This window comes from Streptomyces sp. NPDC059832 (genome assembly GCF_042731715.1).
In the GTDB taxonomy this organism is placed as follows: Bacteria; Actinomycetota; Actinomycetes; order Streptomycetales; family Streptomycetaceae; genus Streptomyces.
On sequence record NZ_JBHWIY010000027.1, the window covers coordinates 34233 to 89453 of the forward strand.

The following is a 55221-nucleotide window of genomic DNA, read 5'->3' on the forward strand; positions in this document are numbered from 1 at the left end:
GTCTGACGCCATCGTTGGGGCGGGTTTAGGGAAGCGGAAGGAGAGACGGAGGGGGGGGGGGGCTGCCCGGGACGTCCCGGCCCGCCACCCCGTCGCCCGGCGTCGGTCCGGCCGGTTCATGGCCGGACCGGACCCGACGCCGTCCTCAAGCGCCGGACGGGCCGTGCCCGGCCGGGACCGGTACGCCCATGACCTCCCGGGCATGACGCGTCGGCGTCATGCCCAGGCGCCATGCCTGCCAGCCGTCCTCCAGGTCCACACCGCGGTTCAGCACCACCGTGAACGCCTCCGCGCAGTCCTCCAGCTTGCCGTCGCGCGCCGGATGCCCGGCCCCCAGCAGCTCGGCCAGTTCCTGCTGGGCCACCACCGTGCCCACCTCGCTGCCGCCCGGTGACGCGTAGGGCAGCAGCGTGCAGCGCAGGAAGCGCGCCCAGTCGGCGCCCCGCGCGTCGCCGTAGGAGTCGAACAGCTCCACCGCCTCGCCGCACAGCTCCAGCGCCTGCGGGGCACGGTTGTTGCCCGCGTCGATCAGGGCCAGCTCCAGGCACGTCCACGCCTCGCCGTGGGCGACCCCGATGCGCCGGAAGTCGGCGCGGGCGTCCACCAGGAGCTGGCGGGCGAAGCCGGAGTTGCGCAGGTTCCCGGTCTGGGCCGCCCGCTGGTCACGGGTGACCCGGCCCGAGTGGTGGCGGGCGCACGCCAGCCCGTACACGTCCCGCATCCGGGAGAACATCGTCCGGGCCCGCTCCAGCTGCCGGACGGCCGGGTCGGTGTCGCCGTTCTCCTCCAGCGCCTGGCCCAGGTAGAACAGCGTCCACGCCTCACCGCGCGCGTCCTCGTTGTCGCGGTGGCGGGCCAGCGCCCCGTTCAGCTGCTCCACGGCCGGGGCCGGGTCGCCGTCCAGGAGCCGGGCGCGGGCCAGCTGGGTCAGCGCCCATGCCTCGCCCCGCTCGTCACGGGTGCGGCCGTACAGGTCCAGGGCCCCGCGCAGCGCGTCCTCGGCCCGCTCCACCTCGCCCATCCGCAGCAGGGTCTGGCCGAGCTGGAACAGGGTCCACGCCTCGCCGTGCAGCGACTCGCCCTCCCGGTGCAGGGCCAGCGCGGTGTCCAGCAGGGTCAGCGCCTCCGCGAGCCGGGCCCGGTCGCGCTCGACGGCCGCCAGCGCGTGCAACGACCAGGCCCGGTCCTCCGCCTGCTCCTCGGAGGACTGCAGCTCGATCGCCTCGCGCAGCCGCGCCGACGCCTCGGTCAGATTGCCCTGGTGGTGCAGGGTGATGCCGAGCGAGCAGAGCGCCAGCGCTGTACCCGCTTCGTTCTGCGCCTCGCGGTACAGGCCGACGACCGACGACAGGGTGGTGCGGGCCTTGTCCAGCTCGCCGAGCTGACGGGCCGCGATGCCGGTACGCCACTGCACGGACCGCTCCAGCAGCCCCTGGTCCACCGCCTGCGTCAATTCGCTGATCTCGCCCAGCCGGTAGAGGTCGCCGCGCAGCAGGCAGTAGTCGCACAACGCGCCCAGCAGGTCCAGCACGGCCCCCTGGTCGACACCCTCGGCGTGCCGCAGCGCGGAGGTGATGAAGCTCGACTCGTCGTCCAGCCAGCGCAGCGCCGAGTCCAGCGAACCGAAGCCGTGCGAGCCGAACTGACCGGCCCGGGTGGACATCTTGCCGTCCACCATGCGGATCACCGCACCGGCCAGGTCCGCGTAGTTCCGGATCAGCCGCTCCTGTGCCGCGGTACGGTCCGCCGCCTCCTCCTCGTCCCGCAGCCGGGCCAGGGCGAAGCCCCGTACGAGGTCGTGCAGCCGGTAGCGCGAGCCGCGCACATGGGTCAGCAGCCCGGCCCCGGCCAGGGCCTTCAGCAGCCGCTCGGCCTCCTGCTCGTCGGCGGACAGCAGCGCGGCCGCCGCGGCGGCGCCGAGGCTCGCCCGCCCGGCCAGCGCGAGCCGGCGCAGCAGCCGCCGCGCCTGCTCGGACTGGTCGGTGTAACGCAGCCACAGTGCCCGCTCGACCGGGGCGAGCGGACCGTACCCGGCGAGATCGGCGGCGAGGGCGTCGCGGGTGCGTGTCCCCAGCGAGGAGCCCGCTATGCGCAGCGCGAGCGGCAGCCCGCCGCACAGCTCGGCGACGGTGTCCGTCGCCCGCGCGTCGTACGGCCCCTCCTCCGTCCCGGCCGTCTCGCGCAGCAGCTCCTCGGCGCCGGCCGCGTCCAGCGCGCCGACCGGCAGGTGGTGGACCCGGGCCGGGATGTCGGCCGGCAGCTCCAGGGGCTCGCGGGCGGTGACCAGGACGAGGCTGTCGGAACGCTCGGGGACCAGCGTGCGGACCTGCTCCGCGTCGCCCGCGTCGTCGAGCACGATCGTCACCGGGGTGCCGGTCAGATGCTGGTGGTACAGCTCGCTCAGCCGCCGCACCTGCTGCTCGGCGGACGCCCTGCCCCGGGCCGACGGGTCCGCCCCGCCGGGGGACGCCCCGTCCCGGAACAGCAGCTGCTCACGGGGCGCGCCCAGCCGGTTCAGCAGGTGCAGCAGCGCGTCACGGGTCGGCAGCGGCGCCTCACCGGCCACATCGCCGCGCAGGTCCACCACGCAGGCGCCGCGGAACAGGTCCTTCAGGCCGTGCGCGGCCCGCACCGCGAGCGTGGTGCGTCCGGAGCCGGGCGTGCCGTGCAGGACGACGACGGTCGGTTTGGTCTCCGTCGACGCGCGGGCCTCCCGCACCCACCGGGCGATCTGCTCCAGTTCGGCCCGCCGCCCCGCGAACGGTCCGTCGGACGCGGGCAGATGGCCGAACGACTGCTCCAGCAGCGAGCGCGTACGGGCCGCCGCGCTGCGGTCCGTACGGCGCAGCGACGGAGCGGTCCGCGACTGCGGCGGGACCTTCTTCGCCGGGGAGCGGGACGAGGCGGTGAGCATCCGCTGCTGGTCGATGAAGGGGCGGATGCCCCGTACCTCCAGCGCCGCCAGCCACTGGAGCCGCAGCTGTTCGGCGCCGCCGGGCTGCCCGAGCGCGCCGGCCCGGCGGTGGGCGGCGGGCCAGTGCGAGGCGGTGACCTTGGCGACGGTGGCGGTGGCCCCGGCGACCGCGACGACGGCGCCCGCGCCGAGCGCCGGTCCCGTCGCCGTGCCGAACGCGACATCCGCGCCGAAGGCGGCGACCGCGGCAACTCCGGTGACCAGCAGGGGTGTTCCCATCGCCGCCCGGCTGAACCGCTGCGACAGCGGCTGCGTCCCGGCCTCCGCGGCGTCCAGCGCCTGGAGATACGCGGCGTACTCGTCGTCCGCGGCGGCCGTCAGCGAATCCAGCGCCGCCCGCCCGCGCGCCGTCAGCGTCCCGGCGTCGGCCCGGCCGCCCGAGCGCCGCACCTCTTCCTCCACGGCGCGCACCAACAGCCCTTCGGCTTCGGCCCGATGGCTGTCCCGCATGTGTGTCCCCCTCCGGATACGACGGTTGCGACGGCATCGGCCGGCATCGCCGCCCAGTCTCCTGCGTACGGCGCGTCAGCGCGAGAGAGTGATGCGATCAACCGGGGCTGAGAGAGGATGTGGCCATGCCGAATCGCCTGGACCGTGAGACTTCCCCGTAGCTCCTCCAGCATGCCGACAATCCTGTCGACTGGTGGCCCTGGTCGCCCGAGGCGTTCGAGGAGGCACACAGGGGAACGTGCCGGTGCTGCTCAGCGTCGGCTACGCGAGCTGCCACTGGTGCCATGTGATGGCGCACGAATCCTTCGAGGACGACCGGGTCGCGGCCTATCTGAACGAGCACTTCGTCCCGGTGAAGGTCGACCGCGAGGAACGGCCCGACGTCGACGCCGTGTACATGGAGGCCGTGCAGGCGGCGACCGGTCAGGGCGGCTGGCCGATGACCGTCTTCCTGACCGCCGACGCCGAACCCTTCTACTTCGGCACGTACTTCCCGCCCGAGCCGCGCCACGGAATGCCGTCCTTCCAGCAGGTCCTCGAAGGTGTCTCGGCCGCCTGGACCGAGCGCCGCGACGAGGTCGCCGAGGTCGCCGGACGCATCGTCCACGACCTCACCCAGCGCTCCCTCGTCCACGGCGGCGAGGGGCTGCCCGGCGAGGCGGAACTGGCGCAGGCGCTGCTCGGGCTCACCCGCGAGTACGACGAGAAGCACGGCGGGTTCGGCGGGGCGCCCAAGTTCCCGCCGTCCATGACCATCGAGTTCCTGCTGCGTCACCATGCCCGCACCGGGGCGGAGGGCGCCCAACAGAAAGCCTGGTCGTAGCCATATCCCCTTCCTGGCTGAGTCGGCAGTGCTGTGCGAGGCGCTCGGGCCCGAGCTGTACGAGGCCGTACTGGCCGTCCGCCGCGCGGAGGCGGAGCTGTTCGCGATGTTCACCGACGCGGACGTCATCGAGGCCGTCCGCTGGCGGTATTGACTGGCTACTCCTCGGGCTCCCAGGCGATCAGCTGCTCGAACACCTGCTGGTCGCCCTCGATCTTCAGGTCGCTCAGTGTGAGGCGGCCCCAGACGAAGAGGAGCAGCTGCTCGGCCGTGCCCGTGGCCGAAGCGGAGGCGGGCGCGGCGTCGTCCGTGAGGGGTGCGGGCCAGGCGCCGGTGCCGTCCAGCGCGAGGAGCCAGGAGCGGCCCTCGGTGGCGTGGTAGTGGATGGTGGCGGCCTCGTGCGGCCAGGCCGCCGGGGTGGAGTTGCAGGTGTCGAGAAACTCGGCCACGCCGTCGATCGCGACGTCCGCCGGCATCGGCTGCACGGCGCCTGCGGCGAGCTGGGCGTCGTAGGTGTGCACCAGCAGCTCGTGCACCCGGCGCCGGGCAACGCCCCAGGCATTCGCCGGCGACACGCCGGCGCCCCACCACGCCCAGCACTCGCGCTCCGGGCCGGCCTCGCGCAGCGCACTCAGCAGCAGCTCGTTCGACTCGGCGTACCAGGCCAGCAGCGCCTCGGGCTCGCGCGGCACCTCCGCGGCATCCTTGGCCGGCGGAGCCTCGGCCGGGCCCGCGGCGACGATCGCGGCCCACCAGCGCTGGCCCGTACCCAGGTGCTGCACCAGATCGAACAACGTCCACTCGGGGCAGGATGGCACCGGCGCGTCAAGGCTGGGCGCGGCGGCAACCGCACTCCGGAACGCGGCCGACCGCTCGTCGATCAGTTGCAGCAGGGCGGAATACTCAAGACTCTCTGTCACATCGCTTACCTACCACCCCAGCTCAGCCGACTGCACCCTATTTTGCAGGCCGTCAGCTGCGGGAGTCAGAGCACCTAATGGAGAGCCTGGTCGTAGCCATATCCCCTTCCTGGCTGGCTCGTTGAACGAGAACGGTCCTCCGTGGATGGTGCCGGATGACCTGTGGGGGCGGATCGAGCCGTTGCTGCCGGTCAGGCAGCGGCGTCCGCGCCGTCCCGGCCGGCTGCCACTGGACAACCGTGGTTGCCTGCAGGGCATCCTGTTCGTGCTGCACACCGGGATCCAGTGGGAGTGGCTGCCGCAGGAGCTCGGCTTCGGGTCCGGGATGACGTGCTGGCGCCGGCTGCGGGACTGGCACGAGGCCGAGGTGTGGGACCGGCTGCACCAGGTGCTGCCACGGCATTCGTGAGCCCCGAACGGGGAGGGCATGACGGCTCTGAGTCCTGCATGAGGCCGTCGCGCACTGAGTCGGGCCTTGTCCGCCCCGTTCGTGCGCTGCCCCTGTGGCGCATGGGCGGGGCGGAGGCCGGGTGCGCGAGGATGGGGGTATGCCGAACCGACTTGCGCAGGCCACGTCCCCGTACCTCCTCCAGCACGCGGACAACCCCGTCGACTGGTGGCCATGGGAGGCCGGCGCGTTCGAAGAAGCCCGACGGCGCAACGTCCCTGTGTTCCTGAGCGTCGGCTACAGCGCCTGCCACTGGTGCCATGTCATGGCGCACGAGTCCTTCGAGGACGACGACACCGCCGCGTACCTGAACGAGCACTTCCTGGCCGTGAAGGTGGACCGTGAAGAGCGGCCCGACGTGGACGCCGTCTACATGGAGGCGGTGCAGGCCGCCACGGGACAGGGCGGCTGGCCCATGTCCGTTTTCATGACGCCGGACGGGGAGCCGTTCTACTTCGGCACGTACTTCCCGCCGGAACCCCGCCATGGGATGCCGTCCTTCCGGCAGGTACTTGAAGGCGTCCACAGCGCGTGGACAAGTCGACGCGACGAGGTGGGCGAAGTCGCCGCGAAGATCACTAGGGACCTTGTCGGGCGGGAGCTGAGTATCGAGTCCGCAGGGTTGCCCACCGACGAGAATCAGGCCCTGGCGCTCCTCCAGCTGACCCGGGACATCGACCCCGCGAGCGGCTGGTTCAAGGGAGACACCAAGTTCCCGCCGTCGATGGTGGTCGAGTTCCTGTTGCGCCACCACGCGCGTGCCGGTTCCGTGGCTGCGCTGGAGATGGCAGAGGGGCTGTGCGGCGCGATGGCTCGTTCGAGCCTGTATGACCAGGTGGGAGGCGGGTTCCACCGGTACGTACTCACGCCTCGCCCGGATGGACCTCTGGTACCCCACTTCGAGAAGATGCTCTACGACAACGCGCTGCTCTGCCGGGTGTACGCACACCTGTGGCGGTCGACGGGCTCGGAACTGGCCCGCCGGGTCGCTCTGGAGACCGCCGACTTCATGGTGCGCGAGCTGCGCACGCCGGAGGGCGGTTTCGCCTCCGCGCTCGACGCCGACAGCGAGGACGGGGCCGGCCGGCATGTCGAGGGCGCGTACTACGTATGGACGCCCGAGCAGCTGCGGGAGGTGCTCGGCGAGGAGGACGGCGCCTTCGCCGCGGAGCACTTCGGGGTGACGGAGGAGGGCACGTTCGAGGAGGGCGCCTCGGTTCTCCGGCTGCCGTGGGCGGACGCCGGGGCGGACGCGGACCGGGTCGCCCGGGTGCGGGCCGCGCTGCTGGCCGCCCGTGAGCTGCGCCCGCGCCCCGGGCGGGACGACAAGGTGGTCGCCGCCTGGAACGGTCTGGCGATTGCCGCGCTCGCCGAGACGGGCGCGTACTTCGACCGCCCCGACCTCGTCGAGCGCGCCACCGAGGCCGCGGATCTGCTGGTACGGGTGCACATGGGCGACGTCGCCCGGCTGGACCGTACGTCCAAGGACGGGCGGTCCGGCGGGCACGCCGGGGTGCTGGAGGACTACGGCGACGTGGCCGAGGGCTTCCTCGCCCTGGCCTCGGTCACCGGCGAGGGTGTCTGGCTGGAGTTCGCCGGCTTCCTGCTCGACATCGTGCTCCAGCACTTCACCGGCGAGGGCGGCCGGCTGTACGACACGGCGGACGACGCCGAGCGGCTGATCCGCCGCCCGCAGGACCCCACCGACAATGCGACCCCGGCGGGCTGGACGGCGGCGGCCGGGGCGCTGCTCTCGTACGCCGCGCACACCGGCTCCGAGGCGCATCGCACCGCCGCGGAGGGGGCGCTGGGTGTGGTGAAGGCGCTCGGGCCGCGGGTTCCCCGGTTCACCGGCTGGGGCCTCGCCGTCGCGGAGGCCCTGCTCGACGGGCCGCGCGAGGTCGCGGTCGCCGGACCGGTCGGCGGCGAGCTGCACCGTACGGCGCTGCTGGGCACGGCGCCGGGTGCGGTGGTCGCGGCGGGGGAGACGGCCGGGGCCGAGTTCCCGCTGCTGGCGGACCGGCCGATGGTGGGCGGGGCGCCGACCGCGTATGTGTGCAGGCACTTCGTGTGCGATGCGCCGACGACGGACTGCGAGGAGCTGGCGCGGAGCCTCGGGGCGAGCCCGGCGGGGGACTGAGGGCGGCCGGTGGCCCACGCCGGACTCCGCCTTCACCCGCGAGAACGGGTCCCGTCGCACGACGCCGCCGGCCGGGTGGCGGGGTCGCGCGGGACGCCGGGCCGTAGCTGAGCGGGCGGCGATGTCGCGCGGGACGGGACGGCTCAGCTTGCGGCCTCGTCAGGAACGAACGCATGTCTCGACCGAATGTCACAAATGTCGGGACAAAATGGGCCGGAGAGACGGCCTCTACAGCGTCAGCCCGCCTTCGAGCCTGTCCAGCGCCTGGTGGATCATCGCGATCAGGTCGCCCTCCTGGCCGTGCTCGCCCCAGTACAGCGTCACCTCGCGCAGCGCCCCCAGCGCCGCCGCGACGAGCACCCGGACCTCCAGGTCGTCGGGGTCGCGGCCGCTGCGGTCGGCGAGCGCCTGGGCCAGCAACTTCGCCGTGTCCGACATGGTCTCCGTCATCCGCGCCCGGACGGCGGGGACCTCCACCATCAGCCGGGTGCGCTGCCGCAGTTCCTCCTCCTCGCTCGCGAGGAACGCGGTCAGCGCCTCGGTCATGATGAACCGCAGCGACTCCAGCGGCGGTTCGCCGGCCGGCCGGTTCCGCAGCTCGGCCTCCACGACCGGGGCGTACTCCTCGGCGAGGACGATGTCCTCCTTGGTCGCGAAGTACCGGAAGACGGTGCTCGGCGACACCTCGGACGCCTCCGCGATCTGTTCGATCGTCGTCGCGTCGTACCCCTGCTCGGAGATCAGCCGGTACGTCGCCCGGCGGATCGCGATCCTGGTCCTGAGCTTCTTCCGCTCGCGCAGACCCGGAGCGGGCTGCGCGCCGGGCGCGGAAACGGAAGGGGTACGGGAGATGGCGGCCATGGCCTCCATTGTCAGGCATCGACGGGCGCCGGGGCCATGTCCGTCCGCTCCTGCGACGGGGCGGGGCGGTCCGTCGTAAACGCCGCGACCAGTGCGGACACCAGGGCCGCGGCAGAGGTGACGAGCAGGGCGACGCTCATGCCGCGTCCGGGGCCTCGACGATTGCGTGGATCGGCGCGCCGATGCCCGTCGCGCAGCGGGCGCCCCGCACGCCGAGTGGCCGCGACTTCGAAAGTCGCGGCCACGGGGGACTCGGGGGGTGGAACGGTGCTCAGTGGTGGTTGTAGGCCACCAGCGAGATGCCGACGTAGTGCACGACGAAGGCCGCCAGGGTCAGCGAGTGGAACACCTCGTGGAAGCCGAACCACCGGGGCGAGGGGTTGGGGCGCTTGATGCCGTAGATGACGCCGCCGGCGCTGTAGAGCAGCCCGCCGACGACGACCAGCACCAGCACGGCGATCCCGCCGGTCCGCAGGAAGTCCGGCAGGAAGAAGACCGCGGCCCAGCCCATCGCTATGTAGCAGGGCGTGTAGAGCCAGCGAGGGGCGCCGACCCAGAACACCCGGAAGGCGATCCCCGCGAGGGCGGCCGCCCAGACCGCCCAGAGCAGTGGTGTCCCGGTGGACTTCGGGAGCAGCAGCAGGGTCAGCGGGGTGTAGGTGCCCGCGATGATCAGGAAGATGTTGGCGTGGTCGAGCCGGCGGAGCACCGCCTCGCCGCGCGGACCCCAGGTGCCCCGGTGGTAGAGCGCGCTCACACCGAACAGCAGGCACGCGGTCAGGGTGTAGATCCCGCAGGCGATCCGGCCGAGGGCGCTGTCCGTGAACGCGATCAGCGCCACCCCCGCGACGATCACGGCGGGGAACATCCCGGCGTGCAGCCAGCCACGCATCCGCGGCTTCGCCGGGACGGTGTCGGACTCGGCTGGTTCCAGCCCGGCGGACGCGGGCTCGGCGGCGGCAGCAGTCATTCCCGCATCGTACCTACGCGACCGTAGGTAACCGATACGAGTGGCAATGCTCACGTGTGCGGCCCCCTGGACATATGGGTGAAACGGTCGGATGATCAAATGAGTGCGGTCGGCACCGGATGAGCGCCAACGGGATTCGAAGCATCCGGGTCGCAGCCCCCACGGGGCAACTACCAAACAGATACCCTCAACAAGGAGCGATCGTGGCGCGCGACATCGCGGCTCCCCTCACTGTCCCCACCGATCACCAGGAGCTCGTTTCCTGGGTGAACGAGATCGCAGCGATAACTGAGCCGGACCGAGTGGTCTGGTGCGACGGTTCCGAGGCCGAGTACGAGCGCCTGTGCGGGGAGCTCGTGGCCAAGGGCACCTTCACGAAGCTGGACGAGGCCAAGCGCCCGAACTCGTACTACGCCGCGTCCGACCCGAGCGACGTCGCCCGCGTCGAGGACCGCACGTTCATCTGCTCCGAGAAGGAGGAGGACGCCGGTCCGACGAACCACTGGAAGGCCCCTGCCGAGATGCGGGCCATCTTTACCGGGGAAGAGGGAAACAGCTTCACCGGTGAGAAGGGCGTCTTCCGCGGCTCGATGCGCGGTCGCACGATGTACGTCGTGCCGTTCTGCATGGGCCCCGTCGGCTCCCCGCTCTCCGCGATCGGCGTCGAGATCACCGACTCCGCGTACGTCGCCGTCTCGATGCGCACCATGACGCGCATGGGGCAGGCCGTCCTGGACGAGCTCGGCACCGACGGCTTCTTCGTCAAGGCCGTCCACACGCTGGGCGCGCCCCTGGCGGAGGGCCAGGAGGACGTTCCGTGGCCGTGCAACTCCACCAAGTACATCTCGCACTTCCCCGAGGACCGCGAGATCTGGTCCTACGGCTCCGGCTACGGCGGCAACGCCCTGCTCGGCAAGAAGTGCTACGCGCTGCGTATCGCCTCCGTCATGGCGCGTGACGAGGGCTGGCTCGCCGAGCACATGCTGATCCTCAAGCTCACCCCGCCGCAGGGCGAGGCGAAGTACGTCGCGGCGGCCTTCCCGTCCGCCTGCGGCAAGACCAACCTCGCCATGCTGGAGCCGACGATCCCCGGCTGGACCGTGGAGACCATCGGCGACGACATCGCCTGGATGCGCTTCGGCGAGGACGGCCAGCTGTACGCGATCAACCCGGAGGCGGGCTTCTTCGGCGTCGCGCCCGGTACCGGCGAGCACACCAACGCCAACGCGATGAAGACCATGTGGGGCAACTCCGTCTTCACCAACGTCGCGCTCACCGACGACGGCGACGTGTGGTGGGAGGGCATGACGGAGACCGCTCCGGCCCACCTCACCGACTGGAAGGGCAACGACTGGACGCCCGCGTCCGACACCCCGGCCGCCCACCCCAACGCCCGCTTCACCGTCCCGGCCGGCCAGTGCCCGATCATCGCGCCCGAGTGGGAGGACCCGAAGGGCGTGCCGATCTCGGCCATCCTCTTCGGCGGCCGCCGCGCCTCGGCCGTCCCGCTGGTCACCGAGTCCTTCACCTGGCAGCACGGCGTCTTCCTCGGGGCCAACGTGGCCTCCGAGAAGACCGCCGCCGCCGAGGGCAAGGTCGGCGAGCTGCGCCGCGACCCGTTCGCCATGCTGCCGTTCTGCGGCTACAACATGGGCGACTACATGAACCACTGGATCAAGGTCGGTGCCGACAAGGACCAGGCCAAGCTCCCGAAGATCTACTACGTGAACTGGTTCCGCAAGAACGACGCGGGCAAGTTCGTGTGGCCCGGCTTCGGCGAGAACAGCCGCGTCCTGAAGTGGATCGTCGAGCGCCTCGAAGGCAAGGCCGAGGGCGTCGAGTCCCCGATCGGCATCCTGCCGGCCAAGGGCTCGCTCGACACCGAGGGCCTGGACCTCTCCGAGTCCGACCTGGACTTCCTGCTCGACGTGGACAAGGAGGTCTGGCGCGAGGAGGCGGCGCTGGTACCCGAGCACCTCAACACCTTCGGCGACCACACGCCGAAGGAGCTGTGGGACGAGTACCGCGCGCTGGTCCAGCGCCTGGGCTGACGCCCCCGGGCGCACCCCGCGCGGGTGCGCCCCGCACACCCCGCGGCCGGGTCTCGGACATCCGCCCTGACCTGTGGGGTCGACAGCCCGCCGCGGTACGGCCCCCGGAATCCCCTCATGATTCCGGGGGCCGCCCCATGTTCCGCCCCTGCTCCGCCCTTTTCCTGCCGTTTTCATGAGGAACGGCCCGGCATCGCCCCGCCCTTGCGCACGGTACCTCCACAAGATTCGATGTTCCTTCACATGCCTCCGGCTCGGTCGGCCGGGGCCGACCGAGCCTGTGGGGGACTCAGTTGGGGTACGCAGCTGACGGGAGCCGCCCGTAAACCCCTGGAACCGCGGCCCGCGGGCCGGAACGGGCACTACCCGTTCCGGCCCCGGTCCTCCAGATAGCGCGTATGGGTCTGCTGGCGCCGCGCCTCCGCCTCCCGCAGTGCCGTGGCCAGCCCCTCGACCTCCCGGTGCAACAGCGTCAGCTGCTGTTCCAGATGGCGCTCGGGCGGTTCCGTGCCCGGAACCATCCGCGTCCACGGGCGGATCCGTACGAACGCGTCGACCGACTCCAGGATGTCCTGGCGCACGGCGCGTGCCAGGACGTGGATGCCCTCCGGGTCGGCGGCCAGGGCCTCGGCCACCGGTCCGGGGGCGAGCAGCCCGTCGAGCAGGTCCGTCAGTTCGGTGAGCCGGCCGGACGCGGCGGGCGGCAGCTCGACCTCGTCCAGATACCCGCACAGTGCGCGGTAGTCGGTGCGCAGCGCGTCCAGCTGGGTCGACGGGTCGGGGAAGACCGGGACCGGCGGCCGTTCGGGCGGGGCGATCAGCGCGCCCGCGCCGTACAGCCCGAGGACCACCACCGGCCAGTACGCCCCCGCGAGCCCGGTGAAGGTGAGGGCGAGACCGGCGATCCCGCAGGCGCTCCCGGTGAGGTTCTTCCGCGACTCGACATACGCCAGGACCCTGTTCGTGGGCCTGTCTCCCGGGCCGCCGGGCGGTCTACTGGTATCCACGGATCTCCTCGAATGCGCCGTCCAGGGAGCCGGGCCCCTGCTCCTTCGTCGCGTCGAAGAGCCGGCCGCCGGTCAGTTCGGCGATCCGGTCCAGCTCCTGGCGGTCCGAGTCGCCGAAGACGACCGGGAAGACCGGGGTGACCCGTCGCGCGGCCGGGAGCGCGCGGTAGTAGGAGGCGAATCCGCCGGCCGTGTCGCCCGCCGTGTTCTCGCCGTCCGTCATCAGCACGATCGAGGTGAACGCGGACTCGGTGCCGTCGCCGATCTGCTCGTAGGCCGACTTCAGACTCGAATAGATCGCCGTCTCGCCACCGGCCGTCAGCGCGGCGGTGTCCGCCTTGATCGCCGCCAGGCCCCGCTGCGGGTCGGCGGGGTCGACGGTGTGCGTACGGACCTGCTTCACCGACGAGCCGAACGGCAGCAGCGTGACCTCCTCCCGTTCCCGGAAGTCCCCGGTCAGCCCGGTCAGGGCCGCCTTCAGCGCCTTCAGCCGCTCCCCTGCCATCGAGCCGGAGGTGTCCAGCACGTACACGGTGCGCGAGGGCCGGCGGAGCTTGTTCTCGTAGCTGTGGAGCAGCCCGTCGGCGACGGATCGCGAGCCGGGGAACGGCAGTTCGCGGCGCGCGTCGGCGGTGAGCGGCGCCGCGGGCCGTACCGAGGGCACGACCGGGCGGCGGAAGGTGTCTTGGGTCAGCTTCCGCTGGACGGCCGGGGTCCGGAAGTACTCCGTCAGCGCGCGGACCGAGTCCTTGGCGTCCGGAGCGGCGGCGGCGAGCGCGCTGAGCGGGTAGTCGGCCGTCACCACCCCGTCGCGGGGGCGGATCACGGTCAGCCCGGTGTGGCTGTCGCGGTTCAGCGAGAGCAGCACCGACTCGTAGTTGATCAGCGCGTCGACGGTGCCGCGCCGGGCGTACGCGGTGGCCAGCCAGCCCGAGGAGCCGGAGGTCAGCCGCTGCCCCGCGAAGAACTCCGTCAGCTTTGCGCTCGCCCCGCGGACATCGGCGTCGGTCAGCGCGGACTGGGCGCCCGAGAGCGCGGAGGCGACCGAGACCAGCGCGGAGAAACCGGAGTTGGAACGATCCGGATCGGTCATTCCGTACGTCAGCCGGCTCTCGGCGACCGCCCGGTGCACCTGCGACCAGGTCACGTCCGAAGGCCGCCAGCCCAGCCGCCGCACGGTCGCCGGGCGGACCCCGAGGGCGACCGGCGACGTCATCAGCGGAGTCTCCGAGGTGATGCGCCTCGCCGCGTCCGGGTGCAGCCGCAGATAGTCGTTCGACGACAGCCAGACCGCGTCGTACGCTCCGTCCGCCTTCCCGGAGCCGAGCAGTTCGACGGCGTCGAGGGTGCCGGTCCAGGTGGGCCGCACAGTGATTCCGGTGGCCTTCCTGGCCTGTTCCAACAGGGGCTTCATATCGGCGAGTTCACTGGATGCCAGGACCCGCAGCGTGCCGGCCCGCGGTCTGCCGTCGTCCTTCTCCGGTCCGCCCGACGCCCCGCCGGACGAGCCGTCGTCCGACCCGGAGCAGGCGGCGAGCGGGGCGAGCACGGCGACGGCCAGCAGCGCGACGAGCGAACGGGCGACCCGGCGCCGCAGCCGTCTCAGCCGCCGCCGGGGGTGGCCCGTCATCCCAGCCCCCCGCCGTCGAGCGGACCGGCCGACCGGCTGCGTTCCAAATGGGCACTGGCCTGCTGGAGTTCGGCGGTCAGCGACTCCACGGTCGCCGCCATCGACTCGGTGGCCTGCACCTTGTACGTGTCGATGGCGTCGAGGGTCCGGTAGATCTGCTGGAACGCGGTGCGCAGCGTCTCCGCGCCCACCGCCGGATCGGCCGCGATGCGCTGGATCTCGCCGCTCTGGCCGGCCAGCATCTCCGCGTTGCCGCGGATCAGGTCCTCGGTCGTGGAGCGCAGCACCTGCACCTGCTCGGTCACCTTGCGCTGGCTCTCCAGCGCCGAGGCGAGCATCACGGCGATCCGCAGGGCGGAGACGGTGGTGGTCGCGGCCCGGTCGACGCCCTTGATGAGCTCGTCGTTGTTGCGCCGTACGACATCCATCGCGAGGTACCCCTGTGCGCAGACCGCGAGTTGGGTCAGCAGATCCTGGTGCTTCTGCCGCACGGGGAAGAGCACATCGGCCCGCAGCGCGTCCGCCTGCGCCGGGTCGGTGGCCGCGGCCTGCGCGATGCGCTGCTCGACGGCGCCGTCCAGCGCCTCGGTGAGCACGACGTACTCCTGGAGCTTGCCCATGGTCTCCCAGAGCCGGGTGCGCTCGGTGTGCAGGGCCGCGTTGTCGCGGCGCAGCTCGTCCTGCCCGCCGCGCAGCGAGCCCACGATCCGGTTCAGGGTGGCCTGGGAGGAGGCGTACTTGGCGACGTGGTCGCGGAGCTTGTTGCCGCCGGGAAGCCTGGCCAGCAGCCGACGGGCACCGCGGCCCGGGGTGTCGCGCGGGTCGAGGTCCTCGACGGTGCGGCGCAGCTCGACCAGGGACGAGCCGACCCGGGTCTGCGCGTCCACGCCCCCTGACCCGGACCCGGCCAGCGAACGGACGGTGCGGTCCAGCATCCGGTTGGACTGCTGGGCGGCACTGCGGATGTCGCCCTGCCCGAGTGCGGCGATCTCCCCGATCCGGGTGGTGAATTCGGGCGACCGGGCATCGAGCCCGGCGAGGCCGCCGACGTACTCGGTGGCGCGGCGGGTCATCTCCGTCCGTACCGACTCGTCGACCGGTACGAGACCGGCGGCCTGCTCGGCACGGACCGGGGCGACCGGCTCCGGCGCGGTCAGGACGAGCGGCGGGGCGGAGTCGCCCGGCGGGGTGAGGGCGAGCGGTTGCGGCTCTTCGGTCATGGCTGAGGTCTCCCGGGAGGCGTGTGTCGTCAGCCGCGGGTCCGCCGCGCCATCGCGCGCAGCACCGTGGCGGTGGGCACGGGCGCCTGGCGGACACCGGTCAGCTGTTGGTCGATGTAGTCGGTGTGGCCGGCGGTGGCCGCGGTGAACTCGGCCGCGGCGCCCTGGGGCCGGAAACCGTGCCGTACGACGAGCTTGCGCAACTCCGGGTCGGTGGAGAGCAGTTCGCCCAGCCGTCGGCCGGTCGCGGTCAGCGGCACGAGGGTGTGGTCGCTGGATACGGTGGTGTCGGGGTAGAGGAGGACCAGGTCCCCGGCGTCCTGCCGCTGCATCAGCAGCGAGGCGACCTGTGACTCGTACACCAGCACCAGCGGATTGCCGACCCCGCTGATGAAGTCCCGGAACGGGGCGTCGCTGCTGGTCTGCTGCGCCCCCTGTACCTGGATCAGTTTCCTCAGCAGCGGTGCGGTGCGGTCGATCGCGGCCTCGTCCGCGGCGACCCGGCCGCCGTCGGCGACGTACGAGGCGGCGGCGAGGTAGAGGGCACCGGAGTTGGACGAGACGGGGTCGGTGCTGGTGATGAACACCGTTCCGGTCAACTCGGCGTGTTTTTCTGCCCCTTTGAGCTGCTGCCAGGTCCGGTCCGTACGGGCGGCCCGGAGGTAGGGCCCCATGAGCAGCTTGCCGCTGGACTTTCCGCTCAGGGTCACGAGCCCGTTGTCGGCCAGGACCTGCGCGGCGGCGCGGTGCGCGACGACGACCAGCGGAGAGTAGAAGGGCCTGAGCGGCCCGCCCTTGACGGCGGAACGGCGTTGCAGCTCGTCGGCCGGGGCCTTCGAGCCGGGGAAGGCGAAGTCGTAACCTTTGAGGGGGAGTTGGTCCATGGCCCAGGACCCGGATGTCTCCGCCTTGACGGTGAGTCCCTTGGCGGCAAGGGCCTTCACCACGTCGGGATCGGCGAAGAACTCGGCCTTCTCCGAACCGATCACTCCACGCACGGTCTTCGTTGCCGTGCTCTTGTCCTTGCTGTCGCGGCCTGCTGCGACGGCCACTGCCACTCCGCCGATCAGCAGCACCGCCAGGACGATTCCCACGATGCGTCTCACACGCGAAGCCTGCTCGCGGAAACCCACATTCCAGGCGGAGTTGGGTGGACGGAAGGTTAAGCGCTGATCCCAGTACGCAACGGGGACGCAAGCGTCCGCCCGAGCGTCACGGAATGGGTGGCACCCGGCCCACGCGCCTCGACGGCACGCGGACCGGGGCCGTCAGCGGGCGCCGACCAGCGGGGCGGCGGCGGGGGTGGCGGGGGTGGCGGCGAGCGCCGCGGTGTGCGCGTCCATGCGCTCTGCCGCGAGGATCGCGACGGCCGTGTCGGCGCGGGACGCGGCGACCACCAGTGCGCGGCCGGCGAGAGCGTGGGCGCGGCGGTGGAGCGCCGGTGCGGGCGCGTCGGTCCGGCCGGCGTGCCGGGCGGGCGGCGCGCCGCGCAGCCTGGCGACCTGCTCGGCGATGCGGTCGCCCGCCTCGTCGAGGCCCAGCTCGTCGGTGACCGCGAGGAGTGCGGCCAGGTGCCCGGCGAGCTGGATGTCCAGCTCTTCCTCGCGGGAACGGTGCGGGAAGTCGTCGGCGTGGTCGGCCGGTGTGTGGACCGATTTGGTGCGGATCGGTTCGTACATGGATGGCCTCCTGGTGTTGCAGTGGAACCATCCTACCTTGGATTTAGTCTAAAGTTATCCGCGATCGATTCTGGTGTCCGTGAAATCGTCGGGGGGCGCGGCATGGGCTTGTCCGACCCTGATCCGCCGGACCGGCCCTAAGGCTGGCCGTACCCGTCCAGGAAGTGCGCGATCCGGCTCACCGCGTCCGTCAGGTCCTCGGTCGACGGCAGCGTCACGACCCGGAAGTGATCGGGCTCCGGCCAGTTGAACCCGGTACCGTGCACGACCATGATCTTCTCGGCCCGCAGCAGATCGAGCACCATCTGCCGGTCGTCCTTGATCTTGTAGACCTTCGGGTCGAGGCGCGGGAAGAGGTACAGCGCCCCCTTCGGCTTCACACAGGTCACGCCCGGAATCTGCGTCAGCAGGTCGTACGCCGCGTCGCGCTGCTCCAGGATCCGTCCTCCCGGCAGCACCAGGTCCTCGATCGACTGCCGCCCGCCCAGTGCGGTGGCCACGGCGTGCTGCGAGGGCATATTGGCGCAGAGCCGCATATTGGCGAGGATCGTCAGCCCCTCGATGTACGAGGAGGCGTGCGCCTTCGGGCCGCAGACCGCCAGCCACCCCGACCGGTATCCGGCCACCCGGTAGTTCTTGGAGAGCCCGTTGAAGGTGAGCACCATCAGATCGGGCGCGATCGTCGCGGTCGGGGTGTGGGTCGCCCCGTCGTACAGGATCCGGTCGTAGATCTCGTCGGAGCAGACCACCAGATTGTGGCGCCGGGCGATCTCCGTCAGCCCGCGCAGCATCTCGTCGTCGTACACCGCACCCGTCGGGTTGTTCGGGTTGATGATCACGATGGCCTTGGTGCGGTCGGTGATCTTCCGCTCGATGTCGGCGAGGTCCGGCATCCAGTCGGCCTGCTCGTCGCACCGGTAGTGCACGGCGGTGCCGCCGGCCAGCGACACCGAGGCGGTCCACAGCGGGTAGTCCGGAGCGGGTACGAGGACCTCGTCGCCGTCGTCGAGCAGCGCCTGCATCGACATCTGGATCAGCTCCGAGACGCCGTTGCCCAGGTAGATGTCCTCGACGTCGAGCTCGATCCCCTTGGTCTGGTAGTGCTGCATCACCGCCCGCCGCGCGGACAGCAGCCCCTTCGCGTCGCCGTAGCCGTGCGCCCCGGAGAGATTGCGCAGTATGTCTTCGAGAATCTCGGGCGGGCACTCGAACCCGAACGCGGCAGGGTTGCCGGTGTTCAGCTTGAGGATGCGGTGACCGGCTGCTTCCAGCCGCATCGCCTCCTCGAGCACGGGGCCCCGGATTTCGTAACAGACGTTGGCGAGCTTCGTGGACTGGATGACCTGCATGTCTGGGAGCTTACGACCGCACCCCGCACCCCGCCCGGCCTTTCCCCTCCGGTTGCCCCACCCGGGTGCCCTCCCCGTCTTCCATCGCCATGCCCCCACCGCCCGGCGCCGTGGGAACGCCGGGCGGGGACGGCGACGGGGCTTCGAATGCGGTGGAACAGGGGCGTGACGGACACGGACGGGTGAGATGCGCCACGACGCGGGACGCGTTCGGGGCGTGCGGGCGTGACGTATGCCCTGACCGAGGGGCATGCGGGTGCGGAAGGCGGAACAGAGGGGTCCTCGGGACCCAGGCGCCTCCTGCGTACCTCAGATGTTGCTCAACTCGGGTGAGAGGGCGACCTTCTCCGGGGACCATGACCACATGATCGGAAGCGGGAAGCAGGACCTGGCCGTAGTCGTGGTGCGCGACGCGGAAGCCATCGGCGCGGCGCTGCGGCAGGCGCTGGAGACCGCGGGCGCGGAGGAACGCCCCGGCCTGGAGCGGGCCCTCGCCGTGGTCGCCGACGCGGCCGGCGCACCCGACGCCGAGCTGCGGGGCCGCTGGGCGGGGCGCCGGATCCGGGCGGGCGGCCACCAGGGTCCGCTCGACGCGGTCGCGGCGGTCAAGGCACTGCGCAAAGCCGAGCCGGGCCTGAGCCTGCGCCAGGCGGTGCAGCTGTCGAGGGAAGCGGCCGCGACGGAGGCCGCGTAACCCTGTGGCGGCCGCAACCGTCGTACGGGTGCGACGGGAGCGGCAGAACTCGCATGACGTGTCCGGTGCCCCGGTCGTAGGGTCCCGGCCATGGACTGGCAGGCATGGCACGACGCGTACGACGTCCCCGATTCATGGCTGGCGCGGCGGCTGCGCGCCGTCCAGGACCGGATCCGGGACGCCCTGGACACCGCACCTCCCGGTCCGCTGCGGGCGATCAGCGTGTGCGCCGGCCAGGGCCGTGATCTCATCGGCGTGCTGGCGGACCACCCCCGGCGCGACGACGTGCGGGCCCGGCTGGTGGAGCTGGACCCCGGGAACACCGCAGCGGCCCGGGAGTCGGTCCGCACGGCCGGGCTGACGCGAGTGGAGGTGGTGACGGGCGACGCCTCGCTCACCGATCACTACTCCGATCTCGCACCGGCCGATCTCGTGCTGGTCTGCGGGGTGTTCGGCAATGTCGTCGATGCCGGCATCGAGCGCACCATCGACATCTGCACCCGGCTGTGCGGGCCCGGCGGCACCGTCGTCTGGACCCGCAACCGCGCCGCGCCCGACCGGGTGCCGCTGGTCTGCGACTGGTTCGAGGAGCGCGGCTTCGAGCGGCTGTGGCTGTCGCAACCGGACGCGGGGTACGGCGTCGGTGCGCACCGCTTCACCGGTGAACCGGGCGAACTCGCACCAGGACAGCGGATGTTCGACTTCGTCGGCTACGACGTCCTGAAGGCGGCGAGGGTGGACGCGCGGAACGCGAGGCCCTGATGCGCGACACCACCGCACCGCCGCACACCGGCCCGTCCCCGCAGGGCCGGGCCCTCGGCCATGTCGCGTCCCTCTCGTCGGGGCGGCCGGTCGACGCCTCGCTGCGGCTGACGCTGAACTTCCATCCCGACCGGGAGGCGGCGGGTCGGCCGGTCCTGGTCGCTCTGGCGCGGGACGGCGTCTACCGCTCGCAGTTCGTGACCGGCACGAGCAACGGCGGTCTCACGGCACACCCGGGCGGGGACAGATGGCGTTGGGAGAGCCGGATCTTCGACGGGGCCTACGACACGGCTCCCGGCGAACAGCGTCCGGTCTACGGGGCGTTGAACTTCCGCGACGCCGCCGTCGGCGCTGCCCCCAGGTTCGGATCCGCGTATTTCCGGCTGACCGCGGACACCCTCCCGCGCGCCACCTTCTGCTACCCGGACAGTGCGGCCGAGCCGGTGGACTTCGGTGTCGCGTCCGGGATGCACCTCATCGAGCTGGCCGAGGCCGACGAGCGGGACGCGCTCGACGACTACATCGAGGCGCAGATCCACGGCCCGGTCGTCCTCGACCGCCATGTGGAGGCCCTGGTGCTCGACCCCTGCTACCGGTCCACCCCGGTCGAGGAGGCGGCCCGCCGGCTGCCCTGCCGCACGGAGTGGCACCCGGGATTCCGGCTGACCGTCGAGCGGTTGCGGCGTCATCCCGGCTACCGGGGAGCGGAGTTCGTCGAACTCGGCACCGAGATCGCCGAGGACGGCCTCCTCGACCCGCGGATCATCGGTGACGCCGTCCGCTCCGGCCGCCACGACCCCCAGTCACTGAAGAAGGTCTGGCACTGTCTGGCCCGCTTCGGCGCGCCACCGCGCCCGACCCGACCGCACCGGGCACAGGATGTCGGGCCCGCGGGGGTGCGCGGTTCCTGGCGTGGGTGCCCGTAAGGGAAGGAGGCCGGGGTGCTGGAGAAGCTGAACCAGGCCATGGAGCACATCGAGGGCCGTCTCGATCAGCGGATCGAGGCGGCCGAGCTGGCCCGGATCGCGATGACATCGGAGTACCACTTCCGGCGGATGTTCTCCGCGCTGGCCGGGATGCCGCTGTCGGAGTACGTACGGCGCAGGCGGCTGACGCTCGCGGGTGCCGAAGTGCTCCACGGGGAGCGGACCTTGCTGGAGGTCGCCGTGCGGTACGGCTACTCCTCGGGGGAGGCGTTCGCGCGGGCGTTCCGTGCCATGCACGGCGTCGGTCCCGGCGAGGCCCGGCGGGCCGGTGCGGTTCTGCGGTCCCAGCCCCGGATGTCCTTCCGTCTCGTGGTCGAGGGGAGCAGCAGCATGGAATACCGGATCGTGGCGAAGGACGTGTTCCGGGTGGTCGGCAGGAAGGCGCGGGTTCCTCTCGTGCACGAGGGGGTCAACCCGGCCATCGCCGAGTTCGTCCGGGGCATCGGCAAGGAGATCGCGGGGCGCATCGCGGCGCTGTCCGATCAGCAGCCGGCGGGCATCGTCCAGGTGAGCGACAACCTCGCGGAGAGCCGTGCGGAGGGGACCGAACTCGACTACTACCACGCCGTGGTGACCGGTGCGGACGCGCCCGACGACCTGGACGTGCTGGTGGTCGCGGCGGGCACCTGGGCCGTCTTCGAGAGCTCCGGGCCCTTCCCCGAGGCGCTCCAGTACCTGTGGCGGGACGTGTTCACCCAGTGGTTCCCGTCCAATCCGTACCGGAGCAGGCCCGGTCCCGAGATCCTGCGCGCCGGGCCGTCGCCGGTCGCGGGAGAGGCCTCGGCCGAGCTGTGGATCCCGGTGGAGCCGGCCGCCGCGTGACGGGCCCTGGGCCTGATGGCTTGAAACCGCCCCTTGTGGGGGCCCCTTCAGTGCGCCAACATGCGCATGTCAAATCCGAAGGGAACTTCGGTGGGCGGGGGCCATCAGGACCCTGCCCAGGTCACTTGAGGGGACCCCCACATGAAGAAGCCTCTCGTCGGTGCGCTGTTCGCTGTCCTGCTCCTCGGGGCAGGTGTCGCGCCCGCAACCGCGTCAACCGGCCACGAAGCGGCGTCGCCCACCGCGGTCAAGGAGAAGGTCCGGCCCAAGGCGGTCAACTTCGCAGGGACCGTGGCGCTCAGCAACTGTTCCGGCTCCGTCGTCCGCACCCCGGACTCCCAGCCCGGCGACCCCGCGCTCGTGCTCTCCAACGGGCACTGCATGGAGACGGGATTCCCGGGCCCCGGCGAGGTCGTGCTCGACCAGCCGTCCACCCGCAGCTTCACCCTGCTGAACGCCTCGGGCAGCGGTGTCGGAACCCTGCGGGCGAGCAAGATCGCGTACGGGACGATGACCGACACCGACATATCGGTGTACCAACTCACCAGCACCTACGCCCAGATCGAGAGCAAGTACGGCATCAAGGCGCTGGAGCTCAACACCGCGCACCCGGTCCAGGGCACCGCGATCACCGTCGTGTCCGGGTACTGGAAGCGCACGTACGCCTGCAACGTCGACGGCTTCGTCTACCGCCTCAAGGAAGGGGAGTGGACCTGGAAGGACTCGGTCCGCTACACCTCCGCCTGCCAGACCATCGGCGGTACGTCCGGCTCCCCGGTGATCGACAACGCGACCGGCAAGGTCGTCGCCGTCAACAACACCGGCAACGAGGACGGCCAGGAGTGCACGGACAACAACCCGTGCGAGGTCGACGAGAGCGGCAATGTGACGGTGCGCGAGGGCATCAACTACGCCCAGGAGACGTACGGCATCGTGCCGTGCATCGGCGCCGGCAACAAGTTCGACCTCGACCGTGCGGGGTGTGCGCTGCCCAAGCCGTGACCGCGTGAAAGACCCGTCGCCGCCGCGATGCCCGTCACCGGGTGTCGCGGCGGCGACGCGCGTTTTCGCGATTCACGGTTCGTGGTTCACCGTCCACCGTTCGCGGTTCACGGGGCCGCCGCGCGTCCGATCGCCGCCTCGATCCCGTCCAGCAGCACCCCGAGTCCCACCTCGAACGTCTCCCGCGCCTCCCGCTCCGGATACGGCACCGCCTCCTCGCCGGACGCCGGCGCCGGGGCCGGTGGCTGCGGGGCGGAACCGGTCTCCATCGCCATCAGGTTCGGATAGCGGTCCGCGAAGTCGGGGGCCACCTCGCCCAGCAGCGCCGAGCGGGCGAACCACCACTCCTCGTCCGACTCGCCCGTCACCGCCGCCGCCTGCCGCGCCTCGGCGACCGTCCCGGCGCAGCCGCGGACGAAATGGGACAGCGTGCCGACCAGCCGCCGCAGCACCTGCGCTTCGAGCCCGGTCGCGTTCAGCAGGCGCACCAGGGTGTCCAGTCCCGCGTACTCGTGCGGGCCGAGGACCGGGCGGGCCTGGGAGACCTGGAGCACCCAGGGGTGGCGAAGGTGGAATTCGAGCCTGTCCCGCGCCCAGTCGGTCAGCCCCGTACGCCAGTTGCCGGTGTCGTCGTACTCCGTGGGCAGCTCGGCGTGGACCGCGTCGTACATCAGGTCCAGCAGCTCGCTCTTGCTGGGCACGTAGGTGTAGAGCGCCATCGCGGTACGGCCGAGCCGCTCGCCCACCGCGCGCATCGACAGCGCGGCCATGCCGTCCTCGTCCGCGACGGTGATCGCGGCGGTCACGATCGCGTCGACGCTCAGCCCCGGCCTGGGGCCGGGGCCGGGGCGCCGGCCCCGGTGCTCCGGACGGTCGGCGCGCCACAGCAGGGACATCGAACGACGGGCGTCGCCCTGTCCGGCAAAGACCACCACTTGCGACTCCTTACGCCGTAAAGTAACTTCGCCCGGGTAATTCCTTACGGCGTAAACTATCAGTCGGAGAGGGCGGGAGCCGCGATGGGGAAGGCGTTGACCGTTTCGTATGTGCGGGTCGTCGGCGTGGAGCGGGTCACTCCGCGGACGGCGCGCGTCACCTTCACCGGGGACGCGCTGGCGGAGCTCATGGAGGACCGGCCCGACCAGCAGATGAAGCTCTGCTTCCCGAGGGAGGGGCGGGGCGTGCCCCGGCTGCCGGAGCCGGACGCCGACGACACGTACGGCATGCGGTGGTACGAGGCGTACCTCGCGATCCCCGAGCCGGAGCGGCCGCTGCTGCGGAGCTTCACCGTTCGTGGGTACGACCGCCGACTGGACGTGATGGCGGTCGACTTCGTGCTCCATGGCGACGACGGACCCGCCACCCGCTGGGGCCGGGACGCGCGCCCCGGCGATGTGCTCGGCATGGTCGGCCCGTCTTCGCTGTACGCCCGCCCGCTGCCCGCCGCCGACTGGCTGCTGCTGGCCGGCGACGAGACGGCGCTCCCCGCGATCGGGACCCTGCTGGAGTCCCTGCCGGCCGGGGCGCGGGCGCTCGTCTGGGCCGAGGTCGCCGACGCGGCGGAGGAGCAGCCGCTCGGCTCGCCCGGCGACGTGACCGTCCACTGGGTGCACCGGGACCGGGGCGGGTCGTTGCCGGACGCGGTCCGGGCGGCCCGGCTGCCCGCCGGGTCCGGGGCCGCGTGGCTGGCCGGTGAGGCGGGGGCGGTACGGGCCCTGCGCCGCCATCTGGTCGAGGAGCGCGGGCTGCCCCGGGCGGCCGTGCAGTTCAGCGGGTACTGGCGGCGCAGCCTCACCCAGGACGACGCCCCGACCGAGGAGGACCTGGCCTGGGCGAAGGAGCAGGCGCAGGAGGAGCAGACGGGGGAGTGAGGGCGAAACGCCCCACCGGACGACAGGGCCTACCGGGTCGCCCGGCTCCCCGTTCCCCGGACGGCCCGGCCCGCCAGCGCCTGGGTGCGGCGGCCGTCCTCGATGACGAACCGGCCGTCGATCAGTACGTGCGGGATGCCGACCGGCAGCGTGCGCGGCTCCTCGAACGTGGAGCCCGCCGCCACCGTTCGCGGGTCGAAGAGGACCAGGTCGGCGCGGTAGCCCTCGCGGACGTACCCGCGGTCCGTCAGGCGCAGCCGCCGGGCCGGGCGCGAGGTGAGGTGGGCGACGCACTCCTCCAGTGACAGGATGCCCAACTCCCGTACGTACCTGCCTAGATACTGCGGGAACGTGCCGTAGGCGCGCGGGTGCGGCTTGTCGCCCTGGAGGATGCCGTCACTGCCCCCGGTGTGCACCCGGTGGCGCATGATCTGCCGCACGTTCTCCTCGTGGCCCACGTGCTGGAGGATCGTCGAGCCGAGCCGGTCCTCGACGAGCAGTCTGCGCGCGGTCACCCAGGGCGCCTCGCCGCGCAGCCGGGCGGACTCGGCCACCGTGCGTCCGACGTGGTCGGCGAGCGCGGGCACACCGACCCCAGAGATCTCGATCGTGTCCCACTCGATCGGCACGCCGTGGCAGCCGTCCGAGCCCAGCACCTCCATGTGGTGCCGGATCCGTTCCGCCGTCGCGTCGTCCGCGAGCCGGGTGAGCACCGACTCGGGCCCGCCCTCGCTCGCCCAGCTCGGCAGCATCGCGACGAGGGTCGTGCAGCCGGGGGTGTACGGGTAGGTGTCGAGGGAGATGTCGGCGCCCGCGTCGAGGGCGTCGTCGAGCAGGGCGAGCAGTTCGGGGGCCCTGCCCTTGTTCACGCCGAAGTTCATGGTGGCGTGGGCGAGATGGAGGGCGCAGCCCGCGTTCCTGGTGAGCTGCACCATCTCCTCGTACGCGCCGAGCGCGCCCGCCCCGTACGAGCGGTGGTGCGGGCAGTAGTAGCCGTCGTACTCGGCCACCACCCGGCACAGTTCGGTGAGTTCGGCGTCGTTCGCGTACATGCCGGGGGTGTACGTGAGGCCGGAGGACATACCGACCGCGCCCTCCGCCATGCCCCGGGCGACGAGTTCCTTCATCCGGGTCAGCTCGGCCCCGGTGGCGGGGCGGTCCTCCCAGCCCACCGCGTACATCCGGACCGTGCCCTGCGGGATGAGGTAGGCGGCGTTGACCGCGATGCCCCGCCCGTCGAAGTTGCGGTCCAGGCGGTCCAGGTATTCGCCGACCGTGCGCCAGTCGAAGTCGATGTCGTCGCCGTTGCCGTTCCAGCCGGTGATGGAACGGCGTACCTCGGCGAGCGTCCGGTCGTCGACCGGGGCGTACGACAGGCCGTCCTGGCCCAGGACTTCGAGGGTGACGCCCTGCGCGGCCTTGGCGCTGTGGTCAGGGTCGCGGAGCAGCGCGAGATCGCTGTGCGCGTGCATGTCGATGAAGCCGGGCGAGAGGACGAGCCCGTCGGCGTCGAGGACACGGCGGCCGGAGGGGCGCGGCCCGGCGGCGTGCTCGGGGTGGATCTCGGCGATCCGGCCGTCCCGGATGCCCACGTCGGCACGGCGGCCGGGGGCACCGGTGCCGTCGACGACGTGGGCGTTACGGATGACCAGGTCCATGGGGGGCTCCCAGATCAAGCCCCTCCGGCGATCGAGGAGCGGGCGTCCGGGGGCGGAGCCCCCGGTTACGGGAAGGGGCGGGCAGGGGAGCGGCCCCGCAGGGCAGCCCCCTCCGCGGGGATCAGAAGAACGTGCGGATGTAGTCCGTGACCGTGCCGTCCGCCGTGACCAGCGGAATCAACTGCCACTTGTCGAAGCTCGTGCACGGATGCGACAGGCCCATCCCCACCCAGTCGCCCACCTCCAGCTCGGCGCCCGGCTCCGTACGCACCCACGCGTGCTGGTCCGACAGACCGCTGACCGAGACACCCGCAGCCGGCCGGACCGCGCCGTCCCGGCCGGACCGCACGACCTGCGCCTCGGGAAGGTCGAGGTCGTACGCCGCGTCCCGCTTGCCCGCGTTGAGGAACGCCTGCTCGGCCGTCGGGCGCGACACGACCTGTGCCCACAGCCGGAAGGCGGGCTGCAGCACGCCCTCCTCCGGTACCCGGTTGAACGGGGTCAGATGGCGGTAGTGGCCGTCGTCGTGCGAGACATAGGCGCCCGAGCGCAGCAGCTTCAGCACCGGCGCGGACAGCTCCGGGATCTCCGCGAAGACGTCCGCCACCGCGTCGAACCACGCGCTGCCGCCCGCGCTGATCACGATCTCCCCGCCGGCCGCCGCGAAGCGCCCCGCGCGGTCGAAGTCGACGGCCAGCGCGACGAGCCGGCGCACCCAGTCCCGTACCCGCTCGCCGGACGCGTCCGGCACCTCGCCCTCGTAACCGGCCACGCCCACCAGACGCAGGGTCCCGGTCGCGGCCACCGCGTCGGCCACCGCCGCGCACTCGGCCTCGGTGCGGACGCCGGTGCGCGCACCCTCGCCCGCGCCCAGCTCCACGACGACCTCGACGGCGCGGGAGGCGCCCGCCGCGCGCAGCGCCTCGTCCATCAGCTCCACGCCGCGCACCGAGTCGACGTAACAGATGAAGCGGAACTCCGGGTCGGAGTCCAGCTCGCCGGCGAGCCAGCGCAGGGCCGCGGCGTCGACGAGCTCGTTGGCGAGGAAGATCCGCCGGATTCCGTACGCCCGGTAGACCCGCGCCTGGTGCGGCACGGCCGCGGTGATGCCCCAGGCACCGTGCTCCAGCTGGCGGGCGAAGAGCTGCGGGGACATGGAGGTCTTGCCGTGCGGGGCGAACGCGAGCCCGTGGCGCTCCGCGTACGTCTCCAGAAGGGCGAGGTTGTGCTCGACCGACTCGGCGGACAGGGCGAGCACCGGGGTGGTGAAGCCACCCGTGAAGAGGTTGCGCCGCTCGGCGGCGAGGGCGCCGACGGTCAGGCCCTCCGCATCGGGCGGGAGTGCCTTGAAGCGGTGGTCGACCAGCTCGTCGGCGAGTCCGGACACAGGACGGTCGGCGGCCAAGGGGGCCTCCTCGATCGAAGTCATCGTTGCATCATATGCAACACCCATTGCGTATATCGCTTAACGCTGTCTAACATCCGAGCCGACGCCGGGTCAATGGTGAGTGCCCGCGCCGCACCCCGAACCACTGCCCGCCGCACCGCCCCACCACTGAACCGCCCCCTGCTGAACCGCCGAACCGCCGAACCCGCGAGGAGCCCCGAGTGCCCGGAACCCCGGCCAGGACCGCCGAAGCCGCCACGGCCGCCGAAGTCGTGTGCCTCGGCGAGTCCATGGTGACGTTCCTGCCGTCGCAGCCCGGACGCCTCGCCGACGTACCCTCCTTCGGCCGCGGCATCGGCGGCGCCGAGTCCAATGTCGCCTGCGCGCTGGCCGCCGCCGGGCACCGGGCGGCCTGGGTCAGCCGGGTCGGCGCGGACGGATTCGGCGACCATCTCGTCGAGGCGATCACCGGGTACGGGGTCGACACCTCCGGTGTGCGGCGCGATCCGTCGCGGCCCACCGGGATCTACTTCCGCACCGCGACCGACCGGGCCGCCGATGTGTACGAGGTCGCCTACTACCGGGCCGGGTCCGCCGCGTCCGCGATGTCCCCGCGGACCATCCCGTACGAGACGCTGCCCGCGGCCCGGGTCCTGCACCTGTCCGGCATCACCGCGGCGCTCTCCGCCGACTGCCTGGCCCTGCTCCACGACCTGACCGCGCCCCGGCCCGGCCGTCCGCCGATCTCCTTCGACGTCAACCACCGGCCGGGTCTGTGGCGCGACGCCGACGCGTCCCCCGAGGTGCTCCTCGACCTGGCCCGCCGCAGCGACCTGGTCTTCGTCGGCGAGGACGAGGCGGAGGAGGCGTGGGGGGCGACGGGCGCGGAGGCGATCCGCGCGGCGCTGCCGGAGCCGTCCGTCCTGGTCGTGAAGCGGGGATCCGACGGGGCGACGGTCTTCTCGGGCGCCGGAGACGTCACCACCGTCCCCGCCCTCCGCGTGGACGTCGTCGCACCCGTCGGCGCCGGCGACGCCTTCGCCGCCGGGTTCCTCTCCGCCACCCTCCGCGACCTCCCCGTACGCGACCGCGTCCGGCACGGCCACCTCATGGCCGCCGCCGTCCTCACCGTCCCCGGCGACCTCACCGCCCCGCCGGCCCGCGCGCACGCCGACGCCCTTGCCGCCCTGGACGACGAGGCCTGGGGGAGACTTCGTCTCGGCCCCGGGTGGACGGGGGACGACCAGGAGGTACGTACGACATGAGTCAGACCGTCGACCGGGCGCTGAGCATCCTGCCGCTGCTCGCCCAGGGACCCGCCGACCTCGGCCAGGTCGCCGAGCGGCTCGGCGTCCACAAGTCCACGGCGCTGCGCCTGCTCCGTACGCTCCACGAGCACGGACTCGTCTACCGCCAGCAGGACCAGCGCTACCGCCTCGGCGCCCGCCTCTTCGCCCTCGCGCAGGAGGCCGTCGAGAACCTCGACGTACGGGAGATCGCCCACCCCCACCTCGTCGAACTCAACGAGAGCTGCGGTCACACCGTGCATCTCGCGGTGTACGAGGAGCAGGAGGTCCTCTACATCGACAAGGTCGAGAGCCGCTACCCGGTCAGGATGTACTCGCGGATCGGCAAGCCCGTCGCGATCACCGTCGCCGCCGTCGCGAAGCTGCTCCTCGCCGACCTCGCCGAGCCCGAGCGGCGCGCCATCGCCGAGAAGCTCGACTACCCCATGTACACGTCCCGTTCGACCCCGAACGCCGGTGCCTTCCTGAAGGAGCTCACCGTCGTCCGCGAACAGGGCTGGGCCACCGACCTCGGCGGCCACGAGGAGTCCATCAACTGCGTCGGCGCCCCCATCCGGGGGGCGGACGGGCGGGTCGTGGCCGCGATGTCGGTCTCCGCGCCCAATGTCGTCGTCACGGCCGAGGAACTCCTCACCCTGCTCCCGCTGGTGCGCCGCACCGCCGACTCCATCAGCCGGGAGTACTCCGGCACCACCCGACCCAAGAAAGCCTGAACAGCCATGACCGAGAAGATCGCCCTCACCCCGAGCACCCACACCACGCCCCCCGCGAAGTTCTCGCACGGGGTGAAGAAGGGGAACATCCTCCAGGTCGCCGGCCAGGTCGGCTTCCTGCCCGCGGTCGAGGGCCAGGCCCCGACCCCCGCCGGTCCGACGCTGCGCGAGCAGACCCTCCAGACCTTCGCCAACGTCAAGGCGATCCTGGAGGAGGGCGGCGCGAGCTGGGACGACGTGATGATGATGCGCGTCTACCTCACGGACGTGGACCACTTCGCCGAGATGAACGAGATCTACAACGCCTACTTCGGCGAGCAGGACCTCAAGGCCGCCCCCGCCGCCCGCACGACGGTCTACGTCGGCCTCCCCAAGGGCCTGCTCATCGAGATCGACGCGCTCGCGGTCCTCGGCTGAACCAGCTGATCCACTTGCCGCACCCGCTCCACGCGCACGGCACGGCGCTCCGCTCCGCAGGAGCGCCGTGCCGCGCTCCCCCACACCCGAAAACCGTCTCCGACAACGGAGTTACGCATGCTGCTCGCCGCAACCCCACCACCGGCCGAGACACCGCCCCACACCGGTGGCATCCTTCCGCTGATCGACGGCACCGCCGGTCTGCTCACCGTCGCCGCCCTCGGAATCGCGCTCCTCCTCTTCCTGATCATCAAGGTCAGGCTGCAGCCGTTCGTCGCGCTGCTCGCCGTCTCCATAGCCGTCGGCCTGGGCGCCGGACTCTCCGTCACCGAACTCTTCGGCACGGTCCAGAGGTCCGCCGCGGTCTCCGTCATCGAATCCGGCATGGGCGGCATCCTCGGCCATGTGGCGATCATCATCGGCCTCGGTACGATGCTCGGCTCGATCCTCGAAGTCTCGGGCGGCGCCGAGGTGTTGAGCACCCGCCTGCTGAACCTCTTCGGCGAGAAGCGCGCCCCGCTCGCCATGGGCCTGACCGGCCTCATCTTCGGCGTCCCGGTCTTCTTCGACGTCGGCATCTTCGTCCTCGCGCCGATCGTCTACGCCGCCGCCAAACGCTCGGGCAAGTCGATCCTGCTCTACGCGATGCCGCTGCTGGCGGGCCTCTCGATGACCCACGCCTTCCTGCCGCCGCACCCGGGACCGGTCGCCGCCGCCGGACTCTTCCACGTCTCCCTCGGCTGGGTCATCCTGATGGGCGCCGTCGTCGGCATCCCGTCCGTCCTCGCCGCCTGGGGCTACGCCGCGTGGATCGGGAAGCGGATCTTCGTCGCCGTCCCGCAGGACATGGTCGAGGCCGCCGAGGAGGCCAGGGCGGCGGTCGTCGCCGAGCAGCGGGCCGCCGGGGTCACCCCGCGCGAGGAGCCGGTCGCGCTCTCCACCGTACTCACGATCATCGGCACCCCGCTGGTGCTGATCCTCGCCGCGACGTTCTCCTCCGTCGCGCTGGACCCCTCCACCCCGCGCTCCGTCATCGAGTTCTTCGGCAACCCCTTCGTCGCCCTGACGATCGCGCTGGTGCTGGCGTACTACATGCTGGGCATCCGCCGCGGCTGGTCCCGCAAGTCCCTTGAATCGGTGTCCACTTCGTCCCTCAAGCCGGTCGGCAACATCCTGCTGGTCGTCGGTGCGGGCGGTGTGTTCGGCGCCGTCCTCAAGGCCAGCGGCATCGCGGACGCCCTCGCCAAGACCTTCAACGACGTCGGACTGCCGGTCATCCTGCTCGCCTGGCTGATCTCCGTGGTGCTGCGCGTCGCCCAGGGCTCGGCGACGGTCGCCATCGTCACCACCGCCGGCATCGTCGTCCCCCTGGTCGAGGGCCAGGACCTCTCGCAGGCCCATCTGGCCCTGATCATCATGGCGATCTCGGCCGGTTCGATCTTCGCCTCGCACGTGAACGACGGCGGATTCTGGATGGTGTCGAAGTACTTCGGCATCTCCGAACGCGACACCCTGAAGTCCTGGACGGTCCTGGAGACGGTCCTGTCGGTCGCGGGGTTCGCGGTGGCGGCGCTGCTCAGCCTGGTGATCTAGGTCCGTCGTTTGGATCATGCCGGGCTCGCGGGCCGGACACCTGAGCCGGTACGGCCGGCCCGGCGCCCCACCGGGGACGCCGTGCCGTGCCGGTTCAGGCCCCCGACGCGCAGATGATGCTCCGGCCGTTGTTCACCGGCCAGTACCAGAACCGCTCTCCGCGCCCGGCCGGACAGGTCCAGTTCGTGCCCGCCGCGGGCGCCTTGTAGTAGCCGGTGATCCGGAGGATCGACTGGCCGGCCCGGGGCACGGTGGACGCGTTGCAGTCCCACACCACCGTCAGATCGGCGTTGGTGGCGCCTTTGACCTGTGCGGGGAAGCACTGGCCCACCTGATACACCCGGTCGAGGCAGAGCGTCCTCTCGACGCCGTCCGCACCGGATTTTCGCCACCAGGTGAAGCCCGGTCCGCTGTCGCAGGAGCCGGAGGCTCCGGCGGTGGTGCTGACGCGATTGACGTGCATGTAGGCGTTCGACGCCCGGCAGCCCACCCGGTCCGGACTGCCGGCGCTCATGTTGCCGTGCCCGTCGTTGTACACGTCGAGACAGTCACCGGCGCGCACCGCCGCGAACGCCAGATCGGTGGCGTCCGGGGTGGGAGTCGGAGTGGGGGTGGGCGTGGGGGTGGGTGACGACTCCTCGGTGCCACCGCCGGAGGCGTCGGTGCTGCTGCCGCCGACGCTGCCGGAACCGCTGTCGCCGTAGTTGTCGGAGCCGGTGCCGCTGCCGTCCGTGTGGGTGTCGAGGTCGCTGCCGGCACTGGTGGTGCTGGCGGAGGACGCCCCGCTGCCGCTCCCCTTCCCCGCTTCCCAGGGCTGCCAGAACACCAGGGCGACGACGACGGCCACGGCGACCAGCCAGCCCCAGTTCGAGGAGCCGCCCGAAGGCGCGGCCGGCGGGGGCGTCGCGCGCGTCGTGCCCGGGGTGGGCGAGGCGGTGGTGGACGAGGCGGTGGTGGACGAGGCCGCACGCGCCCGAGCGGCACGGGCCGCCTGCTCGGCGCGCTGCCTTTCGGCCCGCTCCCGCCTGGCCCGTTCTTGCGCGGCCCGCTCCCGCCTGGCCCGCTCCTGCGCGGCTCGCTCCCGTTCGGCGCGCTCGGCCTCCAGCCGGGCCGCCTCCGCCTGCTCCCGTTCCGCCCGCTCCCGTTCGATGCGTTCGACCCGTTCGGCCTGGTCGCGCTCCGCCTGCTCCCGTTCGGCCTGCTCCGCCCGCTGCCGCTCCGCCAGCTCCGCGAGTACCGCCAGGTCCTGCCTCGCACGCTCACGGCGGGCGCGGTCGCGGGCCGCGCGGGCCTCGCGCTCCGGCGGGTAGACCAGTGTCGGGGCCGGGGACGGCACCACCTTCGTGCGCTGGTCGACGGTCGGGGCCACCGGGTGCGCATGGCGGTCGTTCGCGAGTTCCAGCCCCTGTGTCGCGTACGCGCCGATCAGCGCCGTCCATCGTGGCGGCAGCCACCGGGTGCCGCTGTGCGTAGCAGGCAGGCCGGCCTGGTCCTCGCGGAACCGGGCGAGCAGCTCCGCGGGCTCGGGGCGCCGGGCCGGGTCGACGGCCAGGCAGGGCCGGACCGTCGCGACGAGCTCCTTCGGCAGGCCGTCCAGGTCGAGCTCGCCGCGCTGGACGCGGGCCAGCAGCCGCAGCGTGTCGCCGTCCGCGCGGTAGGGCGCCCGCCCGGTGGCGAGCAGGAACAGCGTGGCACCCAGGGAGTAGACGTCGGATGCGGCGGTCGACGCCTCGCCACGGGCCTGTTCGGGGGAGGTGAAGGCGATCGTGCCGAGCGTGAGGCCGGTGAGCGTGAGGTCACTGGCGTGCGAGATGCCGAAGTCGATGACCCGGGGGCCCTCCAGCGGCAGCAGCACGTTCTGCGGCTTCACATCGCGGTGGACGATGCCCACCCCGTGCAGGGTGACCAGTGCCTCCGCGGTCCCGGCGGCGATCCACCGTACGGCCGAAGCGGGTAACACCCCGCAGCTGCGTACGAGTTCGGAGAGCGGCGGTGCGGCGATGTAGTCGATGGCCATCCACGGCCGCTCGGCGTCGGGGTCGGCGTCCCGTACGCGCGCCGTGTACGCGCTGTCGACCCGTTGCGCGAGCGACACCTCGCGGGCGAAGCGCCGCCGGTCGACCTCGCTGACGGTCCCCTCGGCCAGCAGCGTCTTCACGGCGACGAGCCCCTGCCCGCCGCGCTCGCCGCCGCGGGCCAGATAGATCCGCCCCATGCCGCCGGACGCCAGGCGTCCGATCAGCCGGTACGGCCCGAGCACCGCCGGATCGTCCCCGCCCAGCGTCTGAATCCGCGCCCCGGCCATGTCCCTCCCCCTGTCGCACCGCCACCGCGCCCCACAACGGTGCCATGAACATGCCCGAACGGCCATGGAAGTTTCGCGGTCCCGGACAGGCTGTTGCGGGTCCGGGACAGAGCCGGGACGGCCGCCGGACCCGGAACATGCAGCAGCGCCGCCGGGGGAGCGGCGGCGCTGCTGGTCACTGATGCCGGCCGGTGGTCACGGCGGGCCGTGTGTGCGGATCGGTGGTGATGACAGGCCGTGCGTGTGCGGACCGGTGGTTACGGCAGGCCGTGCACGTGCGGGCCCACCGCGTTCGACCAGGCGTTGCCCGACTTGGCGTCCCAGGCGGTCGACCAGGTCATCGCGCCGCGGATGCCCGGGTACGTCTTCGAGGGCTTGAACGTGCCGCAGTTGGTACCGGAGGCCAGGCAGTCCAGGGCCGCGTTCACGACCGACGGGGAGACGTAGCCGCCGCCCGCGGCGCTGGTGGAGGCGGGGACACCGAGTCCGACCTGGGACGGGGCGAGGCCGCCCTCCAGCTGGATGCAGGCGAGCGCGGTGAGGAAGTCCACCGAGCCCTGCGAGTAGACCTTGCCGTCGCAGCCGAGCATCGAACCGCTGTTGTAGTACTGCATGTTGACGACGGTCAGGATGTCCTTGATGCCGAGGGCCGTCTTGAAGTACTCGCCCCCGGTGGACTGCATGTCGATGGTCTGCGGGGCCATCGTGATGACGAGACCGGAGCCCGCCTTCTGCGACAGCGAGCGCAGTGCCTTCGTCATGTAGGTGGAGTTGAGGCCGTTCTCCAGGTCGATGTCGACGCCGTTGAAGCCGTACTCCTGGATGAGCGAGTAGACCGAGTTGGCGAAGTTGGTCGCGGAGGCGTCGCTGTTGACCGAGACGGACCCCTTCTCGCCGCCGACCGAGATGATGACGTTCTTCCCGGCCGCCTGCTTCGCCTTGATGTCGGCCTTGAACTGGTCGACGGTGTAGCCGTTCAGGCCCGCCGTGTCCAGGTTGAAGGTGACGGCGCCCGGTGTGCTCGTGGCGTCGGCGAAGGAGACCGCGATGATGTCGTAGTTCGCGGGCACGTCGCTGAGCTTCTGCACGGTCGCGCCGTTGTTGAAGTTCTGCCAGTAGCCGGTCACCGCGTGCTTGGGGACGGAGGTGCCGGGGTTGGGGTTGCCACCGCCCTCCTTGGCCGTACGGCCGCTGACCGTGGTCGACTTGACGGACTCACCGGCCGCGTTGGTGGCGGTCACCGCGAACTGGTACGCCGTGTCGGCGGCCAGCCCCGTGACCGTCGCCGAGCTTCCGGTGGTCGTGGTCGCCTTCTGACCGTCCCGGTAGACGGTGTAGCCGGTCGCGCCGGACACCGCGTTCCAGGACAGGGCCACGGAGGAGGAGGTGGTCGCGCCGACCGCGAGCCCGGCCGGGGCGGACGGGATGGTCGGCTCCGGGTCGGTGCCGCCCCCGCCGTCGGGGCCGTTGACCGAGACGTCGTCCACCAGGTAGGCGGCCTGCCCGTACCAGCCGTGTGTGTAGACCTCGACCGAGGTGGTCTTCGGGCCGGTCTTGAAGCTGGTGGTGAGCTGGGTCCAGTTGCCGGAGCCGGGCGACCAGGTCGACACATCGGTGGTTCCGGTACCGCTCGCGCCGAGGTACGCGTACCCGCCCTGCACCCAGGAGCTGAGCGTGTACGTCGAGTCGGGCTTCACGGCCACGGTCTGGGCGCACCGCGCGGTGTCCTGGCCGGACGGCGTGGCCTTGAGAGCGGCGGTGCCACCGTGCACGGGGGAGGAGACGGTGGCGCCGCTGCCGGCGGTACAGGTCCAGTTGGCGAGGCCGGACTCGAAGCCCGCGTTCTTGGCGACGTTGATATCGGCGGCCTGGGCGCTTCCGGCGAGACCCGTGGCGGTCAGCGCGCCGGCCGCGAGGACGGCCATGGCGGCGCCGAGCCGGACCCGGCCGCGGCGCCCGTGGATTCTGTGGCCGCTGAGGGGGGAACGTTCCACTTGCTGCCTCCGTGGGGGAGTTGGGGATGCCTGCCGGGCGTACCCGGGACGAGCCGGCGGGGTGGACCGGCGGTACTCCGGGCCGTCCGGGAGGTGACGGGGAGAAGAAGGGGATATGGAGTTGAGGAACGGTGGCCACCGCTGGCCGATAAACTGGTCCAGACCAATCAAGTTGTCAAGACCTCTGGCAACGAGACCTGCGGCGATCGGGTTCGCCGAGTCGGTCCGTACTCGCTCCGCTTCCGCCCCGCGAAGCCCTCCGCGGGGCGCCGAAGTCCAGGCGGCGCGCCTGTGAATTGACGTTTTGTTGACCTCCCGGGGTCACGTGCGGGTGATGCCGCGGGAGTGCTCGGACAGTGACGGACCGGCCCTCCGCGGGGGTCGGTGCGGGAGGTTCCGCATCCGTGCTGACGTGCGGAGATGAATTCCCGGCCCCAGGTGACGGGAAGGTGGACCGGTAACCCTCCGCAGTTGTACAGAAGTTGACGATTTTCGATTTGATCCGATTTAGCACGCGGGCGTTACGCGGGCGCCTCGCACACGTTGTCGGACTGGCCTCCGAAAAGTGTTCTCTGCCAGGTAGGACGTGGATAAAGTGCTGAGGCAGAACCGCGGAGCAGGAGCGATTGCGGCCGACGTCATGACCGGCGTCCGGCCGGAAGCCGAAACGGGGAACAGCGTGCCGACCGCAATAGCAGTGACCAGTGCTGACTTGGTACTACCTCCGACCGATCAGCAGACACCGACAGCCGCCCTGCTGCAGGCGCCCGATGCCCAGGCGTTGGAGATGGCCATCGGTGACATGCATGTGCTGCTCGAACAGCACGGCTATGTCGTGGCCGTCTACCCGACCGGCATCTCGCCCGCCCACGAGCGCCGGCTCTACTCCGTGCGCTCGGTCCTGGAGAGCGACCGCATCGCCCTGGTCAAGGTGGACCTCCCGCCGCTGGGTGTCGCCGTACTCGTCAGGCAGTTGCGCCAGTTGTCCATCTGTGACTTCAGCCCCGGAGTGGTCGCCTCCGCCGCCCGGCTGCTGACGCACTACATCCACGCCGGCGCCCTGCTCCACTCCGTCACCAAGTTCGACCGGGTCCCGGTCGACCTCAGGACCCATGCGAAGTCCTGGGTGCCCGGCTCCCAGTTCGCCGTGGTCGCGGGACCCGAGCCGCAGCTCGTCAGGGTCGGCCCGAAGGCCGACCCGCCGACCGGACCGGAATTCGCCACCCACCTGATGACCGCCAAAGGGCAGTCGCAGTCGGAGTGGGTGAAGGAGACCCTCGCGCCCGCGTGGCAGGTCCAGTCCATTCACGAGTCCGCACTTCCGTCCGAATCCCCGGCATGGTGGGGAACCGGAAAACTGGTGGAATTCGCCGCCTACCTGCCAGACATCTCCGTCCTGTACCAATTGGTGTCCTCCGTACGCCGTGAGAACTGCCACTGGTGCCGAATGGAACTCATCGGTGATCGCTGCGGGTTCTGCTCCTCCCCGCTACCCGCGGCCGAGAACCGAATGCACTCCGCCGGTGTCCTCAGCCATGAAGCGCTCGCACCACCGCAGTCCTAGCGCTTCCGCTTTCCTCCGTAGACGCCCTTCTGTCCGCTGCCCCACGCATCCGAATCGAACGAGGTTGTCCGGCCCATGAACTCCCGTCAGCGCCGCGGCGTGATACTCCTGCTTTTGTCGGTTCTGTGCGCCTTCGGCGCCTTCGCCGGCGTGCTCTCGGTGATCAGCGATGTCAACTCCAAGGTCGGGCCCGAGGTTTCGGCCTACCAGCTGAGGTCCGACGTGGCGCCCTATACCGCGCTGACCTCCGGGCAGTTCGAGAAGATCTCGATGCCCAAGCGCTGGCTCTCCCACAACGCGGTCACCGATCTCTCCGAGGTGAACGGCAAGATCGCCGTCACCCAGCTGCGCAAGGGCTCGCTGCTCCAGTCCGACATGATGCAGCGCCGCCCCGAACTGCAGCCCGGGGAGCAGGAGATCGCCATCATGATCGACGCCGCCACCGGCGTCGCGGGCAAGATCACCCCCGGCGCCACCGTCAACATCTACGCCACCTTCGCCGGCGAACGCGACGGCGACCCGTCCCAGTCGAAGGTCATCGTCTCCAACGCCAAGGTCCTGGACGTCGGCAAGCTGACCGCCCTGGAGCCCAGCCACGACGGCAAGTCCAACATGGGCACCGAGGCCGTCCCGATCACCTTCGCCCTCAACACGCTCGACACCCAGCGCATCGCCTACGCCGAATCCTTCGCGGAGCACGTACGCCTCGCGCTCCTCGCCTCCGGCAGCGACAGCACCATCCGTCCGGGCGACCGCTCCTACACGCTCGACAAGGACAAGTGAGGATCGAATGACCACGAGGATCCTCCCGGCCGTCGGTGACGTCGACGCGGCCAGATCCGTCACCACCCTGCTCAGCCAGCTCCCCGACGCCGAGCCGGCCGCTCCGGTCACCGACTCGACACAGCTCATCGACACCCTCGCCCGGCTCGCGGGCGAATCGCTCGACGATCTGCCCGAGGTCGTGCTGGTCCACGAGCGGATCGGACCGGTGCCGGCCCTGGAACTGATCCGGGAGGTCTCCCTGCGCTTCCCCGCCATCGGGGTCGTGCTGATCACCGCCGATGTCACCCCCGGCCTGTTCGCGTCCGCGATGGAATCGGGTGCGCGAGGCGTCGTCACCCTCCCCCTCAGCTACGAAGAACTGGCCAGCAGGGTTCAATCCGCGGCCCAATGGTCCGTCGGCGTCCGCCGCCACCTGACCACCGGCGCCGATGTCTTCACCGGCCCCGGCGGTACGGTCATCACCGTCAGCGGCGCGAAGGGCGGCGTCGGGACCACCGTCGCCGCCGTACAGATAGCCCTGGCGGCCCAGACGTCCGGGCGCAACGTCGCCCTGGTCGACCTGGACCTCCAGGCCGGTGACATCGGCTCTTACCTCGATGTGCAGTTCCGGCGTTCCATCGTCGACCTGTCGACGATCACCGACATATCGCCGCGCGTCCTGTCCGACGCCGTGTTCAGCCACGGCACCGGCCTGGCGCTGCTCCTGGCGCCCAGCGAGGGCGAGAGCGCCGAGGAGGTCAGCGACCGCTCGGCCCGGCAGATCGTCAGCGCCCTGCGCTCGCGCTACGAGGTCGTGGTGATCGACTGCGGCAGCCAGCTCCAGGGCGCCAGCGCGGCGGCCATCGAGATGGCCGACACGGCACTGCTGGTCACCACACCCGATGTGATCGCGGTGCGCGGTGCGAAGCGGGTCGTACGGATGTGGGAACGGCTCCAGATCCGCAAGGCCGAGGACACGGTCACCCTTGTCAACCGCTTCATCCGCAACACCGAGATCCAGCCGCAGCTGATCGAGAAGATCACCGGAACCAGCACGGCCAACACTGCGGTCCCCGCGAACTTCAAGGAACTCCAGGCCGTCGTCGACGCGGGCCGACTGCACGAACTCGACTCCAAGAGCACGGTCAAACAGGCCCTCTGGGCCCTTGCGGGCGAGCTCGGCATCGTCAAGGTTCCTGAGAAGGCGGAAAAGAACGGCGCGAAGAGCGGCGCGAAGTTCAAGAACGACCGAGGCTCGATCGGCCGCCGACGCGACCGTGACGGCGACTCCCGGAACCGTTGACGACCTAGGGGGCAAGTTGACCAATGGCACTTACCGAGACGAAAGACACGGAGATACGGGGAAGGCGTTACGGTGACGCCGCCCCGGCGGATCTGCCCGAGCGGGACCTGACACAGGGACGGATGCGCGCCCGGCTGCTCGGCCGGGGGCGTGATCGCGGTCAGACCGCGATCGAGTTTCTGGGCGTCACGCCGCTGATCATCCTGTTGTGCGTCGCGCTCTGGCAGTGCGCGCTGATCGGCTACACGTTCTCCCTGGCGGGGAACTCGGCGGACGAGGCCGCGCACTCGGGGGCCATCTCGGAGGGCTCGCGGGGCCGCGCCTGCCGGGAAGCGGCCGAGAAGAACCTGCCGAAGGTGTGGCGGGAGGCGATGAAGCGGACGAATTGCGATGACTCGTCCGGGCTGTACAAGGCCACGGTGAAGCTGCGGGTGCCGGTCCTGGTGCCCGGAGTCTTCAACCTGCCGATGACCATCGAGGGCAACGCCGCGTCGCCGCTGGAGGCCGAGCGATGAGCATGCGCACGCACACACCGGGCCGGAGGACCGCCGGGTCCCGCCGTGACCGCGGGCAGGTCGCCATCGAGTACATGGGCTTCATCCCGCTGATGCTTCTGGTGGGTCTCTTCGCGATCCAGCTGGGGGTTGCCGCGTACGCCGCCAACCAGGCGGGCACCGGCGCCCGCACGGCGGCGCGTTCCGCCAGCCAGGACGTGCCGCGCGGGGATTCCGAGCGGGCGGGGCGCGAGGCGATGAGTGACTGGCTCGGCAGCTACAAGAACTCGAAGTTCAGCCGACACGGCGGGACCGGCGAAGTGACGTACACCACTCGCGTGAGGATCCCCTCCGTTGTGCCCGGGATCGACGACTGGGGTTGGGCCAAGCGCAGTTCCACCATGCCGCGAGGGTGAGCGGGGTCCGCATCGCACGACCGGAGCACTACAAGCACGTCTGAGCGAGGAGTTACGCAATGAGTCTGCGGGCACGCATGACCGCCCCCGAGAAGAACGGCGGGGCGCGGGAGGACAGCCACATGGTGGCGTCCTACCGCGCCAAGCTGCTCGAAGAGATCGACCTGGCCGAGATGTCCTCGCTCGCCGCCGCAGACCGGCGGGCCCGGCTGGAGCGCGTGCTCAGCCACATCATCAGCCGCGAAGGACCGGTTCTCTCGACCGTCGAACGCACCCAGCTGATCCGCCGGGTCGTCGACGAGGCCCTCGGCCTCGGCATCCTGGAACCGCTCCTCGAAGACGCGTCCATCACCGAAATCATGGTGAACGGGCCGGACCAGATCTTCGTCGAGCGCAGCGGCAAGGTCGAGAAGCTGCCCATGCGCTTCAGCTCGCACGAGCAGCTGATGCAGACCATCGAGCGCATCGTGTCGACGGTCAACCGTCGTGTGGATGAGCAGAACCCCATGGTCGACGCGCGTCTACCCAGCGGTGAACGTGTCAACGTGATCATCCCGCCGCTGTCGCTGACCGGTGCGACGCTCACCATCCGACGGTTCCCGAGGGCCTTCACGCTCCAGGAAATGATCAATGTCGGCTCGCTCGACGAGCAGATGCTGATCCTCCTGGCCGGACTCGTCCAGGCCAAGCTCAACGTCATCGTCTCCGGAGCCACCGGTACCGGGAAGACGACCCTCCTCAACGCGCTCTCCGGCCTCATCCCCGACAGCGAGCGCATCGTCACCATCGAGGACTCGGCCGAGCTCCAGCTCCAGCAGAGCCACGTCATCCGGCTGGAGTCCCGGCCGGCGAACGTGGAGGGGAAGGGCCAGATCACCATCCGTGACCTGGTCCGCAACTCCCTGCGTATGCGCCCCGACCGCATCGTCGTCGGTGAGGTCCGTGGCGGCGAATCGCTCGACATGCTCCAGGCGATGTCGACCGGTCACGACGGCTCGCTCGCCACCGTCCACGCCAACAACGCCGAGGACGCGCTCATGCGTCTGCAGACCCTGGCCTCGATGTCCGAGATCAAGATCCCGTTCGAGGCGCTGCACGACCAGATCAACAGCGCCGTCGACGTCATCGTCCAGCTCACCAGGCACGCCGACGGTTCCCGAAAGATCACCGAGATCGCCGTCCTCGACTCGCACGGGCGCGATCCCTACCGCATTGTGACCGTCGCCAAGTTCGACGCCCAGCCGATGGACGCCGAGGGGCGGATCAACGGCGAGTTCAACTACCTCCCGATCCCGCGCAAGATCGCCGAGCGCCTCTACATGGCCAGCCAGCCCGTCCCGCAGGCCTTCGGGGTCGCCGAATCCGCCGAACAGCTCGCCACCCGAGAGGCCAACTAGGTACGTGCCATGACGAATCTTCCTCTTCTCAGCATCGGTGCCACGCTGCTCTGCGGCGTCACGGGCGTCATGGGCCTGCACGCCTACTCCGGCGGCAAGGCCGACCGGGACGCCATGGTGGACCGCCTGTCGTACACCGGTCACATCCCCGAGACCGGGCGGCACCGCCGGTTCCGCGGTCTCGACTCCAGGCTGCGCAGGACCGGCCTCGGCCGGAAGCTCGAACTGAAGCTGGCCGCCACCGGCCTCGACATCACCCCGGGTGAGTTCTTCGTCTGCGCGCTCGCAGCGATGGCCGGGCTCTGGATGATCGCCTCGTCGATACTCGCGAGCTTCTTCGGCCCGGTCGCCGCCCTGATCGGCCTCTGGGGCACCAACGCTTTCCTGAACTGGGAGCGGACCAAGCGCACCGAACGCTTCATCAACCAGCTTCCCGAGCTCGCCCGCATCCTCGCCAACGCCACCCAGGCAGGCCTGGCGCTGCGTACCTCCATCGGCATGGCGGCGGACGAAATGGAGGACCCGGCGGGCGAGGAACTGGCCAGGGTCTCCCGGCGCCTCGCCGTCGGTGAACCTCTCGACGACGCGCTGAGCGAGCTGACCGACCGGCTCCCCTCCCGCGAACTCGTCGTCCTCGTCACCACCCTGGTCCTGTCCAACCGGGCCGGCGGTACGGTCGTCAGCTCCCTGCGCAACCTCACCGAGACGCTGGAGGAGCGCAAGGAGACCCGGCGAGAGGTCAAGACCCAGCTGTCCCAGGTCACCGTCACCGCCTACGCCGTCCCCATCTTCGGCCTGGGCGCCATGCTCCTGATGAACGCCGTCATGCCCGGTGCCCTCGACCGTATGACCGGTGCCTTCATCGGCCAGGTCGCGGTGGTCATCGCGATTACCCTCTACGCGATCGGATTCATCGTGATCCGCCGTCTGTCCCGGATCGACGTCTGATGGGCGGGGCACACATGGACCTGCTGCTCGCGGGCGGCATGGCTCTGGCCGTGTACGGCGCCATCGCCGGCATCCGCATGTACCGGGCCGACGCGAAGCTCCCCGGTGACCTGGCCATCGCTCTGGAGGTCGGCGCGACCCGCACCAGCGCGGTCGGCTCCGGCATCGACCGGCTGGGCATGCGCTGGGCCCCCGCGGTCCTGCGGATGATGGGCCCGAAGGCCGTCAACAAGAAGCGCCGCCAGATCGACATGGCGGGTAACCCGGGCGGTCTGACCCTCGACCGCTACGCCGCACGTCGCGCCGTCTACGGCGCCCTCGGCGGGCTCGGTGCGTTCACGATGATCCTACGTGAGCAGCTCTTTCTCTCCCTGGTGCTGATCGCCTTCGGTATCTTCTGGGTGGAGGTCGGCCTCTGGTCGGCGGTCCGCGTCCGCCGCGACCACATCGACCGGACGCTCCCGGACTTCCTCGACGTGCTCGCCGTCGTCGTGTCGGCGGGCCTCGGCTTCCGCCAGGCCCTGGGGCGCGTCGCCGAGAAGTACGAGGGCCCCTGGGCCGACGAACTCCGCATCACCCTGCGCCAGATGGACATGGGCGTCAGCCGCCGCGAGGCGTTCGAGCAGCTGCGCAAGCGCAATGACTCGGAGCAGGTGGCGATGTTCGTGACCACGCTCCAGCAGGGCGAGGAGCTCGGTGCGCCGATCGTCGAGACGCTGATCCAGATTGCCAACGACATGCGGCGCACGGACGCCCAGAATGCCCGTCGGAAGGCGGCCAGGGCCGTTCCCAAAGCGACCTTCGCCGTCACCACGTTCCTTCTTCCCGGAACCTTGGTGCTGCTGACCGTCGGCTTCGTCTACGGGGCCAACGTCGACATCAGCTTCCTCACGGGCGGATGACGTGAACGACGCGGACGGCGGGCAGGACGGTCAGAGGGAGGTGACAGGCTCATGTCTTTCCAACTCGGCAGCATCCAGACCGGACTGAACACGGAGGTGCGCCGGGCCATCACCGATCCCGGATCACGCCCGGCGTTCGCGATCCAGCTCAATGCCCTCCAGGCAATGTGCCGACAGGTCTTCGGCTTCCGGCTCGCGATGATTGCCATAGCCACACCGTTCGCGATCGGCCACACCGCGTCGGGTCCGGCCACCTGGCTGATCGGCTCGGCCATCCTCGTCACGTTCATGGGCTCGTACGTCCTGTTCCGTGACTGGGATCGCTTCGGCCCCGTACTCCTGCGCCACCCCTGGCTGCTTGGCATAGACGCCTTCTTCGGCGCCCTGCTGCTGATCACCGCCAGTCCCGAGTCCACCCTCGCCTATGTCACCGTCTGCACCCCCCTGCTGGCCGGACTTGTCTACGGCTGGCGCGGGGCGGCGGTCTTCGCCGCACTCCAGATCGTCATCGTCCTCGGGGTGTACGGAACCAACCCGAAACTGCAGCCCGCCGACGCCACGGCGCTCTTGCTCCCCGGTTTCTGCGTGATCGCCGGTGCCGTCGGCGTCACCCTGCGCAATCTGCTCCTCCGCTTCGGGACGGCGAGCCAGGCCCTCACCGAGACCAGGGCCCGGCTCGCCGTCAACGAGGCCATCGAGGGCGAACGCACCCGACTCGCCCGGGAGATGCACGATTCGGTGGCCAAGACCCTGCACGGTCTGGCCCTGGCCGCCGACGGTCTGGCCCGCTCCTCCGACCGCGTGGACCCGCTTGTCGTCAAGCACCAGGCCGAACTGGTCGCCCGCGCTGCCCGCCGGGCCGCCGCCGAGTCGCGCGAGCTCCTCTCCGACCTGCGCCGCGAGTCCGGACTCGACGGAGGCGTGGACGTAGTACGCGAACTTCGCGCCCGAGCCGCAGACTTCACCCTGCGTCAGGGCCTCACGGCCACCTTCCGACTCCTCGACGAGGCACCGATCCCGCACGTCCCGCAGGCGGTCGCGCGTCAGCTGCTCACCATCGCCTCCGAAGCGATGGAGAACGCCCACCGCCACGCACAACCCACCTACCTCGTCGTACTCGCAGGCGTGAAGGGCGATGTCCTGCGCATCAGCGTGTACGACGACGGACGAGGTCTGCCCGCAGGAATCACCTTGGACGACCTTCGCCACGCCGGCCACTTCGGCCTGGTGGGCATGGTTGAACGCGCCGCATCCATCGGCGCCCGCATCCGTATCGGGAAGGGGCAGGCGGCCAAGGGCACCGAAGTACGCCTGGAACTTCCGATCGCCGCTCTCGATGCCCCCGCAATTGGATAGCAACTCAGCTGAACAGCAGTCGAACCGAACAGTTCCTACTCCACCCTCACCCCCCATGACACCCTGAGAGGAGGTCGCAGATGCCGGACGACATCTCCCGCGTGTCGGGCCAGAACCGGGCAGCGCAGAACCACGCCTTCCCGCACACGTCCTCGCACGTCACTCCGCTTGACCCGGAGCGCAGCTCGTATGCGCTCACCACCCCTGTCCCCCAGCAGTCCGCGGCATCCGAGTCCATGCCTCCCTTCCCCGCGCCGCCCATAACCGTGCCCGGAGCTCTGCGGGTCGTCGTCGCCGACGACAACCCGGTGGTCCGGGCCGGCCTGGGCGTCCTGCTCTCCGGCCGCGACGACATCGAGGTCGTCGCGGAGGCCGCGGACGGCCGCCAGGCCTACGACATGGCCGTACTGCACCGCCCGGACGTCGTCCTGCTCGATGTGCGTATGCCCGGCGTCGACGGCATCTCCGCACTGCCCCACCTCGTACGGGTCGCACCGGTCATGATGTTGACGTACAGCCGCGAGAGCGAGATCGTCCACGAGGCCCTGCGCCTCGGCGCCGGCGGTTATCTGGTCCACGGCGAATTCACGGCAGACCAGCTGGTGCGGGCCGTACGCGACACGAAGGACGGCCGCGCCCACTTCACCGCCACCGCGGCCAACGCCTTGCTGGCCCACATGCGTCAGGGCCCAGGCCCGCAGGGACGACCGCTTCCCGAGGGGCTCGGGACGGCTCTGACCACGGGCGTTCCGTCCCAGGGGTCCGGCTACGACGGCCACGCCCCGAGTTCCGTTCAGCAACACGGTGCGCCTGCACACGCGCCCAAGCCCGAACCGTCTCCACCTGCGCCGCGCCCTGTCCAGTCATCTCAGGGTCTTTCGCATCTGCAACCAGTTGTGGCACAGTCTTCCATGACCGGGGGGCCAGGTGATGGTCTCAACAGGCGGCAGTTCGGGCTGAGTTCGCGGGAGGTGGAGGTCATGGAGCTGATCGCGTCCGGTATGAGTAATCAGCAGATCGCCGCCACCTGCTTCATCAGCGAGAAGACGGTCAAGAACCACATCAACCGCATCTTCACCAAGTTGCACAGTGCGAGCCGCAGCGAGGCCATCGCCCGCTGGCTAGGCACGGCTCCCACGGCGGGACCGGGGACGCGGGGAGCCGGTGGTCATCGTGGTTGAGCGGGAGAACGATTCGTCGGTGACGGGTGCGGGGCGTGGGGCCCCGCACGCACCGGCATCAGAGGCCCAACTGATGCTTTGGGCCCGGGAATGGGCCCTGGGACCCTCCGGCGAGCGTGGCGCGTCGCCGTATGTTTCTCATGTCGCCAGCGGCACCGGCCAGGAGGAAGCCGGTACCGCAGGCGGCACCCAGGAAACGTGCGAGTCGGCCGGCTACCGGTCGGCCGAACCCGGAGGGGAACACCATGTCGGACATCACCCTGAAGACCGCCGTTCGCATCAACGGCTGGGCCAACACCGCCGTGAGCCGGATGCAGAAGCGCTACGAGAACATGGACCGCGGCCAGACGGCGTTCGAGTACCTGGGCATCATCCTGGTGGTCGTGGCGATCATCGGTGCGATCGTGGCGACCGGTATCGGCTCCGCGATCAGCGACAAGATCAAGGGCTTGGTGGGCACCATCGCGACCAAGTAATGAGGCGTCGCACTCGTACCGATGCAGGGCAGGCCTTCCCCATCTACGTAGCGATGGTGGCGGGCCTGCTCTTCCTCGCGTTCGCATTCTTTGCCGTCGGCAAGGCCTCGGCCTTGCGCAATGGAGCCCAGGGGGCCGCGGACGCTGCGGCCCTGGCTGCCGCGCAGTCGACCCGCGAGCAGTTCGGGGCGCCGTTCTACGCTTCGCTGCCCGGGAAGATGCTGGACCCTTTTCTTAATGCCCACCCGATTCTCGGCTGCCCTGCGGCTTATGGGCTCGCCTCGGCGAATCGGGCAACCGTCACGGGCTGTTATCCGACGCTCGGTGGTCAACGGGACCGGATCAGGGTTGAGGTCAAGGGGCATGATTCGGTGGACTCGCCGGTCGTTCGCGATACGGAGAACGTGGTCGGTGAGGCCAAGGCCACCGCTGTCATCGAATTTCGCTGCCCCGACTGGGAGTCCGTGGACTTCAATGACGACGGCGTCCAGGACATGTACTTCTTCACCTGCAGGGGCGGCGAGATGCTCGAAATCGAGCCCGCCAAGCCAAAGCCCTGGGCAAAGGTGAGCAAGATTCTCTACGACGTGCACCTGGTCGACAACTGACGGCGAACGACGAGTAAAGGAATCAGAATCCATGAGCATTCGGTGCTCCACCAAGTCCCGAAGGGCAGTGGCTGCCGTCTCCCTGGCAGCGGCCCTGGCTCTGGCCGTCGCGGGCTGCGGCACTGACGGTGGTGGCGAGAAGACGAACGATGTCGGTTCGTCGCCGTCCTCCGAGCCGTCCAAGCCTTCGGACGGTGACAAGGCGGCCAAGAAGGAGGACACCGCTGCTGGGGACAACGTGGACCCGAATGTGAAGCTCGCCGAGATCAGGGGAAGCGGACTGACTCTCGTGATCAATCAGGTGAAGCGTGACTCCGGAGGATTCGTCACGGTTCAGGGCGAGATCAAGAACGTGAGCGACCGGACGCAGAACTCCGGTTCATGGGCCGGTCCAGAGACCGCGGTTGCCGGGAAGAACCCGAACTCCGTGGCCGGTGCGACGCTGGTGGACAAGGCAGGAAAGAAGCGGTATTACGTTCTCCGGGACACGGAGAGCCGTTGTCTCTGCACCACCAACATCCTCCCGGTGTCGCCGGGGGAGTCGACCCCGATCTTCATGCAGTTCCCGGCACCTCCGAGCACGACGACGGAGGTCGACTTCAACCTGCCGACGTTCGCAACGACCTCCTTGAAGATCTCAGGGTGACGGCCGACATGACCCAGACCCGAACCCGACTGAAGCCCATCGGCGCTGCCGGACTCACCGTCGCGGCAGCCGTGGTCGTCGCGAGCACCACGCTGTTCGGGGCGACCCCGGCGCTCGCCGACGACGGCCCGAGCGTGCCCCCCGGCACCGAGGCCACGTCGGTGCCCCCGGTCGAGCTCGACCCCAAGGACCCCGACCTGAAGATGCCCGAGGGCGGCACACTCGCCCCCGCCAAGGTTCTCGACATCGTCCAGGTGGTCGAGGACATGGGCGGCGAGGAGCGTCGTGAGGACAGCAACGCGAGCATCAAGTTCGCACTCCAGGCCGAGGTCCTCTTCGGCAAGGACAGCGCCAAGCTGAGCTCCGCGGCCAACTCCCGTATCGCGGCCATCGCCGCCGAGATCAAGAAGCAGAACGCCACCAAGGTGCGCGTCTTCGGCTTCACCGACAACCTCGGTTCGTCGGCCCACGGCGACGTGCTGTCCAAGCAGCGTGCCAACGCCGTGCAGGCGGTACTGGTCAAGGACCTCGGATCGACCGTCACCTTCGAGATCCGCGGCTACGGCGAGCAGTACCCGATCGCCGACAACAGCTCGGAAGAAGGCCGCAAGAAGAACCGCCGCGTGGAGGTTTCCTTCCCGCGCGGCACGTCTTCCTGAGGAACCGCGCCACACCAGGGGCCCGGCACCGCGAGCGCATCGCGGTGCCGGGCCCTTTGCGCTTTACAGCAGGTGGTCGGCCTTGCCAGCCTTGATGTCGCGGATCATCTGCTGGAGCGCTTCGCGGCTGTCGGTGAGGAAGCGTTCCTCCGAGCCGCTGACGGCGATGTAGCTGTTGCCCTGTTCGTCGGTTCCTATCCGGTAGCAGTTCGCTGCCTCTCCGCAGTACGGGGTCTCCCAAGTGATCTCAGGCATGGCGAGCTTCCCTAAAGTTCGTTGGCGATGGCGAGGATGAAGTTGCGGGACTGGCTTGGATTCAGGGCCACTTCACGCATGGCGCCGAGCTGGGCTCGGTACTTGCGCAACTGTTGGTCGGAGTCGTAGAACTCTGGGCCGTGGGTGCTGTCGAGCTCTACGGTGTCGAGTTCCGGCACCGGGCCCTCGGCGTAGATCACCGACTGCCCTGCGCCGGGGAATCCTCCGGCGCTGAAGGGAATGGCGTGCACGGTCACGTCGTGGCGCTCAGACATCTCCAGGATGTGGTGGAGCTGCGCCTTCGCCACTTTCGGCCCGCCGAACTGGGTGCGCAGTGCCGCTTCGTACATGATCAGCTCGATCGACGGAGGATGAGTCCTGTCCAGGACTTGGCGGCGCTCCAGGCGCAAGGCCATGCGTACTTCGATGTCGTCCGGGGCGAGCGGCGGAATGACGTGTTCGAAGACGGCGCGGGCGTGTTCCTCGGTATGGAAGAGGCCCGGCATGTGAACCGTCAGGGCGATCCTCAGGCGGCGGGCGTGCCACTCCATCTCAGCCACATCGAGGAAGCCTGCGGGGAGTGAATTTCGGTACGCGGCCCACCAGGGCGAGCGGTGTCGAGACGTCATGGCGGCCAGAGCGTCGATCAACGCCTCGTTACGGCAACCGTAGGTCGCGGCCATGGCGCGGACACGCGCGGCGCTGATTCCGGAGCGGCCGGATTCCATGTTCGGGATGTTCGTGCGTGGCACGGCGAGAGCGCGAGCCGCAGCCTCCGTAGTCATGTCGGCGGCTGTGCGCATCTTCCGGAGCTCTGCCCCCAGGCGGCGCTGACGTTCGGTCGGTGCGTTTCTCGGCGGCATCCTTGTCTCCCCTGCTGCCCGGAATTGCTCACAGTCTGCCTCTCCGGTCGGTTGAAGGTCCACCGGCCGACGATGCACCCGAAACGTAGTACACGTACTCCTGAATGCCCTACAGTTAGTCACGCACCGCTCACTCAGTGTCGACGAGTCGGAAGTGCATCACGCGGTCCTGCCCGCAACCTCCTGCCCTGGGAGGGGTGGTCCCGCGTCAGGGAGACAGGCCACTGCTCGTCCACAACACAACAACGTGAGCCACCCGTGCGCGCCCACGCGAAACGAGAGACACCGCCAACTCACCACCCGGATCAGGGGAGTCAGCCATGCACTCATCTCCGATCGCCGCACTCTGTCCGGCCGCCGCCGAGACACGTATGCCGGTCCCGTTCACGCACCCGTATCCGCACCCCACCCCGCAATCGAGTCCGCAGTCGTACCCCCGGCCCTACCTGCGCCCGAAAGGCCACTCGGGGCGTGGGCTCGGGCTGAGTTTCACGTTGCCGGGTGACGTCCGCAGCGCGTTCATCGGGCGGACCGCGGTGGCCGCCGCGCTGGAGGCGCACGGGCTCGCCCCGTACGTCTGGCCGGCCACGCATGCCGTGGACGAGCTGGTCGCGGTCACCGTCAGAATGAGCCCGGGAAAGGAGCTCTACGTATCCCTGCGTCAACGGGACGACGCGGTCCGTCTCCTCGTCTGGGACCAGCACCCGCAGCACACCGCACCCGACCTGGCCACGCTCTGCGAGACGCGGCGCCGGCGGGCGCTCTGGCTGCTTGCTGCCGTTGTGGACGACTGGGGCGGGGAGTGGGGCGTCAGCGAGGCGAGCGCGCCGCAGCGAGGTATCAAGTCCTGGGCGATGCTGCCGCGCTGACGGCCACGGGGTGGTCGGGGGAGCGGATGGGAGGCCGTCCACCGATCCGGCGGCAGGGGCTCACCGGTATTGCCGTCGCCGACCGCGTGTGGCTGCGGGGCTTCTGTGTGACTGGCTCCGCCGTCGGAGCCGGGTTGTTCCTCTCGGTGGCGGTGGCGGTGGCGGTGGTGGTCGGCGGGGCACGCGCGTTGTGCGCCTGCCGACTCGCCCGCAGTGGCTGCTTCGGGGGCACCGGGTGAAGGCGGGCAGCCTCTGGCTGGCAGGTCGCGGCTTCCGCCTCAGGCGGAACGCCGCCGATCTATTTGCTGCAAAGCAGTGAAGGAGTCTCAGGGTGGGTGAAATTTGGCCAATATTTTAGACACCCTCCCTTTGTTTGCTGACTAGTGGGCGCCGGAGGCGCGGCAGGCGTCGGATATGTCCCCTGTGGTTTGACATTCTCCTTTCCCGGTGCGAACAGATGGATTAGGGTGGGCGGGGCGCCGCTCGTGGCGCTCCATGGGGGAGGTGTATCTGCTTTGACCACGCAGGATGCCCTGGAAACGGGTATAGATCCGCACATCACTGCAAGAGCAAGCGTTGGTTCCGTGCCCGGTGATCCGGCGGGAGCATCGCTGTTGACTGGCCGTGAGCGCCAGGTTCTCGTGTTGATAGGAGGAGCTGCCGGGAATCGAGCGATTGCCCGGCGCCTCGGTATTGCGGAGCGTACTGTAAAAGCCCATTTGAGCAGCGTCATGGGGAAACTCGGCGTGTCTTCGCGGCTGGAAGCGGCATTGTTCGCCTATGCCCATCACGAGCTGATCTGCCCTGCAGGGCAATGCCCTTTGGGTCACCTCCCCAAGGTCCAATAGTGGGAAATGCAGAGAGCGTTGGAGACTCCATCTCGCCGGCCGGAAATTCCGGCCAGGGCATGGTGCTTCGCGTGCTGCTCTCTGAATCACCGTGCCTCCTGGCGAGCAGGAGGAGTACTGATGCACAACAAGATGCGCACGGCCGCTGCCGCACTCACTGTGGTATTCGCGCTCGGTGCTGCGGCCCCGGCTGCATCGGCGGCGGACGCCAATCGTTCCAGGGGCGTGTCTTCCGCTCCAGCTGTACGGGCAGTGCAAGTTGGCGTCGCACTGCCCGCCGGCGCGTCGAGTGTCGGCTCGTCGGTCGATGCCGGTTCGACATCCCCTGGTACGCAGAGCGATGTCGGAGCGAAGCGCATCGGCGGCGCAGCCAAGAAGCTGGTCAACAAGATAGTCAAGAGCAAGTACGGAAAGGCTGCGATCAAGGCCGCGAAGAAGGGGCGCAAGGCCTTCAAGAAGTGGGTTGACAGTCTGTCCAATTGGAACCCGCTGAAGTGGGCCATCAAGGCTGCGCCTGCTTACGTGATAGACGAGGTTATCTCGTACTTGATCAGCAACTTCTAGTAAAGCCGTAGGTGGATCGTGTCCCCCTTCCGGGAGGGAGGGGGGCACGATCTCATTGATCCAGGAGGATTTCGTTGTCGGAACGTCAGGAAGCGATCGAGCGCAACCTGTGGGCTACACCGGCACTTTTTGTGTTTGTGGCATGGGTGCTGTTCAAGGTGGATACCAGTCCATTGATGCAGAAAGTCGCCTGGATTGTTTATCTGGCTGGCTGGATTCCGGTTCTAGGGATGCTTGGCCGGGTCATCGCGCAGCGCAGAAATCCTGGGATCGGTGCGGTCTTCGGCTGCGGAATTCTCTTGATCATGGGTGTTGTGTTCTGGGCAAACCATGGCTGATGCCTTGGCCTTGGCGAAAATGGTTTCTGCTGCGCGGACAGACCGGGAACCGCTTGTGCAGGCAACGGATCTACGGCGCACCTACGGCGACAAAGCGGTTGTGGACGGTGTGTCGCTGTCATTGGCCGCCGGTACGGTCTCCGGTTTTCTCGGTGCGAACGGAGCCGGTAAGACGACGGTCATCCGCGTCATGCTGGGCCTCACCCGAGGTGAGGGTCGGACCACCTACCTCGGGCGGCCACTCGCTGAGTGGCGTTCACCCGCAATGGTGGTGGGGGCGGTGCTGGGTGGTGTCGCGGGACATCCCAAGCGCCGGGTCGGAGCGCATCTGCGGATGGTCGCGGCAGGTGTGGGTGCGCCGGACAGCCGGGTGGACGAGTTGTTGGACAAGGTTGGACTCACGGCCACGGCCGGAGCGCGGCTCAGCGGGCTGTCGCTTGGGATGGCGCAGCGGTTGGGGATTGCGCAGGCGCTGCTCGGAGATCCGCCGGTGCTGATCCTGGACGAACCGGCCAATGGGCTGGACCCGCACTCCATCCGATGGCTGCGCGACATGTTGCGCGAGCTCGCGCAGGAGGGGCGCGCCGTTCTTGTTTCAAGCCATCTGCTCACCGAGATGGAGCACATGGCGGACCGCGTCGTGGTGCTGTCTCGCGGCAAAGTAGTGACCGAAGCCTCGATCGCGGACATCAGGGAACGTCTTGGCTCAATCGTGAACGTGCAGAGCCCGCGCTCCGACGAGTTGGCGCGAGTGGTGCGGGGAAAGGGCGCAACGGTGGAACCTGCAGGGCCGGGCCAGATCCGGATCGCTGGGCTGAACCGCTTTCAGGTCGGTGATCTCGCTGCCGATCACGGCATCGCGGTGCATTGGCTCGACGAGCAGGCGCAGTCGTTGGAGGAGTTCTATCTGTCGGTGGCGGAACAGGAGTTCAAGGCCGGATGAGTGCGCGGACCCAGGCGAACAAGATGAGTCGGGCCTCACGTTATCCGGGTGACCTGGCGGCGAAGGTTCCGACGCCGATCGGTACGGCGTTCATCCGGGCCGTGCACTTCGAGTCCCGCCACCTGACCTCTTTGCGATCGACATGGGCTCTGATCTCCGTGCTCGGACTACTGAGCTGTGCCAATGGCCTCGGTGTCGGATTCGACGGAGGCGACTCCGTGCCAGCCGTCGACGCAGTGACCGACGCCCTTCAGTTCTCGCCCGTGGCCATGCAACTGCCACTGATCGCTCTTCTGATCTTCGTGTTCGGTGCGGGGACGATCACCGTGGAGTTCTCCCGTGGGGCGGCCCGGACCACCTGGCTCGTAGCCGGAACACGCGGCGTGGCATTCGCCGCAAAGCTCTTCTTCGGGGCGGCGGTCGGGGCTGGACTGGCGCTTGCCTGCACCGTGCTGGGCATGGCGGTGGGTGCGCTGACGCTCAGCCTTCGGGGGATCGAACAGCCGGGCTGGGGGAGCATGACCCCTCCGCTGCTGCGCTACCTCGTCGTCATGGGCTGCTGGCCAGTGATCGCCGTATCTGCAGCCGCCCTGATACGCAGCCGGGTCGGAACGGCACTCGTGTTGGTGCTGTGGCCGCTTCTGGGCGAGCGGCTCGCTGGCCTTGTTCTCGGCATGGTGCCGGGGCTTGGCGGTGTTTCGGACTGGCTTCCGTTCGGTGCTGCCCGGGCGGCGATGCTCAGCGCGGAGCCTGCGGGGGAGGACGCCGGATTCATACGGTCGCTGGTCGGGACGGACCTGTCGCCGGGGCCCGGTTTGTTGGTCTTCTGCGTGTTCTCCGTAGTCCTGGCATGCGCCGGATATTACGTCTACGGCCGCCGCGACGCCCCCTGAGTAAGCGACAGTTTCTCGCGGGAGCTGATGTCGAGTCCCCATGTGCCCGGGGCGGTTCACCCGCGCCCACGCAGGGGCCCGGCACCGCGAGCGCATCGCGGTGCCGGGCCCTTTGCGCTTTACAGCAGGTGGTCGGCCTTGCCGGCCTTGATGTCGCGGATCATCTGCTGGAGCGCTTCGCGGCTGTCGACGAGGTAACGATCCTCCTCGCCCCGTACGGCGATGAACCCGTTGCCATCTATGTCCGTGCCGAGCCTGAAGCAGTTGTTTCCCTCGCCGCAGTACGGCTCTTCCCAGTCGATCTCAGGCATGCTGAACTTCCTTAAAGTTGGCGGGAGACGGCGCGAATGAAGTCCCGGGATTCGGCGGAAGGCAGCGAGGCATCCTCCATCCAGTCCAGGTGTGCGCGGTATTTGGTCAGCTGCGCATCCGCGTGCATGAACTCGGGGCCATGAGCTGAATCGAGCTGCACGGTGTCGAGCCGGGGAACGACGCCGTGGGCATAGAGGAGTGCGTGCCCGGCTCCGGGAAATGCGCCTCGGTCCACCGGGATCACCCGCACATCGACGTGCTCGCGTTCCGACATCTCGCACAGATGCAACAGCTGCTCGCGTGTGACGTCCCGGCCGCCGAACTGCATGCGCAGGGCGGCCTCGTGGACGTAGCCCACGTAGTCGATGGGAGCATCGCGGTCGAGCACCTGCTGCCGTTCCATGCGGTGTGCGACCCGCAGTTCGATCTCCAGGCGGGACAGCTCGGGCAGAACGGCACCGAACACCGCGCGTGCGTATCCGTCGGTGTGGAGCAGGCCGGGAAGATGGACGGTCTGCGCAGTACGGATGCGCGTCGCGTGCCACTCAAGCTCGGCGATGTCCAGGAGGCCAGACGGGAGTGTGCCCC

Annotated in this window: 54 protein-coding genes and 2 pseudogenes (1 of these 56 cut by a window edge); 36 read left to right on the forward strand and 20 right to left on the reverse strand. The window is 70.1% G+C overall.

Annotated features, from left to right (window positions below):
- Nucleotides 1-145: 145 nt before the first annotated feature.
- Complete coding sequence (locus ACFV8T_RS33760; RefSeq protein WP_385335026.1) at nt 146-3424, reverse strand: tetratricopeptide repeat protein; 3279 nt, start codon at nt 3422-3424, stop codon at nt 146-148.
- A gap of 125 nt (nt 3425-3549) precedes the next feature.
- Between ACFV8T_RS33760 and ACFV8T_RS33765 the strand changes: the two are divergent.
- Nucleotides 3550-4238: pseudogene (locus ACFV8T_RS33765) on the forward strand (thioredoxin domain-containing protein); the annotation flags it as partial.
- A gap of 37 nt (nt 4239-4275) precedes the next feature.
- A complete protein-coding gene (locus ACFV8T_RS33770; RefSeq protein WP_385335028.1) occupies nt 4276-4401 on the forward strand; it encodes a hypothetical protein in 126 nt (41 codons plus the stop codon).
- Nucleotides 4402-4405: 4 nt separating this feature from the next.
- On the opposite strand, the gene ACFV8T_RS33775 is transcribed toward ACFV8T_RS33770, so the two are convergent.
- Nucleotides 4406-5167 (reverse strand): maleylpyruvate isomerase family mycothiol-dependent enzyme, encoded by a 762-nt coding sequence (locus tag ACFV8T_RS33775; protein WP_385335030.1) that lies wholly within the window; start codon nt 5165-5167, stop codon nt 4406-4408.
- Between the two features lie 145 nt (nt 5168-5312).
- Here ACFV8T_RS33775 and ACFV8T_RS33780 point away from each other — a divergent pair.
- Both ACFV8T_RS33780 and ACFV8T_RS33785 read left to right on the forward strand, forming a co-directional pair.
- Nucleotides 5313-5561, forward strand: a pseudogene (locus tag ACFV8T_RS33780) (transposase); the annotation flags it as partial.
- A gap of 154 nt (nt 5562-5715) precedes the next feature.
- Nucleotides 5716-7755, forward strand: coding sequence for a thioredoxin domain-containing protein (locus ACFV8T_RS33785; RefSeq protein WP_385335032.1), 2040 nt, complete (start codon nt 5716-5718; stop codon nt 7753-7755).
- A gap of 228 nt (nt 7756-7983) precedes the next feature.
- On the opposite strand, the gene ACFV8T_RS33790 is transcribed toward ACFV8T_RS33785, so the two are convergent.
- The 3 genes from ACFV8T_RS33790 to ACFV8T_RS33800 all read right to left on the reverse strand — a co-directional run bounded on the left by ACFV8T_RS33790 (nt 7984) and on the right by ACFV8T_RS33800 (nt 9586).
- Entirely contained in the window at nt 7984-8616 is a 633-nt protein-coding gene (locus ACFV8T_RS33790) for a TetR/AcrR family transcriptional regulator (RefSeq protein WP_385335034.1), read from the reverse strand.
- Between the two features lie 11 nt (nt 8617-8627).
- Nucleotides 8628-8756, reverse strand: a complete 129-nt coding sequence (locus tag ACFV8T_RS33795) for a hypothetical protein (protein WP_385335036.1) — start codon at nt 8754-8756, stop codon at nt 8628-8630.
- Nucleotides 8757-8887: 131 nt separating this feature from the next.
- Nucleotides 8888-9586 carry a hemolysin III family protein gene (locus ACFV8T_RS33800; RefSeq protein ID WP_385335038.1) on the reverse strand — a complete coding sequence of 233 codons (699 nt, stop codon included), beginning with the start codon at nt 9584-9586 and terminating at the stop codon, nt 8888-8890.
- A gap of 203 nt (nt 9587-9789) precedes the next feature.
- On the opposite strand from ACFV8T_RS33800, the gene ACFV8T_RS33805 reads away from it, so the two are divergent.
- Complete coding sequence (locus tag ACFV8T_RS33805) at nt 9790-11637, forward strand: phosphoenolpyruvate carboxykinase (GTP) (RefSeq protein ID WP_385335039.1); 1848 nt, start codon at nt 9790-9792, stop codon at nt 11635-11637.
- A 362-nt stretch (nt 11638-11999) separates the two neighbouring features.
- Here the strand turns inward: ACFV8T_RS33805 and ACFV8T_RS33810 are convergent, their stop codons facing one another.
- From ACFV8T_RS33810 to ACFV8T_RS33835, 6 genes are all read right to left on the reverse strand, one after another.
- The gene (locus ACFV8T_RS33810) at nt 12000-12590 is read right to left on the reverse strand and encodes a hypothetical protein (RefSeq protein WP_385335173.1); all 591 of its coding nucleotides are present in this window, start codon (nt 12588-12590) and stop codon (nt 12000-12002) included.
- Between the two features lie 40 nt (nt 12591-12630).
- Complete coding sequence (locus tag ACFV8T_RS33815; RefSeq protein ID WP_385335041.1) at nt 12631-14274, reverse strand: substrate-binding domain-containing protein; 1644 nt, start codon at nt 14272-14274, stop codon at nt 12631-12633.
- On the reverse strand, nt 14271-15494 hold the full coding sequence (locus tag ACFV8T_RS33820; RefSeq protein WP_385335043.1) for a toxic anion resistance protein: 1224 nt from the start codon (nt 15492-15494) through the stop codon (nt 14271-14273). Before ACFV8T_RS33820 ends, ACFV8T_RS33815 begins: the two co-directional genes overlap by 4 nt.
- A gap of 29 nt (nt 15495-15523) precedes the next feature.
- Entirely contained in the window at nt 15524-16627 is a 1104-nt protein-coding gene (locus tag ACFV8T_RS33825; RefSeq protein ID WP_385335045.1) for a hypothetical protein, read from the reverse strand.
- Nucleotides 16628-16762: 135 nt separating this feature from the next.
- Complete coding sequence (locus ACFV8T_RS33830) at nt 16763-17173, reverse strand: hypothetical protein (protein ID WP_385335047.1); 411 nt, start codon at nt 17171-17173, stop codon at nt 16763-16765.
- 137 nt (nt 17174-17310) lie between these two features.
- Nucleotides 17311-18522, reverse strand: a complete 1212-nt coding sequence (locus ACFV8T_RS33835) for a pyridoxal phosphate-dependent aminotransferase (RefSeq protein ID WP_266415026.1) — start codon at nt 18520-18522, stop codon at nt 17311-17313.
- A 364-nt stretch (nt 18523-18886) separates the two neighbouring features.
- Between ACFV8T_RS33835 and ACFV8T_RS33840 the strand changes: the two genes are divergently transcribed.
- The 5 genes from ACFV8T_RS33840 (at nt 18887) to ACFV8T_RS33860 (ending at nt 22788) form a co-directional block, all read left to right on the forward strand.
- The gene (locus ACFV8T_RS33840) at nt 18887-19216 is read left to right on the forward strand and encodes a hypothetical protein (RefSeq protein ID WP_385335049.1); all 330 of its coding nucleotides are present in this window, start codon (nt 18887-18889) and stop codon (nt 19214-19216) included.
- A 90-nt stretch (nt 19217-19306) separates the two neighbouring features.
- Entirely contained in the window at nt 19307-19978 is a 672-nt protein-coding gene (locus tag ACFV8T_RS33845) for an SAM-dependent methyltransferase (protein WP_385335051.1), read from the forward strand.
- Nucleotides 19978-20904, forward strand: coding sequence for a DUF3626 domain-containing protein (locus ACFV8T_RS33850; protein ID WP_385335053.1), 927 nt, complete (start codon nt 19978-19980; stop codon nt 20902-20904). The genes ACFV8T_RS33845 and ACFV8T_RS33850 overlap by 1 nt, the downstream gene beginning before the upstream one ends.
- 15 nt (nt 20905-20919) lie before the next feature.
- Nucleotides 20920-21786 carry a helix-turn-helix domain-containing protein gene (locus ACFV8T_RS33855; protein WP_385335055.1) on the forward strand — a complete coding sequence of 289 codons (867 nt, stop codon included), beginning with the start codon at nt 20920-20922 and terminating at the stop codon, nt 21784-21786.
- Nucleotides 21787-21927: 141 nt separating this feature from the next.
- The gene (locus tag ACFV8T_RS33860; protein ID WP_385335057.1) at nt 21928-22788 is read left to right on the forward strand and encodes a serine protease; all 861 of its coding nucleotides are present in this window, start codon (nt 21928-21930) and stop codon (nt 22786-22788) included.
- Nucleotides 22789-22895: 107 nt separating this feature from the next.
- On the opposite strand, the gene ACFV8T_RS33865 is transcribed toward ACFV8T_RS33860, so the two are convergent.
- Entirely contained in the window at nt 22896-23723 is an 828-nt protein-coding gene (locus ACFV8T_RS33865) for a TetR/AcrR family transcriptional regulator (protein WP_385335059.1), read from the reverse strand.
- 84 nt (nt 23724-23807) lie between these two features.
- Between ACFV8T_RS33865 and ACFV8T_RS33870 the strand changes: the two genes are divergently transcribed.
- Nucleotides 23808-24659 (forward strand): siderophore-interacting protein, encoded by an 852-nt coding sequence (locus ACFV8T_RS33870; RefSeq protein WP_385335061.1) that lies wholly within the window; start codon nt 23808-23810, stop codon nt 24657-24659.
- A gap of 29 nt (nt 24660-24688) precedes the next feature.
- Here the strand turns inward: ACFV8T_RS33870 and ACFV8T_RS33875 are convergent, their stop codons facing one another.
- Together ACFV8T_RS33875 and ACFV8T_RS33880 are read right to left on the reverse strand one after the other, a co-directional pair.
- A complete protein-coding gene (locus tag ACFV8T_RS33875; RefSeq protein ID WP_385335063.1) occupies nt 24689-26317 on the reverse strand; it encodes an amidohydrolase family protein in 1629 nt (542 codons plus the stop codon).
- A gap of 121 nt (nt 26318-26438) precedes the next feature.
- On the reverse strand, nt 26439-27746 hold the full coding sequence (locus ACFV8T_RS33880) for an alanine racemase (RefSeq protein ID WP_385335065.1): 1308 nt from the start codon (nt 27744-27746) through the stop codon (nt 26439-26441).
- Between the two features lie 179 nt (nt 27747-27925).
- On the opposite strand from ACFV8T_RS33880, the gene ACFV8T_RS33885 reads away from it, so the two are divergent.
- The 4 genes from ACFV8T_RS33885 to ACFV8T_RS33900 all read left to right on the forward strand — a co-directional run bounded on the left by ACFV8T_RS33885 (nt 27926) and on the right by ACFV8T_RS33900 (nt 31734).
- Nucleotides 27926-28969, forward strand: coding sequence for a sugar kinase (locus ACFV8T_RS33885; protein ID WP_385335067.1), 1044 nt, complete (start codon nt 27926-27928; stop codon nt 28967-28969).
- Nucleotides 28966-29724, forward strand: a complete 759-nt coding sequence (locus ACFV8T_RS33890; protein ID WP_385335069.1) for an IclR family transcriptional regulator — start codon at nt 28966-28968, stop codon at nt 29722-29724. The genes ACFV8T_RS33885 and ACFV8T_RS33890 overlap by 4 nt, the downstream gene beginning before the upstream one ends.
- 6 nt (nt 29725-29730) lie before the next feature.
- A complete protein-coding gene (locus tag ACFV8T_RS33895) occupies nt 29731-30141 on the forward strand; it encodes a RidA family protein (protein ID WP_385335071.1) in 411 nt (136 codons plus the stop codon).
- 117 nt (nt 30142-30258) lie between these two features.
- Nucleotides 30259-31734 (forward strand): GntP family permease, encoded by a 1476-nt coding sequence (locus ACFV8T_RS33900; RefSeq protein WP_385335073.1) that lies wholly within the window; start codon nt 30259-30261, stop codon nt 31732-31734.
- A 94-nt stretch (nt 31735-31828) separates the two neighbouring features.
- Here ACFV8T_RS33900 and ACFV8T_RS33905 read toward each other — a convergent pair whose 3' ends face one another.
- Both ACFV8T_RS33905 and ACFV8T_RS33910 read right to left on the reverse strand, forming a co-directional pair.
- Nucleotides 31829-34039 (reverse strand): serine/threonine-protein kinase, encoded by a 2211-nt coding sequence (locus tag ACFV8T_RS33905; RefSeq protein WP_385335075.1) that lies wholly within the window; start codon nt 34037-34039, stop codon nt 31829-31831.
- A 257-nt stretch (nt 34040-34296) separates the two neighbouring features.
- Nucleotides 34297-35964, reverse strand: coding sequence for a chitinase (locus tag ACFV8T_RS33910; RefSeq protein WP_385335175.1), 1668 nt, complete (start codon nt 35962-35964; stop codon nt 34297-34299).
- 766 nt (nt 35965-36730) lie between these two features.
- On the opposite strand from ACFV8T_RS33910, the gene ACFV8T_RS33915 reads away from it, so the two are divergent.
- From ACFV8T_RS33915 to ACFV8T_RS33980, 14 genes are all read left to right on the forward strand, one after another.
- Nucleotides 36731-37597, forward strand: a complete 867-nt coding sequence (locus ACFV8T_RS33915; RefSeq protein ID WP_385335077.1) for a hypothetical protein — start codon at nt 36731-36733, stop codon at nt 37595-37597.
- A 75-nt stretch (nt 37598-37672) separates the two neighbouring features.
- Nucleotides 37673-38380, forward strand: a complete 708-nt coding sequence (gene cpaB / locus ACFV8T_RS33920) for a Flp pilus assembly protein CpaB (protein ID WP_385335079.1) — start codon at nt 37673-37675, stop codon at nt 38378-38380.
- Between the two features lie 7 nt (nt 38381-38387).
- Nucleotides 38388-39665, forward strand: a complete 1278-nt coding sequence (locus ACFV8T_RS33925; RefSeq protein WP_385335081.1) for a CpaE family protein — start codon at nt 38388-38390, stop codon at nt 39663-39665.
- 23 nt (nt 39666-39688) lie between these two features.
- Nucleotides 39689-40180 (forward strand): TadE family protein, encoded by a 492-nt coding sequence (locus ACFV8T_RS33930; RefSeq protein WP_385335083.1) that lies wholly within the window; start codon nt 39689-39691, stop codon nt 40178-40180.
- Nucleotides 40177-40575: a TadE/TadG family type IV pilus assembly protein gene (locus ACFV8T_RS33935; RefSeq protein WP_385335085.1), complete on the forward strand. Its 399-nt coding sequence runs from the start codon at nt 40177-40179 to the stop codon at nt 40573-40575. Before ACFV8T_RS33930 ends, ACFV8T_RS33935 begins: the two co-directional genes overlap by 4 nt.
- Before the next feature lie 59 nt (nt 40576-40634).
- Nucleotides 40635-41972 carry a CpaF family protein gene (locus tag ACFV8T_RS33940; protein ID WP_385335087.1) on the forward strand — a complete coding sequence of 446 codons (1338 nt, stop codon included), beginning with the start codon at nt 40635-40637 and terminating at the stop codon, nt 41970-41972.
- 9 nt (nt 41973-41981) lie between these two features.
- Nucleotides 41982-42920, forward strand: coding sequence for a type II secretion system F family protein (locus tag ACFV8T_RS33945; RefSeq protein ID WP_385335089.1), 939 nt, complete (start codon nt 41982-41984; stop codon nt 42918-42920).
- Nucleotides 42921-42934: 14 nt separating this feature from the next.
- Entirely contained in the window at nt 42935-43822 is an 888-nt protein-coding gene (locus ACFV8T_RS33950; protein ID WP_385335177.1) for a DUF5936 domain-containing protein, read from the forward strand.
- Nucleotides 43823-43873: 51 nt separating this feature from the next.
- The gene (locus ACFV8T_RS33955; protein ID WP_385335091.1) at nt 43874-45178 is read left to right on the forward strand and encodes a sensor histidine kinase; all 1305 of its coding nucleotides are present in this window, start codon (nt 43874-43876) and stop codon (nt 45176-45178) included.
- 80 nt (nt 45179-45258) lie between these two features.
- The gene (locus tag ACFV8T_RS33960; protein ID WP_385335093.1) at nt 45259-46359 is read left to right on the forward strand and encodes a response regulator; all 1101 of its coding nucleotides are present in this window, start codon (nt 45259-45261) and stop codon (nt 46357-46359) included.
- Nucleotides 46360-46604: 245 nt separating this feature from the next.
- A complete protein-coding gene (locus ACFV8T_RS33965) occupies nt 46605-46835 on the forward strand; it encodes a hypothetical protein (RefSeq protein WP_385335095.1) in 231 nt (76 codons plus the stop codon).
- Nucleotides 46835-47443, forward strand: coding sequence for a pilus assembly protein TadG-related protein (locus ACFV8T_RS33970; protein ID WP_385335097.1), 609 nt, complete (start codon nt 46835-46837; stop codon nt 47441-47443). The genes ACFV8T_RS33965 and ACFV8T_RS33970 overlap by 1 nt, the downstream gene beginning before the upstream one ends.
- 31 nt (nt 47444-47474) lie before the next feature.
- On the forward strand, nt 47475-48089 hold the full coding sequence (locus tag ACFV8T_RS33975; protein ID WP_385335099.1) for a hypothetical protein: 615 nt from the start codon (nt 47475-47477) through the stop codon (nt 48087-48089).
- An 8-nt stretch (nt 48090-48097) separates the two neighbouring features.
- Nucleotides 48098-48748, forward strand: a complete 651-nt coding sequence (locus ACFV8T_RS33980) for an OmpA family protein (protein ID WP_385335101.1) — start codon at nt 48098-48100, stop codon at nt 48746-48748.
- Between the two features lie 63 nt (nt 48749-48811).
- Here the strand turns inward: ACFV8T_RS33980 and ACFV8T_RS33985 are convergent, their stop codons facing one another.
- Together ACFV8T_RS33985 and ACFV8T_RS33990 are read right to left on the reverse strand one after the other, a co-directional pair.
- Nucleotides 48812-49003: a hypothetical protein gene (locus tag ACFV8T_RS33985; RefSeq protein WP_383075409.1), complete on the reverse strand. Its 192-nt coding sequence runs from the start codon at nt 49001-49003 to the stop codon at nt 48812-48814.
- A gap of 11 nt (nt 49004-49014) precedes the next feature.
- A complete protein-coding gene (locus ACFV8T_RS33990) occupies nt 49015-49866 on the reverse strand; it encodes a helix-turn-helix domain-containing protein (RefSeq protein ID WP_385335103.1) in 852 nt (283 codons plus the stop codon).
- 320 nt (nt 49867-50186) lie between these two features.
- Here ACFV8T_RS33990 and ACFV8T_RS33995 point away from each other — a divergent pair, with 320 nt between their 5' ends.
- From ACFV8T_RS33995 to ACFV8T_RS34025, 7 genes are all read left to right on the forward strand, one after another.
- Nucleotides 50187-50735 (forward strand): ATP-binding protein, encoded by a 549-nt coding sequence (locus ACFV8T_RS33995; protein ID WP_385335105.1) that lies wholly within the window; start codon nt 50187-50189, stop codon nt 50733-50735.
- A 26-nt stretch (nt 50736-50761) separates the two neighbouring features.
- Nucleotides 50762-50974, forward strand: a complete 213-nt coding sequence (locus ACFV8T_RS34000) for a hypothetical protein (protein WP_385335107.1) — start codon at nt 50762-50764, stop codon at nt 50972-50974.
- Between the two features lie 276 nt (nt 50975-51250).
- Nucleotides 51251-51583, forward strand: coding sequence for a response regulator transcription factor (locus ACFV8T_RS34005; RefSeq protein ID WP_385335109.1), 333 nt, complete (start codon nt 51251-51253; stop codon nt 51581-51583).
- A gap of 120 nt (nt 51584-51703) precedes the next feature.
- A complete protein-coding gene (locus ACFV8T_RS34010) occupies nt 51704-52147 on the forward strand; it encodes a hypothetical protein (protein ID WP_385335111.1) in 444 nt (147 codons plus the stop codon).
- Between the two features lie 74 nt (nt 52148-52221).
- Nucleotides 52222-52485 carry a hypothetical protein gene (locus tag ACFV8T_RS34015; protein ID WP_385335113.1) on the forward strand — a complete coding sequence of 88 codons (264 nt, stop codon included), beginning with the start codon at nt 52222-52224 and terminating at the stop codon, nt 52483-52485.
- Nucleotides 52478-53428: an ABC transporter ATP-binding protein gene (locus ACFV8T_RS34020; protein WP_385335115.1), complete on the forward strand. Its 951-nt coding sequence runs from the start codon at nt 52478-52480 to the stop codon at nt 53426-53428. Before ACFV8T_RS34015 ends, ACFV8T_RS34020 begins: the two co-directional genes overlap by 8 nt.
- On the forward strand, nt 53425-54321 hold the full coding sequence (locus tag ACFV8T_RS34025) for a hypothetical protein (protein ID WP_385335117.1): 897 nt from the start codon (nt 53425-53427) through the stop codon (nt 54319-54321). The genes ACFV8T_RS34020 and ACFV8T_RS34025 overlap by 4 nt, the downstream gene beginning before the upstream one ends.
- Before the next feature lie 119 nt (nt 54322-54440).
- Here ACFV8T_RS34025 and ACFV8T_RS34030 read toward each other — a convergent pair whose 3' ends face one another.
- Both ACFV8T_RS34030 and ACFV8T_RS34035 read right to left on the reverse strand, forming a co-directional pair.
- On the reverse strand, nt 54441-54632 hold the full coding sequence (locus ACFV8T_RS34030; RefSeq protein ID WP_385335119.1) for a hypothetical protein: 192 nt from the start codon (nt 54630-54632) through the stop codon (nt 54441-54443).
- An 11-nt stretch (nt 54633-54643) separates the two neighbouring features.
- On the reverse strand, nt 54644-55221 hold the 3' portion of the coding sequence (locus tag ACFV8T_RS34035; RefSeq protein ID WP_385335121.1) for a DUF5753 domain-containing protein. 274 nt of this gene lie beyond the right edge of the window; 578 of the gene's 852 nt are visible here — the last part of the coding sequence; its start codon lies beyond the right edge, outside the window; the stop codon is at nt 54644-54646.

What these genes read in the sequence shown, in the direction of transcription:
- ACFV8T_RS33900 (WP_385335073.1), top strand. Translation starts at nt 30,259, where the DNA reads ATGCTGCTCGCCGCAACCCCACCACCGGCCGAGACACCGCCCCACACC.
- ACFV8T_RS33975 (WP_385335099.1), top strand. Translation starts at nt 47,475, where the DNA reads ATGAGCATTCGGTGCTCCACCAAGTCCCGAAGGGCAGTGGCTGCCGTC.
- cpaB (WP_385335079.1), top strand. Translation starts at nt 37,673, where the DNA reads ATGAACTCCCGTCAGCGCCGCGGCGTGATACTCCTGCTTTTGTCGGTT.
- ACFV8T_RS33940 (WP_385335087.1), top strand. Translation starts at nt 40,635, where the DNA reads ATGAGTCTGCGGGCACGCATGACCGCCCCCGAGAAGAACGGCGGGGCG.
- ACFV8T_RS33980 (WP_385335101.1), top strand. Translation starts at nt 48,098, where the DNA reads ATGACCCAGACCCGAACCCGACTGAAGCCCATCGGCGCTGCCGGACTC.
- ACFV8T_RS33985 (WP_383075409.1), bottom strand. Translation starts at nt 49,003, where the DNA reads ATGCCTGAGATCACTTGGGAGACCCCGTACTGCGGAGAGGCAGCGAAC.
- ACFV8T_RS34000 (WP_385335107.1), top strand. Translation starts at nt 50,762, where the DNA reads ATGGGAGGCCGTCCACCGATCCGGCGGCAGGGGCTCACCGGTATTGCC.
- ACFV8T_RS33785 (WP_385335032.1), top strand. Translation starts at nt 5,716, where the DNA reads ATGCCGAACCGACTTGCGCAGGCCACGTCCCCGTACCTCCTCCAGCAC.
- ACFV8T_RS33895 (WP_385335071.1), top strand. Translation starts at nt 29,731, where the DNA reads ATGACCGAGAAGATCGCCCTCACCCCGAGCACCCACACCACGCCCCCC.
- ACFV8T_RS33890 (WP_385335069.1), top strand. Translation starts at nt 28,966, where the DNA reads ATGAGTCAGACCGTCGACCGGGCGCTGAGCATCCTGCCGCTGCTCGCC.
- ACFV8T_RS34025 (WP_385335117.1), top strand. Translation starts at nt 53,425, where the DNA reads ATGAGTGCGCGGACCCAGGCGAACAAGATGAGTCGGGCCTCACGTTAT.
- ACFV8T_RS33970 (WP_385335097.1), top strand. Translation starts at nt 46,835, where the DNA reads ATGAGGCGTCGCACTCGTACCGATGCAGGGCAGGCCTTCCCCATCTAC.
- ACFV8T_RS33850 (WP_385335053.1), top strand. Translation starts at nt 19,978, where the DNA reads ATGCGCGACACCACCGCACCGCCGCACACCGGCCCGTCCCCGCAGGGC.
- ACFV8T_RS33950 (WP_385335177.1), top strand. Translation starts at nt 42,935, where the DNA reads ATGGACCTGCTGCTCGCGGGCGGCATGGCTCTGGCCGTGTACGGCGCC.
- ACFV8T_RS33925 (WP_385335081.1), top strand. Translation starts at nt 38,388, where the DNA reads ATGACCACGAGGATCCTCCCGGCCGTCGGTGACGTCGACGCGGCCAGA.
- ACFV8T_RS33835 (WP_266415026.1), bottom strand. Translation starts at nt 18,522, where the DNA reads ATGCAGGTCATCCAGTCCACGAAGCTCGCCAACGTCTGTTACGAAATC.
- ACFV8T_RS33960 (WP_385335093.1), top strand. Translation starts at nt 45,259, where the DNA reads ATGCCGGACGACATCTCCCGCGTGTCGGGCCAGAACCGGGCAGCGCAG.
- ACFV8T_RS33935 (WP_385335085.1), top strand. Translation starts at nt 40,177, where the DNA reads ATGAGCATGCGCACGCACACACCGGGCCGGAGGACCGCCGGGTCCCGC.
- ACFV8T_RS33820 (WP_385335043.1), bottom strand. Translation starts at nt 15,494, where the DNA reads ATGACCGAAGAGCCGCAACCGCTCGCCCTCACCCCGCCGGGCGACTCC.
- ACFV8T_RS33880 (WP_385335065.1), bottom strand. Translation starts at nt 27,746, where the DNA reads ATGACTTCGATCGAGGAGGCCCCCTTGGCCGCCGACCGTCCTGTGTCC.
- ACFV8T_RS33990 (WP_385335103.1), bottom strand. Translation starts at nt 49,866, where the DNA reads ATGCCGCCGAGAAACGCACCGACCGAACGTCAGCGCCGCCTGGGGGCA.
- ACFV8T_RS33910 (WP_385335175.1), bottom strand. Translation starts at nt 35,964, where the DNA reads ATGGCCGTCCTCGCGGCCGGCGCGCTGACCGCCACGGGTCTCGCCGGA.
- ACFV8T_RS33905 (WP_385335075.1), bottom strand. Translation starts at nt 34,039, where the DNA reads ATGGCCGGGGCGCGGATTCAGACGCTGGGCGGGGACGATCCGGCGGTG.
- ACFV8T_RS33830 (WP_385335047.1), bottom strand. Translation starts at nt 17,173, where the DNA reads ATGTACGAACCGATCCGCACCAAATCGGTCCACACACCGGCCGACCAC.
- ACFV8T_RS33995 (WP_385335105.1), top strand. Translation starts at nt 50,187, where the DNA reads ATGCACTCATCTCCGATCGCCGCACTCTGTCCGGCCGCCGCCGAGACA.
- ACFV8T_RS33860 (WP_385335057.1), top strand. Translation starts at nt 21,928, where the DNA reads ATGAAGAAGCCTCTCGTCGGTGCGCTGTTCGCTGTCCTGCTCCTCGGG.
- ACFV8T_RS33965 (WP_385335095.1), top strand. Translation starts at nt 46,605, where the DNA reads ATGTCGGACATCACCCTGAAGACCGCCGTTCGCATCAACGGCTGGGCC.
- ACFV8T_RS33870 (WP_385335061.1), top strand. Translation starts at nt 23,808, where the DNA reads ATGGGGAAGGCGTTGACCGTTTCGTATGTGCGGGTCGTCGGCGTGGAG.
- ACFV8T_RS34030 (WP_385335119.1), bottom strand. Translation starts at nt 54,632, where the DNA reads ATGCCTGAGATCGACTGGGAAGAGCCGTACTGCGGCGAGGGAAACAAC.
- ACFV8T_RS33800 (WP_385335038.1), bottom strand. Translation starts at nt 9,586, where the DNA reads ATGACTGCTGCCGCCGCCGAGCCCGCGTCCGCCGGGCTGGAACCAGCC.
- ACFV8T_RS34010 (WP_385335111.1), top strand. Translation starts at nt 51,704, where the DNA reads ATGCACAACAAGATGCGCACGGCCGCTGCCGCACTCACTGTGGTATTC.
- ACFV8T_RS33845 (WP_385335051.1), top strand. Translation starts at nt 19,307, where the DNA reads ATGGACTGGCAGGCATGGCACGACGCGTACGACGTCCCCGATTCATGG.
- ACFV8T_RS33815 (WP_385335041.1), bottom strand. Translation starts at nt 14,274, where the DNA reads ATGACGGGCCACCCCCGGCGGCGGCTGAGACGGCTGCGGCGCCGGGTC.
- ACFV8T_RS33955 (WP_385335091.1), top strand. Translation starts at nt 43,874, where the DNA reads ATGTCTTTCCAACTCGGCAGCATCCAGACCGGACTGAACACGGAGGTG.
- ACFV8T_RS34020 (WP_385335115.1), top strand. Translation starts at nt 52,478, where the DNA reads ATGGCTGATGCCTTGGCCTTGGCGAAAATGGTTTCTGCTGCGCGGACA.
- ACFV8T_RS33760 (WP_385335026.1), bottom strand. Translation starts at nt 3,424, where the DNA reads ATGCGGGACAGCCATCGGGCCGAAGCCGAAGGGCTGTTGGTGCGCGCC.
- ACFV8T_RS33945 (WP_385335089.1), top strand. Translation starts at nt 41,982, where the DNA reads ATGACGAATCTTCCTCTTCTCAGCATCGGTGCCACGCTGCTCTGCGGC.
- ACFV8T_RS33790 (WP_385335034.1), bottom strand. Translation starts at nt 8,616, where the DNA reads ATGGCCGCCATCTCCCGTACCCCTTCCGTTTCCGCGCCCGGCGCGCAG.
- ACFV8T_RS33875 (WP_385335063.1), bottom strand. Translation starts at nt 26,317, where the DNA reads ATGGACCTGGTCATCCGTAACGCCCACGTCGTCGACGGCACCGGTGCC.
- ACFV8T_RS33930 (WP_385335083.1), top strand. Translation starts at nt 39,689, where the DNA reads ATGGCACTTACCGAGACGAAAGACACGGAGATACGGGGAAGGCGTTAC.
- ACFV8T_RS33795 (WP_385335036.1), bottom strand. Translation starts at nt 8,756, where the DNA reads ATGAGCGTCGCCCTGCTCGTCACCTCTGCCGCGGCCCTGGTGTCCGCA.
- ACFV8T_RS33840 (WP_385335049.1), top strand. Translation starts at nt 18,887, where the DNA reads ATGATCGGAAGCGGGAAGCAGGACCTGGCCGTAGTCGTGGTGCGCGAC.